This window comes from Burkholderia sp. Ac-20384, from assembly GCF_017104605.1.
Taxonomy (GTDB): Bacteria; Pseudomonadota; Gammaproteobacteria; order Burkholderiales; family Burkholderiaceae; genus Burkholderia; species Burkholderia lata.
The window spans coordinates 1-51,101 of sequence record NZ_JAAGPE010000036.1 but is presented as its reverse complement, the minus strand read 5'-3'; the positions used below and the strand labels follow the sequence as shown (position 1 = coordinate 51,101).

At 65.5% G+C, this 51,101-nt stretch carries 45 protein-coding genes, 1 tRNA gene, 1 rRNA gene and 1 pseudogene; 15 read left to right on the top strand and 33 right to left on the bottom strand.

What is annotated here, in order from left to right; translation table 11 throughout:
• Both G3O00_RS09995 and ccsA read right to left on the bottom strand, forming a co-directional pair.
• Positions 1-112: pseudogene (locus tag G3O00_RS09995) on the bottom strand (deaminase); the annotation flags it as partial.
• Positions 113-125: 13 nt separating this feature from the next.
• Positions 126-1,019 carry a cytochrome c biogenesis protein CcsA gene (gene ccsA, locus G3O00_RS09990; protein ID WP_011350867.1) on the bottom strand — a complete coding sequence of 298 codons (894 nt, stop codon included), beginning with the start codon at positions 1,017-1,019 and terminating at the stop codon, positions 126-128.
• Between the two features lie 89 nt (positions 1,020-1,108).
• Between ccsA and ffh the strand changes: the two genes are divergently transcribed.
• Together ffh and G3O00_RS09980 are read left to right on the top strand one after the other, a co-directional pair.
• Positions 1,109-2,476, top strand: coding sequence for a signal recognition particle protein (gene ffh / locus G3O00_RS09985; protein WP_089424440.1), 1,368 nt, complete (start codon positions 1,109-1,111; stop codon positions 2,474-2,476).
• A gap of 94 nt (positions 2,477-2,570) precedes the next feature.
• A complete protein-coding gene (locus G3O00_RS09980) occupies positions 2,571-3,122 on the top strand; it encodes a hypoxanthine-guanine phosphoribosyltransferase (RefSeq protein ID WP_174934144.1) in 552 nt (183 codons plus the stop codon).
• A gap of 99 nt (positions 3,123-3,221) precedes the next feature.
• On the opposite strand, the gene G3O00_RS09975 is transcribed toward G3O00_RS09980, so the two are convergent.
• Complete coding sequence (locus G3O00_RS09975) at positions 3,222-3,824, bottom strand: MarC family protein (protein WP_011350864.1); 603 nt, start codon at positions 3,822-3,824, stop codon at positions 3,222-3,224.
• Positions 3,825-3,845: 21 nt separating this feature from the next.
• Positions 3,846-5,582, bottom strand: a complete 1,737-nt coding sequence (locus G3O00_RS09970) for a proline--tRNA ligase (RefSeq protein ID WP_206142869.1) — start codon at positions 5,580-5,582, stop codon at positions 3,846-3,848.
• A 218-nt stretch (positions 5,583-5,800) separates the two neighbouring features.
• Between G3O00_RS09970 and G3O00_RS09965 the strand changes: the two genes are divergently transcribed.
• Both G3O00_RS09965 and G3O00_RS09960 read left to right on the top strand, forming a co-directional pair.
• Entirely contained in the window at positions 5,801-6,448 is a 648-nt protein-coding gene (locus G3O00_RS09965; protein WP_011350862.1) for an RNA pyrophosphohydrolase, read from the top strand.
• A gap of 13 nt (positions 6,449-6,461) precedes the next feature.
• A complete protein-coding gene (locus tag G3O00_RS09960; RefSeq protein WP_011350861.1) occupies positions 6,462-7,070 on the top strand; it encodes a CNP1-like family protein in 609 nt (202 codons plus the stop codon).
• 95 nt (positions 7,071-7,165) lie between these two features.
• On the opposite strand, the gene proB is transcribed toward G3O00_RS09960, so the two are convergent.
• From proB to rplU, 4 genes are all read right to left on the bottom strand, one after another.
• Positions 7,166-8,284, bottom strand: coding sequence for a glutamate 5-kinase (gene proB, locus G3O00_RS09955; protein ID WP_011350860.1), 1,119 nt, complete (start codon positions 8,282-8,284; stop codon positions 7,166-7,168).
• A 91-nt stretch (positions 8,285-8,375) separates the two neighbouring features.
• Positions 8,376-9,488 carry a GTPase ObgE gene (gene obgE, locus G3O00_RS09950; RefSeq protein ID WP_174934140.1) on the bottom strand — a complete coding sequence of 371 codons (1,113 nt, stop codon included), beginning with the start codon at positions 9,486-9,488 and terminating at the stop codon, positions 8,376-8,378.
• Between the two features lie 187 nt (positions 9,489-9,675).
• Entirely contained in the window at positions 9,676-9,939 is a 264-nt protein-coding gene (gene rpmA, locus G3O00_RS09945; RefSeq protein ID WP_006476999.1) for a 50S ribosomal protein L27, read from the bottom strand.
• 24 nt (positions 9,940-9,963) lie between these two features.
• On the bottom strand, positions 9,964-10,275 hold the full coding sequence (rplU, locus tag G3O00_RS09940) for a 50S ribosomal protein L21 (RefSeq protein ID WP_006025184.1): 312 nt from the start codon (positions 10,273-10,275) through the stop codon (positions 9,964-9,966).
• 210 nt (positions 10,276-10,485) lie between these two features.
• On the opposite strand from rplU, the gene G3O00_RS09935 reads away from it, so the two are divergent.
• From G3O00_RS09935 to G3O00_RS09895, 9 genes are all read left to right on the top strand, one after another.
• A complete protein-coding gene (locus G3O00_RS09935; protein WP_011350858.1) occupies positions 10,486-11,481 on the top strand; it encodes a polyprenyl synthetase family protein in 996 nt (331 codons plus the stop codon).
• A 177-nt stretch (positions 11,482-11,658) separates the two neighbouring features.
• A tRNA-Pro gene (locus G3O00_RS09930) sits at positions 11,659-11,735 on the top strand.
• A 141-nt stretch (positions 11,736-11,876) separates the two neighbouring features.
• Positions 11,877-13,169: an HlyC/CorC family transporter gene (locus tag G3O00_RS09925; protein ID WP_011350857.1), complete on the top strand. Its 1,293-nt coding sequence runs from the start codon at positions 11,877-11,879 to the stop codon at positions 13,167-13,169.
• Positions 13,170-13,252: 83 nt separating this feature from the next.
• Positions 13,253-14,530 (top strand): ATPase, T2SS/T4P/T4SS family, encoded by a 1,278-nt coding sequence (locus tag G3O00_RS09920; RefSeq protein ID WP_206142868.1) that lies wholly within the window; start codon positions 13,253-13,255, stop codon positions 14,528-14,530.
• On the top strand, positions 14,527-15,738 hold the full coding sequence (locus G3O00_RS09915) for a type II secretion system F family protein (RefSeq protein ID WP_206142867.1): 1,212 nt from the start codon (positions 14,527-14,529) through the stop codon (positions 15,736-15,738). The genes G3O00_RS09920 and G3O00_RS09915 overlap by 4 nt, the downstream gene beginning before the upstream one ends.
• 45 nt (positions 15,739-15,783) lie before the next feature.
• On the top strand, positions 15,784-16,695 hold the full coding sequence (locus tag G3O00_RS09910) for an A24 family peptidase (RefSeq protein WP_011350854.1): 912 nt from the start codon (positions 15,784-15,786) through the stop codon (positions 16,693-16,695).
• Position 16,696: 1 nt separating this feature from the next.
• The gene (coaE, locus tag G3O00_RS09905; protein WP_206142866.1) at positions 16,697-17,305 is read left to right on the top strand and encodes a dephospho-CoA kinase; all 609 of its coding nucleotides are present in this window, start codon (positions 16,697-16,699) and stop codon (positions 17,303-17,305) included.
• Between the two features lie 109 nt (positions 17,306-17,414).
• Positions 17,415-18,170 (top strand): cell division protein ZapD, encoded by a 756-nt coding sequence (zapD, locus tag G3O00_RS09900; RefSeq protein ID WP_174934128.1) that lies wholly within the window; start codon positions 17,415-17,417, stop codon positions 18,168-18,170.
• Between the two features lie 25 nt (positions 18,171-18,195).
• A complete protein-coding gene (locus tag G3O00_RS09895; RefSeq protein ID WP_011350851.1) occupies positions 18,196-18,396 on the top strand; it encodes a DNA gyrase inhibitor YacG in 201 nt (66 codons plus the stop codon).
• A 60-nt stretch (positions 18,397-18,456) separates the two neighbouring features.
• Here G3O00_RS09895 and G3O00_RS09890 read toward each other — a convergent pair whose 3' ends face one another.
• From G3O00_RS09890 to secA, 4 genes are all read right to left on the bottom strand, one after another.
• A complete protein-coding gene (locus G3O00_RS09890; protein WP_039353126.1) occupies positions 18,457-18,900 on the bottom strand; it encodes an NUDIX domain-containing protein in 444 nt (147 codons plus the stop codon).
• Positions 18,897-19,766 (bottom strand): ATP-binding protein, encoded by an 870-nt coding sequence (locus G3O00_RS09885; protein WP_206142865.1) that lies wholly within the window; start codon positions 19,764-19,766, stop codon positions 18,897-18,899. The genes G3O00_RS09890 and G3O00_RS09885 overlap by 4 nt, the downstream gene beginning before the upstream one ends.
• 19 nt (positions 19,767-19,785) lie before the next feature.
• Entirely contained in the window at positions 19,786-21,027 is a 1,242-nt protein-coding gene (gene argJ / locus G3O00_RS09880) for a bifunctional glutamate N-acetyltransferase/amino-acid acetyltransferase ArgJ (protein WP_206142864.1), read from the bottom strand.
• Positions 21,028-21,171: 144 nt separating this feature from the next.
• A complete protein-coding gene (gene secA / locus G3O00_RS09875) occupies positions 21,172-23,970 on the bottom strand; it encodes a preprotein translocase subunit SecA (RefSeq protein ID WP_011350847.1) in 2,799 nt (932 codons plus the stop codon).
• A 256-nt stretch (positions 23,971-24,226) separates the two neighbouring features.
• Here secA and G3O00_RS09870 point away from each other — a divergent pair, with 256 nt between their 5' ends.
• Entirely contained in the window at positions 24,227-24,703 is a 477-nt protein-coding gene (locus G3O00_RS09870) for a DUF721 domain-containing protein (protein ID WP_174934119.1), read from the top strand.
• A gap of 88 nt (positions 24,704-24,791) precedes the next feature.
• On the opposite strand, the gene lpxC is transcribed toward G3O00_RS09870, so the two are convergent.
• The 18 genes from lpxC to coq7 all read right to left on the bottom strand — a co-directional run bounded on the left by lpxC (position 24,792) and on the right by coq7 (position 44,954).
• Positions 24,792-25,709 (bottom strand): UDP-3-O-acyl-N-acetylglucosamine deacetylase, encoded by a 918-nt coding sequence (gene lpxC, locus G3O00_RS09865; RefSeq protein ID WP_011350845.1) that lies wholly within the window; start codon positions 25,707-25,709, stop codon positions 24,792-24,794.
• 240 nt (positions 25,710-25,949) lie between these two features.
• The gene (locus G3O00_RS09860) at positions 25,950-26,456 is read right to left on the bottom strand and encodes a peroxiredoxin (protein WP_011350844.1); all 507 of its coding nucleotides are present in this window, start codon (positions 26,454-26,456) and stop codon (positions 25,950-25,952) included.
• Between the two features lie 188 nt (positions 26,457-26,644).
• Entirely contained in the window at positions 26,645-27,841 is a 1,197-nt protein-coding gene (gene ftsZ, locus G3O00_RS09855; protein WP_011350843.1) for a cell division protein FtsZ, read from the bottom strand.
• Positions 27,842-27,953: 112 nt separating this feature from the next.
• Positions 27,954-29,186 carry a cell division protein FtsA gene (gene ftsA, locus G3O00_RS09850; protein WP_006487138.1) on the bottom strand — a complete coding sequence of 411 codons (1,233 nt, stop codon included), beginning with the start codon at positions 29,184-29,186 and terminating at the stop codon, positions 27,954-27,956.
• Between the two features lie 26 nt (positions 29,187-29,212).
• Entirely contained in the window at positions 29,213-29,965 is a 753-nt protein-coding gene (locus tag G3O00_RS09845; RefSeq protein WP_011350842.1) for a cell division protein FtsQ/DivIB, read from the bottom strand.
• Between the two features lie 19 nt (positions 29,966-29,984).
• Positions 29,985-30,926: a D-alanine--D-alanine ligase gene (locus G3O00_RS09840; protein WP_122944399.1), complete on the bottom strand. Its 942-nt coding sequence runs from the start codon at positions 30,924-30,926 to the stop codon at positions 29,985-29,987.
• Between the two features lies 1 nt (position 30,927).
• Positions 30,928-32,325, bottom strand: coding sequence for a UDP-N-acetylmuramate--L-alanine ligase (gene murC, locus G3O00_RS09835; protein WP_206142863.1), 1,398 nt, complete (start codon positions 32,323-32,325; stop codon positions 30,928-30,930).
• Positions 32,322-33,425 (bottom strand): undecaprenyldiphospho-muramoylpentapeptide beta-N-acetylglucosaminyltransferase, encoded by a 1,104-nt coding sequence (gene murG, locus G3O00_RS09830; protein WP_011350839.1) that lies wholly within the window; start codon positions 33,423-33,425, stop codon positions 32,322-32,324. The genes murC and murG overlap by 4 nt, the downstream gene beginning before the upstream one ends.
• The gene (ftsW, locus tag G3O00_RS09825; protein ID WP_011350838.1) at positions 33,422-34,705 is read right to left on the bottom strand and encodes a putative lipid II flippase FtsW; all 1,284 of its coding nucleotides are present in this window, start codon (positions 34,703-34,705) and stop codon (positions 33,422-33,424) included. Before ftsW ends, murG begins: the two co-directional genes overlap by 4 nt.
• The gene (gene murD / locus G3O00_RS09820) at positions 34,702-36,213 is read right to left on the bottom strand and encodes a UDP-N-acetylmuramoyl-L-alanine--D-glutamate ligase (protein ID WP_174934112.1); all 1,512 of its coding nucleotides are present in this window, start codon (positions 36,211-36,213) and stop codon (positions 34,702-34,704) included. The genes ftsW and murD overlap by 4 nt, the downstream gene beginning before the upstream one ends.
• Before the next feature lie 28 nt (positions 36,214-36,241).
• Positions 36,242-37,411: a phospho-N-acetylmuramoyl-pentapeptide-transferase gene (gene mraY, locus G3O00_RS09815; protein ID WP_006477019.1), complete on the bottom strand. Its 1,170-nt coding sequence runs from the start codon at positions 37,409-37,411 to the stop codon at positions 36,242-36,244.
• A 16-nt stretch (positions 37,412-37,427) separates the two neighbouring features.
• Positions 37,428-38,834, bottom strand: coding sequence for a UDP-N-acetylmuramoyl-tripeptide--D-alanyl-D-alanine ligase (gene murF, locus G3O00_RS09810; protein ID WP_206142862.1), 1,407 nt, complete (start codon positions 38,832-38,834; stop codon positions 37,428-37,430).
• Positions 38,831-40,369 (bottom strand): UDP-N-acetylmuramoyl-L-alanyl-D-glutamate--2,6-diaminopimelate ligase, encoded by a 1,539-nt coding sequence (locus G3O00_RS09805; protein WP_206142861.1) that lies wholly within the window; start codon positions 40,367-40,369, stop codon positions 38,831-38,833. Before G3O00_RS09805 ends, murF begins: the two co-directional genes overlap by 4 nt.
• On the bottom strand, positions 40,366-42,213 hold the full coding sequence (locus G3O00_RS09800; protein WP_011350834.1) for a penicillin-binding protein 2: 1,848 nt from the start codon (positions 42,211-42,213) through the stop codon (positions 40,366-40,368). Before G3O00_RS09800 ends, G3O00_RS09805 begins: the two co-directional genes overlap by 4 nt.
• Positions 42,210-42,551 carry a cell division protein FtsL gene (ftsL, locus tag G3O00_RS09795; protein ID WP_174934108.1) on the bottom strand — a complete coding sequence of 114 codons (342 nt, stop codon included), beginning with the start codon at positions 42,549-42,551 and terminating at the stop codon, positions 42,210-42,212. The genes G3O00_RS09800 and ftsL overlap by 4 nt, the downstream gene beginning before the upstream one ends.
• Complete coding sequence (gene rsmH, locus G3O00_RS09790) at positions 42,548-43,489, bottom strand: 16S rRNA (cytosine(1402)-N(4))-methyltransferase RsmH (RefSeq protein ID WP_174934107.1); 942 nt, start codon at positions 43,487-43,489, stop codon at positions 42,548-42,550. Before rsmH ends, ftsL begins: the two co-directional genes overlap by 4 nt.
• Before the next feature lie 23 nt (positions 43,490-43,512).
• A complete protein-coding gene (gene mraZ / locus G3O00_RS09785) occupies positions 43,513-43,941 on the bottom strand; it encodes a division/cell wall cluster transcriptional repressor MraZ (protein WP_006487094.1) in 429 nt (142 codons plus the stop codon).
• Between the two features lie 386 nt (positions 43,942-44,327).
• A complete protein-coding gene (gene coq7 / locus G3O00_RS09780; RefSeq protein ID WP_027788457.1) occupies positions 44,328-44,954 on the bottom strand; it encodes a 2-polyprenyl-3-methyl-6-methoxy-1,4-benzoquinone monooxygenase in 627 nt (208 codons plus the stop codon).
• Between the two features lie 276 nt (positions 44,955-45,230).
• Between coq7 and G3O00_RS09775 the strand changes: the two genes are divergently transcribed.
• A complete protein-coding gene (locus tag G3O00_RS09775) occupies positions 45,231-46,382 on the top strand; it encodes a porin (protein WP_011350830.1) in 1,152 nt (383 codons plus the stop codon).
• A gap of 277 nt (positions 46,383-46,659) precedes the next feature.
• On the opposite strand, the gene G3O00_RS09770 is transcribed toward G3O00_RS09775, so the two are convergent.
• From G3O00_RS09770 to rrf, 3 genes are all read right to left on the bottom strand, one after another.
• On the bottom strand, positions 46,660-48,333 hold the full coding sequence (locus G3O00_RS09770; protein ID WP_206142860.1) for a long-chain fatty acid--CoA ligase: 1,674 nt from the start codon (positions 48,331-48,333) through the stop codon (positions 46,660-46,662).
• Between the two features lie 136 nt (positions 48,334-48,469).
• Positions 48,470-50,545, bottom strand: a complete 2,076-nt coding sequence (locus tag G3O00_RS09765) for a molybdopterin oxidoreductase family protein (RefSeq protein ID WP_206142859.1) — start codon at positions 50,543-50,545, stop codon at positions 48,470-48,472.
• Between the two features lie 440 nt (positions 50,546-50,985).
• Positions 50,986-51,098: ribosomal RNA gene (rrf, locus tag G3O00_RS09760) — 5S ribosomal RNA — on the bottom strand.
• Positions 51,099-51,101 lie beyond the last annotated feature (3 nt).

Sequence of the window (51,101 nt, the reverse complement as noted above, 5' to 3'; positions counted from 1 at the left end):
AACCGGCGCCGCGGCCGGTGCGCGCCTGCGCTTGCTCCTGGGCCTGGCGCAGCTTGCGCGCGATCCACGAACCCGCGAAGAAGAGAAGAATCAGGAGAAGAATCTGTCGCATCGGAAACCTGCGTTCAAACCACGGAACGGTGCAGCAGCACCTCGAAAACGAACCGGCTGCCGACATACGCGAGCAGCAGCGCGGCGAACGACACGAGCACCCAGCGCGCGGCACCACGGCCGCGCCAGCCCGACGTCTTGCGGGCGACCAGCAGGCCGCCGAACATCAGCCACGACAGGATCGCGAATACCGTCTTGTGGTCGAGCCGCAGCGCGCGCGCGTCGACCTGCTCGCTGAACAGGATGCCCGACGCGAGCGTCAGCGTGAGCAGCACGAAGCCGGCGCCGATCAGGCGGAACAGCAGCTTCTCGAGCGTAAGCAGCGGCGGCAGCGTCTCGAGCCAGCTCGCGATCCAGCCCGTCGAGCCATCGCGCCCGCCGCTCCTCAGCGACTGCAGGCGCCGCTCGACCATCAGCATCAGGATCGCGTGCAGCGCCGCGATCGCGAACAGGCCGTATGCGATGTTCGCGATCAGGAAGTGCAGCTTGAACAGCGGTGCTGCGGCATAAGGAAGCACCCGCACGCCGCCGAACACGAGCGGCAGCAGCGACGCGCCGCACGCGAGCGGCAATACCAGCAGGCGCAGGCTGTCGAGCGGGAAGAAGAAGCTCTCGATCCAGTAGATGCCGGCGCCGAGCCAGAACATCGCGGACAGCGCGAACGCGAAGCCGAACACCATCGCGTCGTTCGGAAAGATCGTCGTGTGGAGCAGCACGCCGTGCGCGACCAGCGCGGCGAACAGCAGCGCGCGGCCGGCCCCGCTCATCCCGGACGCGGCGGACGCGGGAACCGGCACGGCCGGCACGCTCGCGACGAGCGGCGTCGCGCCCTGGCGGTGCGTGCGCCAGCCTGCGACGGCGAGGCCGCCGTACAGGAATGCGGTGAGGGCATACAGTACAATATCCATGTTCGAAGTTTACACTAGGCCCCCTTCCCGCGACGGCTCCCTTTGTTCGGTTCCGCCGCGCCTTCGGGCCCCACTGTCCATCGCTCCCCATGCTCGACAATCTCACTCAACGGATGGCGCGCGTCGTCAAGACGCTGCGCGGCGAGGCCCGGCTTACCGAGGCGAACACGCAGGAGATGCTCCGCGAGGTGCGTCTCGCCCTGCTGGAGGCCGACGTTTCGCTGCCGGTCGTCCGCGAATTCATCGCCAAGGTCAAGGAAAAGGCGCTCGGCGAAGAAGTGATCAGCAGCCTGTCGCCGGGTCAGGCGCTGGTCGGCGTGGTCCAGAAGGAACTGACCGCCGTGATCGGCGGCGACTACGAAGGCAAGGCCGCCGAGCTGAACCTCGCGGTCACACCGCCCGCGGTGATCCTGATGGCCGGCCTGCAGGGCGCGGGCAAGACCACGACCGCCGGCAAGCTCGCGAAGCTGCTGCGCGAGAAGTACAAGAAGAAGGTGCTGACCGTGTCGTGCGACGTGTATCGCCCGGCCGCAATCATGCAGCTGAAAACGGTGAGCGAACAGGTCGGCGCCGACTTCTTCCCGTCCACGCCGGACCAGAAACCCGTCGACATCGCGATCGCGGCCGTCGACTGGGCGAAGCGCCACTACCATGACGTGCTGATCGTCGACACGGCCGGCCGCCTCGGCATCGACGAAGCGATGATGCAGGAAATCGCCGCGCTGCATGGCACGCTGAAGCCGGCCGAAACGCTGTTCGTCGTCGACGCGATGCTCGGCCAGGACGCGGTCAACACCGCGAAGGCGTTCAACGACACGCTGCCGCTCACCGGCGTCGTGCTGACCAAGCTCGACGGCGACTCGCGCGGCGGTGCCGCGCTGTCGGTGCGTCACGTCACGGGCAAGCCGATCAAGTTCGTCGGTGTCGCCGAGAAGCTCGACGGCCTCGAGGTGTTCCACCCCGACCGGATGGCGAACCGGATCCTCGGCATGGGCGACATCCTCGCGCTCGTCGAGGAGGCGCAGCGCGGCGTCGACGTGCAGGCCGCGCAGAAACTCGCCGACAAGGTCAAGAAAGGCGGTGACTTCGACCTGAACGATTTCCGCGCGCAAATCTCGCAGATGAAGAACATGGGCGGCCTGTCGTCGCTGATGGACAAGCTGCCTGCGCAGTTCCAGCAGGCGGCGGCCGGCGCCGACATGGGCCAGGCCGAGAAGTCGATCCGCCGGATGGAGGGCATCATCAGCTCGATGACGCCGGCCGAGCGCGCGAAACCCGAGATCATCAAGGCGACGCGCAAGCGCCGCATTGCAGCCGGCGCGGGCGTGCCGGTGCAGGAAGTCAACCGGATGCTGAACCAGTACGACCAGATGCGTACGATGATGAAGAAGCTGAAGGGCGGCAACATGCAGAAGATGATGCGCGGCCTGAAGGGCATGATGCCCGGCATGCGCTGATTCCGCCCATCGGCCGGCGCGCGGGTTTTTGCTGTAGCGCGCGCCGTCCGTTCTGCTTCATTCTTATTTGTATACCGACTGCCCGCCAGAACACATGAACCGCGAAGAAGCCCTCCACATTTTCAACCACTCCGAAGAGATCGTCTCGGCCGACGCCGTCAATGCGTCGATCTCCCGGATGGCCGACGCGATCCGCGCCGAGATCGGCGATGCGTTCCCGCTCGTTCTCTCGGTGATGGGCGGCGCCGCGGTGTTTACCGGGATGCTGCTGCCGCATCTCGATTTCCCGCTGGAATTCGACTACATCCACCTGACCCGCTATCGCAATACGACGCAGGGCAGCCCGGAAATGCACTGGCGCGTCGCGCCGCGCGAATCGGTGAAGGACCGGATCGTGCTCGTGCTCGACGACATCCTCGACGAAGGCGAGACGATGGCGGCGATCCGCGACCGGATCCTCGACATGGGTGCGCAGCGCTTCATGTCGGCCGTGCTGTGCGAGAAGACACTCACGAAGGCAAAGCCGCTGCACCCCGACTTCTGCGGCTTCCCGGTGCCCGACCGCTACGTGTTCGGCTGCGGGATGGATGCGAAGGGCTACTGGCGCAACCTGCCGACGATCCGCGCGCTGACCACGAACGTCTGAGCGCCCCGCTCCTCCGCACTATATAAATAGAAAGCGGCGCCCCGGTTTCCCGGAGCGCCGCTTTTTTTCGTGGGCGTCTTGAGTGCGCGCCGCGTCGCCCTACAGCTGGTGCACGAACGCGCGGACGCCGCCCAGCATCATCTCGACCGAAATCGCGACGAGCACGAGGCCCATCAACCGCTCGAACGCCGCGACGGTCCGCTCGCCGATCCATTGCTGGATCCGCTCGGCCAGCACCAGCGTCACCGCGCAGACGATCATCGTGACCGTCAGCGCGCCGACCCACTCAAGCATCTTGCCGGGCCCCTGCGACGTCAGCAGCATCACCGTCGCGAGCGCGGACGGCCCGGCGAGCGCCGGAATCGCGAGCGGCACGATGAACGGCTCGCCGCCCGCGCGCGGATCGTTGCCGAGCGCGCCGTCCGGATGCGGAAAGATCATCCGCAGCGCGATCAGGAACAGCACGATCCCGCCGCCGAGCCGCAGCGACAGGTCGGTGAGGCTCATCATCCGCAGGAAGCGGTCGCCGACCAGCATGAAGAACAGCAGGATCACGAATGCGATCCCCACTTCACGCAGGATCAGCTTCACGCGCCGCTCGCGCGGCACATCCCGCATCGCCGAAATGAACAGCGGGATGTTGCCGAGCGGATCGGTAATCAGCACCAGGAGCACGGTGGCCGACAGGAAGGTGTATTCCACCGCGTTCCCCGGTCGGTGCGCTTAGCGCGCGAGCGCGGCGCGGATCTTCTCCGCGACCGTCGCCGCAGCCGCGTCGGCCGGCAGCAGCGTCGCTTCGGCGTCGCGGCGGCCCTGATACTCGATCTTGCCTTCCTTCAGGCCGCGCTCGCCGATCACGAGGCGATGCGGCACGCCGATCAGCTCCCAGTCGGCGAACATCACGCCCGGGCGCTCACCGCGATCGTCGAGGATCACGTCGATGCCGGCTGCGACGAGTTCCGCGTACAGCTTGTCGGCGGTCTCGCGCACCATTTCGCTGCGGTCATAGCCCATCGGGCACAGCACGACTTCGAACGGCGCGATCGACTCGGGCCAGATGATGCCCTTGTCGTCGAAGTTCTGCTCGATCGCCGCGCCGAGAATACGCGTGACGCCGACGCCGTAGCAGCCCATCAGCATCGGCTGCGGCTTGCCCGACTCGTCGAGGAACGTCGCACCCATCGCTTCCGAGTACTTGGTGCCGAGCTGGAACACGTGGCCGACTTCGATGCCGCGGCAGATGTCGATCACGCCCTTGCCGTCCGGCGACGGGTCGCCCTTCTTCACGTTGCGCACGTCGGCGACGTCCGGCTCGGGCAGGTCGCGGCCCCAGTTCACGCCCGCGATGTGGTAATCGACCTCGTTCGCGCCGACGACGAAGTCGCTCATGTTCGCGACCGTGCGGTCCGCGATCACCTTCACGGGCTTCTTCGTGCCGACCGGGCCGAGATAGCCCGGCGGCGTGCCGAACCACTCGACGATTTCCTGCTCGGTCGCGAAGCGGTGGTCCTTCAGGCCCGGCAGCTTCGACACCTTGATCTCGTTCAGGTCGTGATCACCGCGCAGCATCACGAGCCAGATGGTCGGCTCGGCGCCTTCGTTGTCGGTCGCGAGCACGATCGACTTGATCGTGCGCTCGAGCGGAATGGCCAGCAGTTCGGCGACGGCTTCGCACTTCGCCTTGCCGGGCGTCGCGACCTTCTCCATCGCTTCGGCCGGCGCTGCGCGTTCGGCGATCAGCGGCAGCGCTTCAGCCGCTTCGATGTTCGCCGCGAATTCGGACGTCGGGCAGTACGCGATCGCGTCTTCACCGGTGTCGGCGATCACGTGGAATTCGTGCGAGAAGTTGCCGCCGATCGAGCCGCTGTCGGCCGCGACCGCGCGGAACTCCAGGCCGAGGCGCGTGAAGATGCGCACGTACGCGTCGTACATCTTGCGATACGACTCGTTCAGGCCGGCCGCATCCTTGTCGAACGAGTACGCGTCCTTCATGATGAATTCGCGGCCGCGCATCACGCCGAAGCGCGGACGGATCTCGTCGCGGAACTTCGTCTGGATCTGGTAGAAGTTCACCGGCATCTGCCGGTAGCTCTTGATCTGGTTGCGCGCGATGTCGGTGATGACTTCCTCGTGCGTCGGCCCGATCACGAAGTCGTTGTCCTTGCGGTCCTTGAAGCGCAGCAGCTCGGGGCCGTACTGCTCCCAGCGGCCCGATTCCTGCCACAGCTCGGCGGGTTGCACGGCCGGCATCAGCAGCTCGATGCCGCCCGCCCGGTTCATTTCCTCGCGCACGATCGCCTCGACCTTGCGAATCGAACGCAGGCCGACCGGCAGGTAGTTATAGATGCCGCCGGCGACGCGACGGATCATGCCGGCGCGCACCATCAGCTTGTGGCTGACGATCTCTGCGTCGGCGGGTGCTTCTTTCAGGGTGCCGATAAAGAAACGGGAAGCTTTCATGCGGACGGTTCCAAAAACGGCGCCCCCAGGCGGGGCGCCCGAAAAAGTTTCAAGGTGAAAAAGCTGCGCGCGACGAACGACGATGGCGCAGATGACGTAGCAGACTAATCAGGGACAATTCAGCCGGTGTACCCCGCGCGGATTCGCTCCGTCACGGTGCGCAGCGCCCGTTATCTGTTTATAATCAAAGCAATTTTAAAGGATTCGAAGGTGGTTGTATGCTGGATCGTGAAGGCTTTCGCCCGAACGTCGGCATCATCCTCTTGAACGCGCGCAACGAGGTGTTTTGGGGCAAGCGGCTCCGCGAGCATTCCTGGCAGTTTCCTCAAGGTGGGATCAAGTACGGCGAGACCCCCATGCAGGCGATGTACCGGGAACTGCACGAGGAAACGGGCCTGCATCCGGAACACGTCAAGATAATCGGCCGCACTCGCGACTGGTTGCGTTATGAGGTGCCTGACAAGTTCATTAAACGCGAAGTACGCGGTCATTACCGCGGCCAGAAGCAGATCTGGTTCCTGCTGCGGATGGTTGGACGCGATTGCGACATTTGCTTGCGCGCGACCGACCACCCGGAGTTCGATGCGTGGCGCTGGAACGAGTACTGGGTGCCGCTCGATGCGGTGATCGAGTTCAAGCGGGATGTCTATCAGTTGGCGCTGACGGAACTGTCGCGCTTCCTGCGCCGCCCGGCGCAGCGAGCCGAGAAGCCGCGCGGGCCGCGTCTGTCGCGCTATCCGCGCGTCATTGGCGTACAGGCCCAGCAGACGCTGACGATTGTCGACACATCGGTAGTCTGTTCGGAGATCGAAGTGGAAGCGAGCACGCTCGACGAGATGCCGCCCCACGTGATCGTCGGCAAATGACGAATCGAACTGCATGACCGGGCGCGACCTTGGTGTCGCGCCCTTTTTTTACGAGGAATGCATATTGAAAGCGATTGCTCTCGCGCTCGCATCGATTGCCGCGGTGGCCACGCTGGCAGGCTGCGCGAATTCGAAGACGCCCACCAACAAGGATGACAGCGAGTTCGTGTATCTGCTGGACCGCCAGGGCACCTGGAAGGAAAACGCGGTCGACTCGCTGCCGCCGCTGCCGCAAACGGGCGACCTGCTGCCGTTCAACGTATCGCAGAACACGCCGCTCAAGTTCTTCGTCGATGCGAAGTCGCTCGCCGTCGGCACCGATGGCGTCGTGCGCTACGCGGTCGTCATCACGAGCCCGGCCGGCGCGCGCAACGTGAACTACGAAGGTATCCGCTGCGACACCTACGAATGGCGCCAGTATGCCGGCCTGAATTCGGAACACGACGGCTGGGATCGCACCGTCGAGAACGACTGGCGGCGCATCGAGAACGGCGAGCTGAATGCCTACCACTCGGCGCTCTATCAGGACTACTTCTGCTCGAACAAGATGCCGCAGGGCACGACCCAGCAGATCCTGGAAAACATCCGGTTTCACCGCACCGCGATGAGCCAGTTGCGCTGACCGCGCGCGGCACCCGCCGCGCCCCGGTCCGCCGCATGAAAAAAGCCCGCATCACGCGGGCTTTTTCATTTGACGGCCGGAACCGGCACGTATGGTCACACCAGCACCAGGTTGTCGCGATGGATCAACTCGGGCTCCAGCATGTAGCCGAGCACGGATTCGATCTCGCCGCTCGGTTTGCGGTGAATCAGTTTCGTCTCCGCACTGCTGTAGTTCGTGAGCCCACGCGCCACTTCGCGCCCGTCGGGGCCGACACACGCGATGACTTCACCCCGCGCAAACGCGCCCTGCACGTCGATCACGCCGATCGGCAGCAGGCTCTTGCCGCCGGCCGTCAGCTTCTCGACCGCGCCCGCGTCGATCACGACATGGCCGCGCACCTGAAGATGGTCGGCCATCCACTGCTTGCGCGCCGCCATCCGCGCGGTACGTGCGATCAGTTGCGTGCCGATCGCTTCGCCAGCCGCCAGACGCACGAGCACGTCGGTCTCCCGGCCGCTCGCGATCACGGTGTTCGCGCCGCTGTGTGCCGCGCGCTTCGCCGCGAGGATTTTCGTCAGCATCCCGCCGCGGCCGAGGCTCGAGCCCGCGCCGCCGGCCATCGCCTCGAGTTCCGGCGCGCCTGCATTGGCTTCTGCAACGAGCGTCGCATTCGGATCCTTGCGCGGATCGGCGGTGAACAGCCCCGACTGGTCGGTCAGGATGATCAGTGCATCGCCTTCGATCAGGTTTGCAACGAGCGCGCCGAGCGTGTCGTTGTCGCCGAACTTGATTTCGTCGGTGACGACCGTGTCGTTCTCGTTGATGATCGGCACGACGCCGAGCCGCAACAGCGTCAGCATCGTCGAACGTGCATTCAGGTAACGCTCGCGGTCCGCCAGGTCGGCATGCGTCAGCAGGATCTGCGCGGTGCGGATGTCGTGCTCGGTGAAGCGGCTCTCATAGACCTGCGCGAGCCCCATCTGGCCGACTGCGGCGGCAGCCTGCAACTCGTCGATTTCCCGCGGCCGCTTGCTCCAGCCGAGCCGCTGCATCCCTTCGGCAATCGCGCCCGAACTGACGAGCACGACTTCCTTGCCCTGGGCGCGCAGTGCGGCGATCTGAGCCGCCCAACGGCCGATTGCTGCATGATCGAGCCCCTTGCCGTCGTTGGTCACGAGGCTGGAGCCCACCTTCACCACCAATCGCTTCGAATCCGCGATGATCGAACGCATCCTGCACTGTCTCCTGTATCTGCTGCCTGCCCGGCCGGGGCGCGATTGAACGCCGACGCCGGGCGGCACGCCCGGCGCGTTCCGGAATCGCTCAGGCGTCGTCGCCCGGCGCCGCACCGCCCTTGGCAGGCGGCTCGTCGCGGAAACGCACGTCCGCCGCGAGATCTTCCGCCTCCGCCGCACGATGCGCGTCCGAATGTTCAGCGAGGTAGTCGTAGATCGCGTAGCACAGCGCTTCACAGCCCTGGCCCGTCAGTGCCGAGATCTCGAACACGGGGCCATCCCACTCGAAGCGCTCGAGGAAATCCGCGACGCGCGCCTTGCGCTCGTCTTCCGGCACCATGTCGAGCTTGTTGAGCACGAGCCAGCGCGGCTTCTCGTAGAGTGCCTCGTCATACTTGCGCAGCTCGCCGACGATCGCCGTCGCTTCCGCAACCGGATCGACGCTTTCGTCGAACGGTGCGAGATCGACCAGATGCAGCAGCACGCCGGTGCGCTGCAGGTGGCGCAGGAACTGGTGGCCGAGGCCCGCGCCTTCGGCGGCGCCCTCGATCAGCCCCGGGATGTCCGCGATCACGAAGCTCTTGCTCGGGCCGACACGCACCACGCCGAGATTCGGCGCAAGCGTCGTGAACGGGTAGTCGGCAATCTTCGGCCTCGCGTTCGACACCGACGAAATGAACGTCGACTTGCCCGCGTTCGGCATGCCGAGCAGGCCGACATCGGCGAGCACCTTCAGTTCGAGCTTCAGCATGCGACGCTCGCCGGGCTTGCCGTCCGTCTTCTGCCGCGGTGCGCGGTTCGTGCTCGACTTGAAATGCAGGTTGCCGAGCCCGCCGGAGCCGCCCTGCGCAAGCATCACCTGCTGGTCGTGCTCGGTCAGGTCGGCGATCAGCTCGCCGGTATCCATGTCGCTGATGATCGTGCCGACCGGCATGCGCAGCGTGACATCGTCGCCGCCCTTGCCGTAGCAATCCGAGCCGCGCCCGTTTTCGCCGTTGCGCGCCAGATGCTTCTTCGCGTAACGGTAGTCGATCAGCGTGTTGATGTTGCGGTCGGCGATCGCGTATACGCTACCGCCCCGGCCGCCGTCGCCGCCGTCCGGCCCGCCGAACGGGACGAATTTCTCGCGGCGCATCGACGCACTGCCATCGCCTCCGTCTCCGGCGATGACTTCGATTCGTGCTTCGTCAATGAACTTCATTCGTCACTCCGCCCAGTATTTCCGCTATTGTGCCGCGCGCCGGCGCGCTTGAACAATCTGCCATTCGGCCGATCGTACGCCGGTTGCGCGATGGTCGCCGAACGCACACGCGCCCGGCGACCAAATAAAAAAAGGCCCCGCGAAGACTGCGGGGCCTTTCGGCTACGAAGCCCGTGGGTGCCTGAACTTAGGCAGCCGCCGGGACAACGATGACCAGATGCTTCTTGTCCGCGCCCTTCGTCGCGAACTTGACGTGACCGTCGACCAACGCGAACAGGGTGTGATCCTTGCCCATGCCGACGTTCTCGCCTGCGTGCATACGCGTACCGCGCTGACGCACGATGATGCCGCCGGCATTGATTGCCTGGCCGCCGTACACTTTCACGCCGAGACGTTTCGACTCGGAGTCGCGGCCGTTCCGGGAAGAGCCGCCTGCCTTTTTGTGTGCCATCTGATTGCTCCTTTACCGAGGCGCTTACGCGTTGATCGCGTCGATGCGCAGCTCAGTGTAGTTCTGGCGGTGGCCGCCGTGCTTTTGGTAGTGCTTCCGGCGACGCATCTTGAAGATGGTGACCTTGGCATGACGACCGTGCGACACAACGGTGGCCTTGACGGAAGCCCCACTGACCAGCGGCGTACCGAACTTAATCGATTCGCCTTCGCCCACTGCGAGAACCTGGTCGAGCGTGATTTCAGCGTCAATGTCAGCCGGTATCTGTTCTACTTTGAGTTTTTCGCCAACGGCAACTTTGTATTGCTTGCCGCCGGTTTTTATGACCGCGTACATTGAGAACCTCACTCTGGATCCAAATTTTCCGCACACCACGCGCGGAAAACACGTGATTATACATGGGGTTAGCACCGAAGTCAAAACCCATTGACGATTGCCGCGAGCGGGCCTCGGCCAAACGGCCAAATTCGAGGCTGCGGCACGTGTCACAGACCGGGATATCTCGGATTCGACTTATAATCCGCCGCATCACCCAATTCCATCATCATGTCGTCGTCCACCGCCTCCCCCACCCTCAGCGCCGCCCATCTGCTCGCTCCGATCACCAGTGACATGGAGCAGGTGAATCGCGTTATCCGGCAAAGCCTCGCGTCCGATGTGCTGCTGATCAACCAGATCGCCGAGTACATCATCGGCGCGGGCGGCAAGCGGCTGCGTCCGGCATTGCTGCTGCTCGTCGCCGGCGCACTCGGCGAGACGTCGCACCAGCGGCACGTGCTGGCCGCCGTCGTCGAGTTCATCCACACGGCTACGCTGCTGCATGACGACGTCGTCGACGAATCCGAGTTGCGCCGCGGCCGCCAGACCGCCAATGCGCTGTTCGGCAATGCGGCGAGCGTGCTGGTAGGCGACTACCTCTATTCGCGCTCGTTCGAGATGATGGTCGGCGTCGGCAAGATGCGCGTGATGGAGATCCTGTCCGAAGCGACGACGATCATTTCCGAAGGCGAGGTGCTGCAGCTCCTCAACATGCACGACGCGGACGTCGACGAAACGCGCTACATGCAGGTGATCCGCTACAAGACGGCCAAGCTGTTCGAGGCGTCGGCACGCCTGGGCGCGGTGCTCGCAGGCGCCGATGCGCCGACCGAGGCTGCCGCCGCCGAATACGGCCGCCGGATCGGCACTGCATTCCAGATCATGGACGACTGGCTCGACTACGCGGGCACCGTCGAGGCGATGGGCAAGAACGCCGGCGACGACCTTCGCGAAGGCAAGCCGACGCTGCCGCTCATCTATCTGATCGAACGCGGCACGCCCGAACAGTCGGCGCTGGCACGCGAGGCGATCGAACAGGGCGGCACCGATCGCTTCGACACGATTTTCGAAGCGATCACGCGCTCGGGCGCACTGGACCACACGCTCGAATGCGCACGCCAGGAAGCGCAGGCTGCGGCGGCTGCGATCGCTGCGTTCCCCGATTCGGTATACAAGGAAAGCCTGCTCGCGTTGTGCTCGTACTCGACGTCGCGGCAGTCGTAAGTGCATGTCGTACGTCGCCGCCCTGGCTGCGACGTACGTTCGACACGGGAAAATCACCTGTCTCGAAAAATTTTCTCTCCAAGGTCTTCCCTTTTTAAAGAAACGTCGTTATAGTTACATTCTTGCTTGACGACGCAGCGGTCTTGAAGAAGACGGCGAAATCGGAAGAGTCCAAATCGGGGTGTAGCTTAGCCTGGTAGAGCGCTACGTTCGGGACGTAGAGGCCGGAGGTTCGAATCCTCTCACCCCGACCAGATTTGTAAAAAACCGTGCACTCCGTGCACGGTTTTTTTTTGCCCGGTCGCCGCAGGCCCCTCGTGTCGCGCACGACACATCGCGGTCGCCGGCCTCTGCTATATTCCTTCCATCCCTGTCCCTCACTGCCCTTCCGACGCGTGGACCAAATTCCCTTATGGGCGCAAATCGGCGCCGTCTTCCTGCTTCTCCTCTGTTCCAGCTTCTTTTCGATTTCCGAGACCGCGATGATGGCGCTCAACCGCCATCGGCTGAAGCATCTCGCCAGCCAGGGCGCACTCGGCGCGAAAACCACGCAAGGCCTGCTCACGCGCACTGATCTGCTGCTCAGCGTGATCCTGATCGGCAACAACCTGTTCAACACGATCATCCCGGTCCTGACGACATCGCTCGCGCTGCATACGTTCGGCCGCAACAACGTCGCGCTGTCGATCGCGACCGGTATCGTCGCGTTCCTGATCATCGTGTTCGCCGAAATCGCGCCGAAGATCGTCGGCGCGACGTTCCCTGAACGCATCGCGCTGCCTGCGAGCCTCGTGATCGCGCCGCTGATGCGCGTGTTCAAGCCGGTCGTCTGGTTCGTCAACGCACTCGCGCACGGCGTGCTGCGCGTGCTGCGCATCAATACGGCGAAGGGTCGCGACCAGCGGATGTCGGCCGACGAGCTGCGGGCCATCGTGCTCGAGTCGAGCAGTTTCATGCCGACCAAGCACCGCAGCATCCTGCTCAACCTGTTCGACCTCGAGAACATCACGGTCGACGACGTGATGGTGCCGCGCCGCCAGATCGAGTCGCTCAACTTCTATGCACCGCTCGACGACGTCCTGCACCAGCTCGAAACCTGCTATCACAACCGGCTCGTCGTCTACGAAGGCGACATCGACAAGGTGCTCGGCGTGCTGCACGTCCGCAAGACGCTGACCGCGCTGCACAACCAGGAGTTCGACCGCGAGACGCTGCGCACGCTGCTCGCCGAACCGTACTACGTGCCGTCCGGCACGCCGGTGGTTCAGCAGCTCCAGTTTTTCCAGGAAACGCGGCAGCGGACCGCGCTCGTCGTCAACGAGTACGGCGAGCTCGAAGGGCTCGTCACGCCCGAAGACATCATCGAGGAGCTGATCGGCGAATTCACCACGTCGATGCCGCGCAGCGAACGCAAGGGCGGCTGGGACGACAACGGCGAATGCATCGTCTCGGCAAGCATGCCGCTGCGCGAACTGAATCGCTGGCTGCACCTGAAGCTGCCGACCGACGGGCCGAAGACGCTGAACGGCCTGGTGCTCGAAATCCTCGAGGAAATTCCGGAAGACGACGTGTGCCTGAAAATCGGTGACGTGATGCTTGAAGTGATGCGCAGCGACGATCAGGCCGTGCGCACCGTCAAGCTCTTCAAGCCGCGCGGTTCGCGCACCGCACGCGTCACCTCGCGCTAGCCGAACGGCTGACTGCCGGCGCCGCCCGCGACGCGCGACCATCTGCTGGTCACGGTCAACAGGCGGCCAGCGTGCCGGCTCACATGCATTTCCCTCCTCCCGGGGCGCCGCTGCGCACGCAGCCGCCGCCCGCTCACTCCGATGTGTCGCCCGCCACCGCATCGCGCGCGCTCGACGCGGCCCAGCTCGACGATGCGCCAGCCGTGCGGCTGCTGACGGACACGCTTCACGCGGCACGCGTGCGCGACGCATCCGACATCCACGTCGAACCATTCGAAGCCGGCTGGCGCATCCGCCTGCGCATCGACGGCGTGCTGCATGAACATGCGCGGCCGCCCCTGCATCTGCGCGACGCGCTCGTCACACGAATCAAGGTGCTCGCGCGCATGGACATCGCCGAGCGGCGGCTCCCGCAGGACGGCAGGCTGCGCATCGCGATCGACGGCGGTACGCGCGGCGACTACCGGGTCAGCTCACTGCCCACGTTGTTCGGTGAAAAGCTGGTGCTGCGACGGCTCGAAACCATGCCACCCGACCTCACGCTCGCACGCCTCGGCTTCGACGCGCAGCAGGCGGCCGCGATGGAGGCCGCGATACGCGCACCGCATGGCCTCGTGCTCGTCACCGGCCCCACCGGCAGCGGCAAGACGCTGTCGCTCTACTGCGCGCTGCAGATGCTCGATCGCGACGCGCACAACGTCTGCACGGTCGAGGATCCCGCCGAGATTCAGCTCGACGGCATCAGCCAGGTCGGTGTCGCCGAAAAAGCGGGGCTTACGTTCGCGACGGCACTGCGCGCGCTGCTGCGGCAGGATCCGGACATCATCATGGTCGGCGAGATTCGCGATGCGGAGACAGCCGACGTCGCGATCAAGGCCGCGCAGACCGGCCATCTCGTGCTGTCGACGCTACACACGAACGACGCGCCGGCCGCCGTCGCGCGGCTGCTCGACATCGGCGTCGCACCGTACAACCTCGCGGCCGCACTGCACCTCGTCACCGCGCAACGCCTCGTCCGGCGGCTGTGCACCGCCTGCCGCGTGCACTCGGACGCACCGGTGCCCGTCCTGCGCGAAACCGGCTGCGACCCGGCTGCCCTCGCAGCCGGATGGCGGCCGTTCGTCGCGCGAGGCTGTCCGGCCTGCTACGGCATCGGTTATCGCGGCCGTGTCGGCCTGCATCAGACCATGCCGGTATCGCCGGGGCTGGCGGAACGCATCGTCGCACGGGCGAGTGTCGGCGAACTCGCGCAATGCGTGGCGGCCGAAGGCGTGCGCAGTCTGCGCGACGCGGCGCTCGCGCGCGTCCACGACGGCACGACCAGCATCGCGGAAGCGCTCGCCGCGACACCTGCGGCATGAGCATGCGCACGCCGCCGCGCGAAACCCGCTTCGCGTGGCGCGGCCGCCGTCGCGACGGCACGTCGCGCCGCGGGACCGTCATCGCATTCGACGCCGCGAGCGCACGTGCCGCGCTCGCACGCGACGGCATCGCCGTGCTGTCGCTCGACGTCCGCGGGCCGGCCCGGGCGCCAACGGCCAGCGCGCGGGACGTCACGCGCTTCACGCGCCAGCTCGCAAGCCTGCTGCAGGCCGGATTGCCGCTCGCGCCGTCGCTCGAGATGCTCGCGCGTACGCGACCTCACGACGGCCTGCCGCGCATCGCCGCCGGTCTCGCCCGCGAGATCGTCGGCGGCCGGCACTTCGCCGAGGCACTCGCACGCTATCCATCCCAGTTCGGCACGCTGTATCGCCAGTTGATCGAGGTCGGCGAAGCGTCCGGCTCGCTCGGCATCGTGCTGACACGGCTTGCGGAACACCGCGAGCGCACCGACGCGCAGTGGCGCAAGCTGCGCGCCGCGCTCACCTATCCTGCGGCCGTCATCCTGTTCGGGCTCACGATCTCGGCGGCGTTGATGGTGTGGGTGGTACCGACGTTCCGCCAGATCTTCGACGGTTTTGGCGCCGCACTGCCGGCGCCGACTCGCGCGCTGCTCGCGCTGTCCTCCGCGCTGTCGGCGTGGGGCGGTGTGCTCGCTGCCGGTATGGCAGCAGCCGGGCTGGCTGCACATCACGCGCTGCGGCGGTCGGCACCGCTGCGCCACGCTGTCGCGCGGCACCTGCTGCACGCGCCGCTCGCGGGTGGTGCGCTCAGCCGGTACGCAGCCGCACGCTGGTGCCGCTCGCTTGCGACGCTGCTCGGCGCCGGCGTGCCGCTCGCCGACGCCTTTGCCACACTCGAGCGCACCGCCGGCCATCCGGTGTTCGAGCACGCCACCGCGCACATCGCAGCCCGCGTGCTGCGCGGCGCGCGTCTCGCCGATGCGATGCAGTCGGCCGGTTGCTTTCCGGACGACGTCGTGCAGCCGATCGCCGTCGCCGAGGAGACGGGGGCGCTCCACACGATGCTCGCCGACATCGCCGCGTTGTGCGAACGCCAGCTCGACGCGCGTCTCGACGCACTCGCCGCGCTCGGCGAACCGTTGATCGTGATCGTACTGGGCGCACTCGTCGGCGGCCTCGTGATCGCGATGTACCTGCCCATCCTTCAGCTCGGCAACGTGGTGTAGCATCGCAACCGATTCTGTCGCCTTTTAGTCCGAACCTTGAGCCTCATGACGCCAGCGCCCCTGTCCGCCGTTCCCGATTCGCCCGAGAGCACGCTGCTCGCGCTGGCGATGCTGCCGCCCGCGCTGCAGTATGCGTTCGCGGTCGTCATCGGCCTTTGCATCGGCAGCTTCCTGAACGTGGTCGTGCACCGGCTGCCCGTGATGATGCAGCGCGCGTGGCAGGCCGAGATCGATGAAGCGACCGGCAACGCGAGCGCCCCGCCCGACGACGGCTACCCGCCGCGCTACGATCTGTGGCGCCCGCGCAGCGCCTGCCCGCATTGCGGCCACGTGCTGCGCGCATGGGAAAACATCCCGCTCGTCAGCTACCTGATGCTGCGCGGGCGCTGCCGGCGCTGCGGCCACGCGATCGGCATCCGCTATCCGCTCGTCGAGCTCGCGTGCGCGCTGCTCGCCGCCGGCTCGCTCGCGGCATTCGGCCCGACCGTCGCCGCGCTTGCCGCGTTCGCGCTGTGCGCCGCGCTGCTCGCGATGAGCGCGATAGATATCCGGACCGGCTACCTGCCCGACTCGATGACGCTGCCGCTCCTCTGGGCCGGGCTCGTGTTGAACCTCGGTGGCACGTTCACATCGCTGCGCTCGGCCGTGATCGGGGCTATGGCCGGCTACCTGTTCCTGTGGTCGATCTACTGGCTGTTCAAATGGCTGCGCGGCATCGAGGGCATCGGTTTCGGCGACCTGAAGCTGCTCGCCGCGCTCGGCGCATGGATGGGCTGGGCCGCATTGCCGCAAGTGGTGCTGTTCGCCGCGGTGACGGGTGCGATCGTCGGGCTCATTGCGACCTGGCGCGGCCGCATGCGCTTCGAGGAGCCGATTCCGTTCGGCCCGTTCCTCGCGGCAGGTGGCGTCGCGACGCTGTTTTTCGGCACCCCTTTCTATTCGGCGCTCGGAGGCTGACATGTTCGCAATCGGACTCACCGGCGGCATCGGCAGCGGCAAGACGACCGTCGCCGACCTGTTCGGCGCCCGCGGTGCGGCGCTGGTCGATACCGATCTGATCGCCCATCGCATTACCGCACCGGGCGGCCTCGCGATGCCCGCGATCGAACAGGCATTCGGTCGCGGCTTCGTTGCCGCCGACGGCTCGCTTGATCGCGCGAAGATGCGCACACTGATCTTCAGCGACGACGCCGCGCTCCGCCGCCTCGAAGCGATCACGCACCCGCTGATCCGTGCAGAGACCGATCGCGAAGCGCGCGAAGCGCCGGGCCCGTACGTGATGTTCGTCGTGCCGCTGCTCGTCGAGTCAGGCAACTGGAAGACGCGCAGCAATCGCGTGCTCGTCGTCGATTGCCCGGTCGAAACGCAGATAGCACGCGTGATGCGGCGCAACGGCTTCACGCGCGAGCAGGTCGAAGCGATCATCGCGAAACAGGCAACGCGCGAAGCCCGTCTCGCGGCGGCCGACGACGTGATCGTCAACGACGCGACGACACCCGACGCGCTCGCCGCGCAAGTCGATGCACTGCACCAACGCTATCTCGGGTTTGCGGCCGCCGCGCGCTGAACCTCGCGCCCAATCGTGATGGTGTACGAAATTGGCGCGTTGCTAGGGTAGAGAGTGGGCATTAGAATGTCCTGCATTGTTTCAATTCCTACCCAAGAGGCGAGCGCGCTTGATTCTTTACGAGTATCCGTTCAACGAGCGAATTCGCACGCTGTTGCGCCTCGAAGATCTCTTCGAGCGCTTCGCGTTCTTTTTGGCTCAGGAGGACCCGCGTGAACACCACGTCGCGCTGACGACGCTGTTCGAAATCGCCGAGGTAACGGGCCGCGCGGACCTGAAATCGGATCTGATGAAGGAGCTCGAACGTCAACGCCAGACGCTCGCCCCCTTTCGCGGCAATCCGGGCATCGAGCAGAACGCGCTCGAAGCCGTGCTCGGCGAAATCGAGCAGACGCTCGCAAATCTCGCGCAGATGCAGGGCAAGACCGGGCAGCACCTCGTCGACAACGAGTGGCTCGCCAGCATCCGCAGCCGTGCGGTGATCCCCGGCGGCACGTGCAAGTTCGACCTGCCGTCGTACTACGCATGGCAGCAGTGGCCCGCCGAGCAGCGGCGTCACGACATCGCGAAGTGGATCCTGCCGATGCTGCCGCTGCGCGACGCCGTGACGATCGTGCTACGCCTCGCACGCGAATCGGGTCAGGCGTCGAAGGTCATGGCGATGCAGGGCAGCTACCAGCAGATGCTGTCCGGCCGCACGTACCAATTGATGCAGGTGCGCGTACCGCCGGAGCTGCGCGTCATTCCCGAAGCGAGCGCGAACAAATACATGTTGTGGGTACGGTTCACCGTGCAGGACGGCGATGTGCGGCCGCGCGCGGTGGACATCGACGTGCCGTTCCATCTGACACTGTGCAATCTGTAACGGCCGCAGGCCGGATCGCTTTCGTATGACTACCGTTGTGAAATGCCCGTCGTGCGGCGCCGCAGTGCGCTGGACACCCGAAAATCAGTTCCGCCCGTTCTGCTCGGCGCGCTGCAAGCAGCTCGACCTCGGCGCATGGGCCGCGGAAAAGTACCGGATCGGTGGATCCTCCGACGAGGGCCCCTCGTCGGAAGAAGACGGCACGGAAGGCCGTCGAGACAGCTGAGCGGCGCGCGGCGCCGCCCGCTGGTGATATGGCCCGCCTTTCCGGTGGGCCATCTTGACGTCAGTTCGACGCGGCTTCCTTCTCGAGCAGTTCGAGCACCGGCAGCGCGGCCGGCAGCAGCGGCGCGACCGCGACCGGCAGCTGTTGCCACACGAACGCCTGCCCTTCCTTGCTGTGCGGCTCGCCCGTCCAGCCCGTCACCTTGCAGAAGTACAGCCGCACGTACGCATGCGGATAATCGTGCTCGAGCGTGTGCCAGCGATGGCTGGCCGTGACTTCGATGCCGAGCTCCTCGTGCAGTTCGCGCGCAAGCGCGTCCTCGACGCTTTCGCCGGCCTCCAGCTTGCCGCCCGGAAATTCCCAGTAGCCCTCATACGGCTTGCCTTGCAGCCGCTGCGCGAGCAGGTAGCTACCGTCCGGCTGCACCATCACGCCGACCGCGACTTCCGTCACCTTGCGGCCATCGGGTGCGCGCACCGCGCCTTGTGCGAGATCCGCGCTCATGCCTGCTCCTTGCGGCCCGACCAGTCACGCGCAAACTGCCACGCGACGCGCCCCGACCGCGAGCCGCGCTCGAGCGCCCATACAAGCGCGTCGCCGCGTGCGGATTCGATCTCCGCATCCGGGCAGCCGAAATGACGCAGCCAGTGCCCGACGATGTCGAGGTAGTCGTCCTGCTTGAACGGATAGAAGCTGACCCAGAGACCGAAGCGCTCCGACAGCGAGATCTTTTCCTCGACGACTTCGCCGGGGTGAATCTCGCCATCCGGGAGATGCTTGTACGTCTCGTTGTCGCTCATGTACTCGGGCAGCAGATGGCGGCGGTTCGACGTCGCATAGATCAGCACGTTGTCCGACTGCGCGGCGATCGAGCCGTCGAGCGCAACCTTCAGCGCCTTGTAGCCCGACTCGCCTTCCTCGAACGACAGGTCGTCACAGAACACGATGAAGCGCTCGGGACGCTGAGAGATCAGGTCGACGATGTCGCCGAGATCGTGCAGGTCGTCCTTGTCGACTTCGATCAGGCGCAGGCCGTCCTGCGCGTACGCGTTCAGGCACGCCTTGATCAGCGACGACTTGCCGGTACCGCGCGCGCCGGTCAGAAGCACGTTGTTGGCCGGCTTCTGCTGCACGAACTGCCGCGTGTTCTGTTCGATCAGCCCTTTCTGGCGATCGATGTTGTGCAGATCGTCGAGCGTGATCGACGAAACGGCCGGCACCGGCTGCAGATAGCCGCGCCCCTGGCACTTGCGCCAGCGGAACGCGTGGGCGGCATTCCAGTCGACCGATGCCGGCGCGGGCGGCAGCATCCCCTCGAGACGGCCGAGCAGTGCTTCGGCGCGCGTCAGAAACTGTTCAAGCTTGTCCATGTCGTTCGGGCACTCCCGATCAGGAGCGGTAATCCGCGTTGATGCTCACGTAGTCGTGCGACAGGTCGCACGTCCAGATGGTCGCCTGCGCGTCGCCGCGGCCGAGCAGCACGCGGATCGTGATTTCGCTTTGCTTCATCACGCGCTGGCCGTCCTCTTCCTGGTAGGCCGGGTTGCGGCCGCCCGCCTTCGCGACGAGCACGTCGTCGAGATAGAGGTCGATCTTGTCGACGTCGAGATCCGCGACGCCCGCATAGCCGATCGCCGCGAGAATCCGGCCGAGGTTGGGGTCGGATGCGTAGAAGGCCGTCTTCACGAGCGGCGAATGGCCGATCGCATAAGCGATCTGGCGGCATTCCGCGACACTCTTGCCGCCTTCGACCTGCACCGTCATGAATTTCGTCGCGCCTTCGCCATCGCGCACGATCAGTTGCGACAGCACCTGCGCGACTTCCGTCACCGCATCGCGCAGCGCCGCATAGGCCGGCGAATCGGTCGACGTGATCGCCGGCAGCGTGCTCTTGCCCGACGCGATCAGGATGAACGAGTCGTTCGTCGACGTATCGCCGTCGATCGTGATGCAGTTGAACGAGCGGTCGGCCACTTCCTTCACGAGTGTGTCGAGCACCGGCTGTGCGACGTTCGCGTCGAATGCGAGGAAGCCGAGCATCGTCGCCATGTTCGGCTTGATCATGCCCGCGCCCTTGCTGATGCCCGTCAGCGTGACCGTGTGGCCGTCGATCGTCACCTGGCGCGACGTGGCCTTCGGCAGCGTGTCCGTCGTCATAATCGCCTGCGCGGCGTCAAACCAGTTCGCGGCCTTGCGGTTCGCGAGCGCAGCCGGCAGCCCGGCCTTCAGGCGATCGATCGGCAGCGGCTCGAGGATCACGCCGGTCGAGAACGGCAGCACCTGCGCCGGCTCGATGCCCGCAAGGCGAGCGAGTTCCGCGCAGGTTTCGCGTGCGTTCACGAGGCCCGGCTCGCCGGTGCCCGCGTTCGCATTGCCCGTATTCACGACGAGCGCGCGAATGCCCGCGCCGCCTGCGCGCACCTTCGCCAGGTGCTCGCGGCAGACGATGACCGGCGCTGCGCAGAAACGGTTTTCGGTGAATACGCCCGCGACCGTCGCGCTTTCGTCGACGGAGATGACCAGCACGTCCTTGCGATTCGGCTTGCGGATGTTCGCTTCCGCCCAGCCGAGCGTGACGCCGGCGACGGGATGCAGTTGGGCGGGATCGATCGACGGAAAATTGACAGCCATGGGGCACACCTGCCGGATGGAAAATGCCGGCATGCGCCGGCATCGATTGGAAGAACCGGCGGCCGCACACGCGGGCCGCCGCAACTCACATTACTCACTCGAAGCTGCGAACGAAGCGGCACGCGTGACGCGCGCCGCCGTCGATCATGACAGCTTCCCGTGACACTGCTTGTACTTCTTGCCGCTGCCGCACGGGCACGGGTCGTTGCGGCCGACCTTCGGCATTTCGCCGCCGGGGCCGCTGTGCGTCATCGCGCTGCCGACCATGTCGGCCGTCGCGGTGGCCGCCGCGGCAACCGCGACGTTCGCCACCGGCGCACCGGCTTCCGCGTAATCGGCGTGCTGGTACTCGACGTTCTCGAGATGACCGCCACGCTCCTCGATCTGCTCGGCGGCTTGCTCGAGCTGTTCCGGCGACTGGATCTGCACGTTCATCACGACGCGCGTGACTTCCTGCTTGATCGCCTCGAGCATCGCGGCGAACAGCTCGAACGCTTCGCGCTTGTATTCCTGCTTCGGATTCTTCTGCGCATAGCCGCGCAGGTGGATGCCCTGGCGCAGGTGGTCGAGCGCAGCGAGGTGCTCGCGCCACAGGCGGTCGACCGTCTGCAGCATCACCGAGCGCTCGAACGCGCTGAACGATTCGCGGCCGACCATCGCGACCTTCGCCTCGTACTGCTCGTCGGCGGCCGTCATCACCGCGTCGAGGATCTCCTCGGCCGTGATCGACGACGACTCGTTCACCATTTCCTGGATCGCGAGGTCGAGCTGCCAGTCGTTGCGCAGCGCTTCCTCGAGCTCGGGCACGTCCCACTGCTCTTCGATGCTGCCTTCCGGCACGAACTGGCGGACGACTTCGGTCACCACGCCATGACGCATCGCGGTGATCGTCTCGGTGATGTCGTGCGCTTCGAGCAGCTCGTTACGCTGCTGGTAGATCACCTTGCGCTGGTCGTTCGACACGTCGTCGTATTCGAGCAGCTGCTTGCGGATGTCGAAGTTGCGCGCTTCGACCTTGCGCTGCGCGGATTCGATCGAGCGCGTGACGATGCCGGCCTCGATCGCCTCGCCTTCCGGCATCTTCAGGCGATCCATGATCGAACGCACGCGGTCGCCCGCGAAGATACGCAGAAGCGGATCGTCGAGCGACAGGTAGAAGCGCGACGAGCCCGGATCGCCCTGACGGCCCGCACGGCCGCGCAGCTGGTTGTCGATCCGGCGCGATTCGTGGCGCTCGGTGCCGATGATGTGCAGGCCGCCCGCGGCCTTTACCTGCTCGTGCAGCGTTTCCCACTCGTCGTGCAGCTGCTGGATGCGGCGCGCCTTTTCGTCGGCGGGAATTGCTTCGTCGGCTTCGATGAACGCGGCCTGCTTCTCGGCATTGCCGCCGAGCACGATGTCGGTACCGCGACCGGCCATGTTGGTCGCGATCGTCACGCGCTTCGGACGGCCGGCTTCCGCGACGATCGCCGCTTCGCGCTCGTGCTGCTTCGCGTTCAGCACCTCGTGCGGCAACCCGGCCTGCTTCAGCAGGTGCGACAGCAGTTCGGAGTTCTCGATCGACGTCGTGCCGACCAGCACCGGCTGGCCACGCTCGTAGCAGTCGCGAATGTCGCGGATCACCGCGTCATAGCGCTCCTTGGCCGTCTTGTAGATCTGGTCCTGCTTGTCGATCCGCTTCGGCGGACGGTTGGTCGGGATCACGACCGTCTCGAGGCCGTAGATCTCGTTGAATTCGTACGCTTCGGTGTCGGCGGTACCGGTCATGCCGGCCAGCTTTGCGTACATCCGGAAGTAGTTCTGGAACGTGATCGACGCGAGCGTCTGGTTCTCGCTCTGGATCTTCACGTGCTCCTTCGCCTCGACCGCCTGGTGCAGGCCGTCCGACCAGCGGCGGCCGGCCATCAGGCGGCCCGTGAATTCGTCGACGATGACCACTTCGCCGTTCTGCACGACGTAGTGCTGATCCTTGTGGAACAGCGTGTGTGCGCGCAGTGCCGCGTACACGTGGTGCATCAGCGTGATGTTCTGCGGCGCGTACAGGCTCTCGCCCTCGCCGATCAGGCCCCATTCGGCGAGCAGGCGCTCGGCCTTTTCGTGGCCCGATTCCGTCAGGAACACCTGGCGTGCCTTCTCGTCGAGCGTGTAGTCGCCCGGCTTCTCGACGCCCGTGCCGTCAGCCTTCTCTTCACCGATCTGGCGCTCGAGCAGCGGCGGCAGTGCGTTCATCCGCACGTACAGCTCGGTGTGATCTTCAGCCTGGCCCGAAATGATCAGCGGCGTGCGTGCCTCGTCGATCAGGATCGAGTCCACTTCGTCGACGACCGCGAAGTTCAGTGCCCGCTGCACGCGCGCGTCGGTCTCGTAGACCATGTTGTCGCGCAGGTAGTCGAAGCCGAATTCGTTGTTCGTGCCGTACGTGATGTCCGCCGCGTAGGCCTGCTGCTTCTGGTCGTGCTCCATGCCGGACAGGTTGATGCCGACCGACAGACCGAGGAAGTTGTAGAGGCGCGCCATCCATTCGGCGTCGCGCTGCGCGAGGTAATCGTTGACGGTCACCACGTGCACGCCGCGGCCTGCCAGCGCGTTCAGGTACACGGGCAGCGTCGCGACGAGCGTCTTGCCCTCGCCGGTGCGCATTTCCGCGATCTTGCCGTAGTGGAGCACCATGCCGCCGATCATCTGCACGTCGAAGTGCCGCATCTTCAGCACGCGACGGCTGGCCTCGCGACACACCGCGAAAGCCTCGGGCAGCAGCTTGTCGAGCGACTCGCCGGCCGCGACCCGCTGGCGGAATTCGTCCGTCTTGCCGCGCAACTGGTCGTCCGTCAGCTTCTCGATCTGCGTTTCGAGCGCATTGATCGTCGTGACGGTCTTTTGGTATTGCTTGACGAGCCGCTGGTTGCGGCTGCCAAAAATTTTCTGGAGAAAACCGGTTGTCATCGGATCGGATCCTGCGTCGCAGCACCGGCGCCCGGCGCGTGTTGCGCGCCCCGACGCCCGAGCCTCGGCGGCTTAGCGAATTAGTGGACTCAAACGAGGAATTTTAGCACGCGGGGAAGCATGCGCCCGTGTCTCGGGCGGACTGGCACTACGCGCCGACGGCCGGGCCAACGGGGCGAAAGCCGCCCGTGCACGGGCCCGCGCGGGTACAATCGGCGTCAATGTCCGCGCGCGTGCGCGCCCGAAGAATGTCTCGATGAACCGATTTTCCAAGCGTTTCGGCCCGCTCGCCCCGTATCGCCCGCAACCCGTGTCCGAAGTGCTCGGCCGCACCGACGCGTTTGCGGCACTGCGCGCCGGCGTCGAGCAGATCGCGTCACTGCAGCGCGATCTTGCCGCGCTCCTGCCCGACTACCTGGCGAACCACGTCGAGCCCGGCTTCGTGAAAGACGGTACCCTGACCCTCTTTGCCGCGCACAACGCATTGGCCGCTCGGCTGCGACAGGTCGAACCACGGTTGCTCGGCGATCTGCAGAAGCGCGGCTGGCCGGTCTCGACGCTGCGCGTGCGCGTGCGCCCGAAGGATGCGCCGGAGCCGCCGCACGTGAAACAGGCGCGCATGACGTCGGTCGGCGCTGCCGCGTTGCGCGACCTGGCCGACCATCTCGAACCGTCGCCGCTGCAGGACGCGCTCGCGCGGATGGCGGCCCGGCATGGTGCGAAGCCGCGCTGACGGTGCGCGCCGCCGGCAGCGCCAGCGCCCGGCCAATAAAAAAAGCAGCCCGAAGGCTGCTTTTTTTATTGCTAGCGCGGAACGCCGGTCAGGCGAAGGCCGTCTGCATGTCGAACGCGAAGCCCTTCGGTGCGGCTTGCGGATCGTCGAACGTGACGATCTCGTACGCATCTTCGTTCGCGAGCAGTTCGCGCAGCAGCGCGTTGTTCAGCCCGTGGCCCGACTTGTACGCCGTGTACGACGCCAGCAGCGGATGGCCGATCACGTACAGGTCTCCGATCGCGTCGAGCATCTTGTGCTTCACGAACTCGTCGTCATAGCGCAGCCCGTCGTTGTTCAGGATGCGGTACTCGTCGAGCACGATTGCGTTTTCCATGCTGCCGCCACGGGCGAGACCCATCTCGCGCAGCATCTCGGCCTCGTGTGCGAAGCCGAACGTGCGTGCACGCGCGATCTCGCGCACGTACGACGTATTCGCGAAATCGACCTCGAGCTCCTGACCGGTCTTGTCGACGGCCGGATGACGGAAATCGATCGAGAACTTCAGCTTGAAACCGAAGTACGGATCGAGACGCGCGAACTTGTCACCGTCGCGGATTTCGACCGTCTTCTTCACCTTGACGAAGCGTTTCGGCGCGTTCTGCTCCTCGATCCCGGCAGACTGGATCAGGAACACGAAGGTCGCCGCGCTGCCGTCCATGATCGGGATTTCCTCGGCCGTCACGTCGACATAGAGGTTGTCGATGCCGAGGCCGGCACACGCCGACATCAGGTGCTCGACGGTCGACACGCGCACGCCATCCTTCTGCAGCACCGACGCGAGCCGCGTATCGCCGATCGACGTCGCCGCGGCGGGAATGTCGACGGGCGTGGGAAGGTCGACGCGCGAGAAGACGATGCCCGTGCCCGGCGCAGCAGGACGGAGCGTCAGCTCGATCTTGCGGCCCGAGTGGACACCGATACCCACGGTCTTCACGATGGACTTGATGGTGCGCTGCTTCAGCATGATGTTCTTCGTCGTGATTGAAGATATCAATCAGGAGTTATATTCGATAGGGGAGATTATAGCGTAATTCCCTATTCAGCGTCGTTTGAAACTGCGTATCAATCTGTTTCGACTGTTTACCCGCGCCGATACGGGACGGGCCGATGCCCGGAACGGAGGCGTTTCCGGTCATCAGCCCGTGTTACAACTGCCCTGAGGCCGGTGAGCAGCGTTGCCGGAAGGCAACGGCGCACCGCACGATCAGGACGTCAACGTCGCGAGAACACTCGCCGCATCGCTCACTTCGAATTTGCCCGGCGCCTCGACGGCCAGCGTCTTGACCACACCGCCGTCAATCACCATCGCGTAGCGCAGGGAACGAATTCCCATGCCACGCGCGGACAAATCCTGCGTCAGCCCCAGCGCATGAGTGAAAGCCGCGCTGCCGTCCGCCATCATGCGCACCTTGCCCGCGGTGTGCAGATCACGTCCCCATGCGCCCATCACGAATGCATCGTTGACGGACACGCACCAGATCTCGTCGATACCCGCCGCGCGCAATTGCTCGGCGTGTTCGACGTAGCCCGGCACATGCTGCGCCGAGCAGGTCGGCGTGAAAGCGCCCGGCAATCCGAAGATCACCACCCGCTTTCCCGCAACCTGGTCGCGCACGCTGTAGGCGTTCGGCCCCAGCGTGCACCCTTCGCGCGCGTCGTCGATGTACTCGAACAATTGCGCGTCGGGCAGCGCGTCGCCCACTTGAATCATGGCTGGTCCCTCATAGCGATACGGTTTTTCAGCGTGTCGCGGACAGCACGGTCCATTCCGCCCCGCTTGAGCGGAGAGGGCACGTTTCCCGGCCCGGCGTCGCAGCCGACGCGGCCTGTCGTGGTCCGTAACATCCGTCACGCCGGCGATACCGCGGCAGATTCGCCGCGGCTTCGCCTGTGTTTGCGTCAGTCAGCCTGCTTGCGCAGGAAAGCCGGGATGTCGTACGTGTCGACACCCTTCTCCTGCAGCGCCTGCACGTGCGATGCCGCGGTTTCGCGCGAATTGCGCCACACCGCCGGCGTATCGAGCGCGCCGTAGTCGGCCGTGCTGACGTGATGCGTCGGTGCGTAGCCGTGCGAAACCGCGCTGACCGGCTGGTTGTCCGTACCCGTGCGCAGCAGCGTCATCGGTGCCGATTGCTGCTTCTTCGCCGCACGGCCCAGACCCGTCGCCACGACCGTCACGCGCAGTGCATCGCCCATCGCGTCGTCGTACACCGCACCGAAGATCACCGTTGCATCTTCCGCCGCGTAGCTCTTGATCGTGTTCATCACTTCGCGCGTTTCCGACAGGCGCAGCGAACGGCTCGACGTGATGTTGACCAGCACGCCGCGCGCGCCCGACAGATCGACGCCTTCGAGCAGCGGGCTCGCCACGGCCTGTTCTGCCGCGAGGCGTGCGCGATCGACGCCGGCAACCGTCGCCGTGCCCATCATCGCCTTGCCCTGCTCGCCCATCACCGTCTTCACGTCTTCGAAGTCGACGTTCACGAGGCCATCGACATTGATGATTTCAGCGATGCCTGCGACCGCGTTGTTCAACACGTCGTCCGCGCACTGGAAGCACTTGTCCATCTCGGCGTCGTCGCCCATCACGTCGAACAGCTTGTCGTTCAGAACGACGATCAGCGAGTCGACGTGATCCTCCAGTTGCTGCGAACCGGCTTCAGCGACGCGCATGCGCTTGCCGCCTTCGAACTCGAACGGCTTGCTGACGACACCCACCGTCAGGATGCCCATCTCCTTCGCGATCTGCGCGACCACCGGTGCCGCGCCCGTGCCGGTGCCACCGCCCATGCCGGCCGTGATGAACACCATGTGCGCGCCGCGCAGTGCGTCGGCGATGCGCTCACGCGCTTCTTCCGCTGCCGCACGACCCATTTCCGGCTTCGCGCCGGCGCCCAGACCCGTGTTGCCGAGCTGGATCACCGACGATGCGCGCGAACGCGACAGCGCCTGCGCATCCGTGTTCATCACGATGAAGTCGACGCCCTGCACGCCGCGGTTGATCATGTGCTGGACGGCATTGCCGCCAGCGCCGCCAACGCCGACCACCTTGATGATGGTGCCGTTGGTTTCGGTTTCCAGCATTTCGAATTCCATTGTTGCCTCCGTCAAGAGAATTACTGCTACTCGGCCGTTATTCGGCAGGAGATCGGGCAACCCCCTGTCGCGCGCCAGCCGCCGGCACCAGCGCGAATTTCGATTCGGTTCGTCAGAAGTTGCTCAGGAACCATTCCTTCATCCGCGAGAACACCTGCCCCGCGTTGCCGGACTGCACGGCGACCTTGCGGCCGCGCATGCGCTGAGCACTGCCTTCGACGAGCAGCCCCATCGCCGTCGAGTAGCGCGGATTGCGCACGACGTCGGAAAGGCCGCCTGCATACTCCGGCGCGCCGATGCGCACCGGTTTCAGGAAAATGTCTTCGCCGAGCTCGACCATGCCGGGCATCATCGACGCCCCGCCGGTAATGACCACGCCGGAGCTCAGCAGTTCTTCGTAACCCGATTCGCGCACGACCTGCTGCACGAGCGAGAACAGTTCCTCGACACGCGGCTCGATCACGGCTGCGAGCGCCTGGCGCGACAGCGTGCGCGGACCGCGTTCGCCGAGGCCGGGCACTTCCACCATTTCGTCCGGATCGGCGAGCGCCTGCTTCGCGATCCCGTAGCCGACCTTGATGTCTTCCGCATCCGGCGTCGGCGTGCGCAGCGCCATCGCGATGTCGCTCGTGATCTGGTCGCCGGCGATCGGAATCACCGCGGTGTGGCGGATCGCGCCTTCGGCGAAGATCGCGATGTCCGTCGTGCCGCCGCCGATGTCGACCAGCACCACGCCGAGATCCTTCTCGTCTTCCGTCAGCACGGCCAGCGACGACGCGAGCGGCTGCAGGATCAGGTCGTTCACTTCGAGCCCGCAGCGGCGCACGCACTTGACGATGTTCTGTGCGGCACTCACCGCGCCCGTCACGATGTGCACCTTCACTTCCAGCCGGATGCCGCTCATGCCGATCGGCTCGCGCACGTCTTCCTGGCCGTCGATGATGAATTCCTGCGTGAGGATGTGCAGCACCTGCTGATCGGTCGGGATGTTGATCGCCTTCGCGGTCTCGATCACGCGCGCGACGTCGGTCTGCGTGACTTCCTTGTCCTTGATCGCGACCATCCCGCTCGAGTTGAAGCTGCGGATGTGGCTGCCCGCGATCCCCGTGAACACGTTGGTGATCTTGCAGTCGGCCATCAGCTCGGCTTCCTCGAGCGCGCGCTGGATCGACTGCACGGTGGCCTCGATATTGACCACCACACCTTTCTTCAGACCCTTCGACTCGCTCTGGCCGAGACCGATCACCTCGTAGTGGCCTTCGCCCTTCAGCTCGGCGACGATGGCCACCACCTTCGACGTGCCGATGTCGAGGGAAACCAGCAGATCCTTGTAGTCTTTGCTCATAAAGTGCTCTTGCGTGTGATCTCTCGTTACTTCTTGCGCTTGTCGGTATCGGTCAGGAACCGCATGCCTGCCGCGCGAATCGCGAATCCGTTCGGATAGCGCAGGTCCGCGTACTCGATGTCGTTGCCCCAGCGCTCCGTGACAGCCGGCCATGCGGCGACCAGGCGCTGGCTCCGGTCATGCAGCGACTCGCTGTTGCGTTCCTTGCCCAGCTCGACCTGCATGCCGTTCGACAGCTTCACCGTCCACGCGTACCGCGCCGACAGCGTCACTTCTTCCGGCGCCGCCTTCAGCGGCGCAAACCATTTCCCGAAGTCGCGATACCGCGTGACGACTTCCTTCGCACTGCCCTCCGGACCGTCGAACGCCGGCAGTTCCTGCTCCAGCTCGCCCTGGTTCGCGGTGAACAGCTCGCCGTCGACACTCACGAGCTGGTCGCTGCCCCAGGTCCCGAGCGGTTTGTACTCCTCGAGCGTGACAGCCAGCGCATTCGGCCACACCCGGCGCACGCTCGCATGGCGCACCCAGGGCATCTGCTCGAACGCGGCGCGCGCTGCATCGAGATCGACCGTGAAGAAATTGCCCTTCAGCCGGCCGACCACGCCCGCGCGCACCGTCGGCGAATTGATGTGCTCGGTGTCGCCGTCGATCCGGATTTCCCGCAGCGCGAACGTCGGGCGCTGGATCAGCCAGTAGCAACCTGCCGCCGCCAACACGAGCAGCAACAGCGCGTACAGCGCGCTGGCGGCAAGGTTGAGTTGGCGAACGTTGTTCCACATACGTCGTTCCGTTCCTGCGTCAGTCGTTGAGCGTGAGCGACAGCACCTTCACGACCAGCTCCGAATAGCTGATGCCGACCGCGCGTGCGGCCTTCGGCGGCAGCGAGTGGTCGGTCATGCCCGGTGCGGTGTTCACTTCCAGGAAGTACGCGTTGCCGTCGGCGTCGAGCATGAAATCCGCGCGGCCCCAGTCGGTGCAGCCGAGCACGTCGAACGCCCGGCGCGCAATGCGCTTGAGCTCCGCTTCCTTGTCGGCGGGCAGCCCGCACGGAATCAGGTATTGCGTGTCGTCGGCGATGTACTTCGCGTGATAGTCGTAGAACTCGCCGGCCGGCACGATCTTGATCACCGGCAGGTCGAGATCGCCGGCGATGCACGCGGTGTATTCGCCGCCGCCTTCGATGCTCTTCTCGACGATCACGATCGGGTCATGCGTCGCGGCTTCCGCGAGCGCAGCGGGCAGCGCGTCGGCCGTCTTCACCTTCAGCACCGCCACGCTCGAGCCTTCGCTCGCCGGCTTCACGAACAGCGGCAGGCCGAGCTTCGCGACGATGTCCGTCGCACGCGCCGCGAGGTCGTCGCCGCGCAGCACCGTCTCGAACGGCGGCGTCGGCACGCCCGTCTGCTGCCACACGAGCTTCGTGCGGAACTTGTCGAGGCCGAGCGCCGACCCGAGCACGCCGCTGCCCGTATAGCGAATGCCGTAGAAATCGAGCGCGCCCTGGATCTGGCCGTTCTCGCCGTAGCCGCCGTGCAGTGCGTTGAACGCGCGCACGAACCCTTCATCCTTCAGCGCCGCCAGCGGGCGCTCGGCCGGGTCGAACGGGTGCGCGTCGATGCCCGCGTCGCGCAGGCCCTGCAGCACGAGCTTGCCCGACGTGAGCGACACCTCGCGCTCCGAGGACTCGCCGCCGAACAACACCGCCACCTTGCCGAAACGTTTCGGATCAATCCCGCTCATGTCATGCCTTCTGTTGAGTGTGCTGCGCAACCTTCGCCGGCACGCCGCCGATCGAACCCGCGCCCATCGTGATCACCACGTCGCCGTTCTGCGCGACCTTCGCCAATGCGTCCGGCACGTCGTCGACCGTTGCGACGAACACCGGGTCAACCTTCCCTACGGTGCGCAGCGCACGCGACAGCGCGTCGCCGTTGGCCGTCGAGATCGCCGCCTCGCCGGCTGCGTAGACTTCCGTCAGCACCAGCGCGTCGACCGTCGACAGCACGTTGACGAAATCGTCGAAGCAGTCGCGCGTGCGCGTGTAGCGGTGCGGCTGGAACGCCAGCACGAGGCGGCGGCCCGGGAACGCGCCGCGCGCGGCCGCGATCGTCGCGGCCATCTCGACCGGGTGATGGCCGTAGTCGTCGATCAGCGTGTACTGGCCGCCGTCCGCGGTCGGCACCTCGCCGTAGCGCTGGAAGCGCCGGCCGACGCCGTTGAATTCCGCCAGCGCCAGCTGGATCGCGTCGTCCGACACACCGAGATCGGTCGCGATCGCGATCGCCGCAAGCGCGTTCTGCACGTTGTGCAGGCCCGGCATGTTCAGCACGACCGCGAGCGGCGCCCGCCCGTCGCGGATCACCGTGAAATGCATGCGGCCGTCGCGCGCATCGATGTCTTCCGCGCGCACCTGCGCGTCCGGCGACAGGCCGTAGCGCACGACCGGCTTCGAGATGAACGGGATGATCTGCCGCACGTTCGGATCGTCGACGCACACGACCGCGCTGCCGTAGAACGGCAGGCGTTGCGTGAATTCGATGAACGCCTGCTTGAGCCGCGCGAAATCGTGGCCGTAGGTGTCCATGTGGTCGGCGTCGATGTTCGTGATGACTTCGATCACCGGATACAGGTTCAGGAACGACGCGTCCGACTCGTCAGCCTCGGCGACGATGAAATCGCCCGTGCCGAGCCGCGCGTTCGCGCCGGCGCTGATCAGGCGCCCGCCGATCACGAAGGTCGGATCGAGCCCGCCCGCCGCGAGCACGCTCGCGACGAGGCTCGTCGTCGTGGTCTTGCCGTGCGTGCCGGCGATCGCGATGCCCTGCTTCAGGCGCATCAGCTCCGCCAGCATCACCGCGCGCTGCACGATCGGCACGCGCTTCGCGCGCGCCGCCAGCACTTCCGGGTTGTCCGAGCGCACGGCCGTCGAGACGACTACCGCGTTCGCGCCCTCGATGTTCGCCGCGTCGTGGCCGATCGCGATCCGCGCGCCGAGCGCCTGGAGACGATCCGTCACCGCGTTGCGCGACAGGTCCGAGCCGCTGACCTCGTAGCCGAGGTTGACGAGCACTTCGGCGATGCCGCTCATGCCCGCGCCGCCGATCCCGACGAAATGAATGTGTTTGACGATGTGTTTCATTGCAGTGTTTCCAGGTTCGCGCCGGCCGCCTTCGCGCACACGCGCGCGACTTCGTCGGTGGCCTCGGGCTTCGCCAGCGAGCGCGAACGTTCCGCCATGTCCGCGAGCGATGCCCGTGACTGGCCGCGCAGCCAGTCGGCAAGCAGTTCCGCCGACAGGTCGCGTTGTTGGACCAGCACGGCCGCGCCCGCATCGGCGAGGAACGCGGCGTTGCTCGTCTGGTGATCGTCGACCGCGTACGGGAACGGCACGAACAGCGCCGCCACGCCCACCGCCGCGATCTCCGATACCGTCATCGCACCCGACCGGCAGATCACCAGATCCGCCGCCGCATACGCGGCCGCCATGTCGTCGATGAACGGCACGAGCCGCACGTCTTCACCGGCCGCGAACCCGGCCGCTTCGTAATTCGCCTTCAATGCTTCGATGTGCTTCGCGCCGGCCTGGTGCACGATGCGCGGGCGTTCGCCCGGCGTCAGCATCGCCAGCGCGCGCGGCACGACTTCATTCAGTGCGGCCGCCCCGAGGCTGCCGCCGACGACCAGCACATTCAGCGGGCCGCTGCGCGCTGCATAGCGTGCTTTGGGCGCTTCCGTGCCGGCAAGTTCCGCGCGAATCGGGTTACCCGTCCATTCCGCGTGCGGCAGCGCACCGGGGAACGCGACGAGCACGCGCTTCGCGAATTTCGCGAGCACCTTGTTCGTCAGGCCCGCGATCGAATTCTGTTCATGCAGCACGAGCGGACGGCCCGACAGCGCGGTCATCACACCCGCCGGGAACGTGATGTAGCCGCCCATCCCGAGCACGACGTCGGGCCGCACGCGGCGCAGCGCGGCGAGGCTCTGCCCGCATGCGCGCAGCAGGTTGAACGGCAGCGTCAGCTTGGTCTTCAGGCCCTTGCCGCGCAGCCCGCCGAACCGCACGTATTCCATCGGAATGCCGTGCTTCGGCACGAGCGTCGCTTCCATCCCGGCCGGATTGCCGAGCCACACGACGCGCCAGCCCGCCGCTTCCATCCGGTGCGCGACCGCGAGCCCCGGGAACACGTGGCCCCCGGTGCCGCCTGCCATCACCATCAGCGTGCGTTGCGACGCGGTCATACCTTCCCTCCGCGCATCAGCACCCGGTTTTCGTAGTCGACCCGCAGCAGCACCGCGAGCGCGACGCAGTTCAGCAGAATGCCCGAGCCGCCGTAGCTCACGAGCGGCAGCGTCAGGCCCTTGGTCGGCAGCAGCCCGAGGTTCACGCCCATGTTGATGAAGGTCTGCGCACCGAACCAGATGCCGATACCCTTCGCCATCAGGCCCGCGAACGTGCGATCGAGTGCGAGCGCCTGACGGCCGATCTCGAACGCGCGGCGCACGATCCAGTAGAACAGCAGGATCACGACCAGCACGCCGACGAAACCGAGCTCCTCGCCGATCACCGCGAGGATGAAGTCGGTATGCGCTTCCGGCAGGTAGTTCAGCTTCTCGACGCTGCCGCCGAGGCCGACACCGAACCATTCGCCGCGGCCGAACGCGATCAGCGAGTGCGTGAGCTGGTACGCCTTGCCCTGCGCGTAGCGCTCGTCCCACGGATCGAGGTAGGCGAAGATCCGCTCGCGACGCCAAGGCGACAGCCACACCAGCATCGTGAAGGTGCCGATCGCGGTCGCAACGAGGCCGCCGAACAGCTTGCCGTTCACGCCGCCGAGGAACAGCACGCCCATCGCGATCGCCGCGACCACCATGAACGCGCCCATGTCCGGCTCGAGCAGCAGCAGCGCACCGACCAGGCCGACCGCGAACGCCATCGGCAAGAAGCCCTTGGCGAAGCTCTGCATGTATTCCTGCTTGCGCACCGTGTAGTTCGCCGCGTAGATCGTCACCGCGAGCTTCATGATTTCCGACGGCTGCATGTTCGTGATGCCGAGCGGAATCCAGCGGCGCGCACCGTTCACGCCCTTGCCGACGTGCGGAATCAGCACGATCACGAGGCTGACGAGCGCGATCAGGAAGAGTTGCGGCGCGTATTTGTCCCACGTCGACACCGGCACGCGGAACGCGATCACCGCCGCGATGAACGCGACGACGAGCGAGATGCAGTGGCGCATCAGGAACGCGTAATCGTGATACGACGCGTATTTCGGCGAATCGGGCATCGCGATCGACGCCGAGTACACCATCACGACGCCGAGCCCGAGCAGCGCGATCGCAACCCACAACAGCGAGTAGTCGAAGTCGAGCATCCGCGAACGGCTCGGGCGCACGCCGTTGACGACGCTCGCAAGGCCGCCCGTCGCGGCGCGCGTGGCGGACGCGACGCGGCCGCCCGCGGCATTGCCGCCGGTGTCGCGGCGATCGTTGAAACGGGAGACGAGGCGATCGGACCAGCTCATGGCGTCGCTCCTTTGTCGATGGCGATTTCGTCGACCGCCGCGCGGAACACATCTGCGCGGTGGGCGTAGTTCCTGAACATGTCGAGGCTCGCGCATGCAGGCGACAGCAGCACTGCATCGCCCGGTTCGGCGAGGTCGGCCGCTGCGTGCACCGCCCCTTCGAGCGTCGTGTGGTCGGCGAGCGGCACGCCCGTTTCGGCGAGCGTGTCGCGGATCGCCGGTGCGTCACGGCCGATCAGCATCACCGCCCGGCACCAGCGCGCGACCGGCGCAACCAGCGGTGCGAAATCCTGCCCCTTGCCATCGCCGCCCGCGATCAGCACGATCTTCTGCGCCAGCCCGTCGAGCGCGGCAACGGTCGCACCGACGTTCGTACCCTTGCTGTCGTCGACGTAATCCACGTCGTCGATCGTCGCAATCACTTCGACGCGATGCGCTTCGCCGCGGTATTCACGCAGCGCGTGCAGCAGCGGCGCGGCCGGCAGGTCGATCGCGCGTGCGAGCGCGAATGCGGCCAGCGCGTTCGCCGCGTTGTGCAGCCCGCGGATGCGCAGTGCGTCGGCCGGCATCAGGCGCTTCTGCGCGATGTCGGGCGTATGGGCGTCGCGCTTGCGCCGACGGGTCGTCGTCGCAGCTTCATCCGGCGCATCGCGATCGACGGCTTCCACCAGCCACGCGATGCCGTTGTCGCGCGACAGCCCGTAGTCGCCGTCCTGCACTGGCTCGTTCAGGCCGAACGTGACCGTGCGCGGCGCATCGGCCGCGCCGGCTGCCGGCGCGAACTTCATTACGGCCGCATCGTCGCGGTTCAGCACGCGCGTGGTCGTTGCACCGAAGATCCGGCCCTTTGCCTGCGCGTATGCGTCGAAGCTGCCGTGCCAGTCGAGGTGGTCCTGCGTGATGTTGAGGATCGCGGCCGCGTCGGGCGCGAACGTGCGTGCGGTCTCGAGCTGGAAGCTCGACAGTTCGAGCACCCACACGTCGGGCAGCGCGGTTTCGTCGATCGCGGCAGCGAGCCGGTCGAGCATCGCGGGGCTGATGTTGCCCGCGACGGCGACCTTCTTGCCCGAGCGCTGGCACAGCAGTCCCGTGAGGCTCGTCGTCGTGGTCTTGCCGTTGGTGCCCGTGATCGCGAGCACCTTCGGCTGGTAGCCGCTCGTGCCGAGTGCACGCAGCGCCTGCGCGAAGAATTCCAGCTCGCCCCACACGGCGACGCCCTGCTCGTTCGCGGCCGCGACCAGCGCCGCGAGTGCCGGTTCGAGCGGCGACAGCCCGGGGCTCAACCCGACGAGCTCGATACCGCCGTCGAGCAGCGCAGGCGTGAACGCCCCGCCGACGAATTCCGCATCGATGCCTTCGGCCTGCAGCGCGGCAAGGTTCGGCGGCGCCTCGCGGGTATCGGCAATACGCAGCCGGCACCCGTGCCTCGCGCACCATCGCGCGATCGCGAGACCCGATTCCCCGAGCCCCAGTACGAGCACCATCGGCCGTTGCCGATCTCCAAACATCTCGCCAGACATCCTTGTTACCTTTCCTTTACCGCAGCTTGAGGGTGGTCAGACCGAACAGGCACAGCATCAGCGTGATGATCCAGAAACGCACGACCACCTGCGTTTCCTTCCAGCCGGACAATTCGAAATGGTGATGCAGCGGCGCCATCTTCAGCAGACGACGCCCTTCGCCGTAGCGCTTCTTCGTGTACTTGAACCACGAAACCTGCAGCATCACCGACAGCGTTTCCGCGACGAAGATGCCGCCCATGATGAACAGCACGATTTCCTGGCGCACGATCACCGCGACCGTGCCGAGCGCGCCGCCGAGCGCCAGCGCGCCGACGTCGCCCATGAACACCTGCGCGGGGTGCGTGTTGTACCAGAGGAACGCGAGCCCTGCCCCACCCATCGCGGAACAGAAGATCAGCAATTCGCCCGCGCCCGGAATGTGCGGAAACAGCAGGTATTTTGAATAGACCGCGCTGCCCATCACGTACGCGAACACACCCAGCGACGCACCGACCAGCACGACCGGCATGATCACGAGGCCGTCGAGGCCGTCGGTCAGGTTCACCGCGTTGCTCGCGCCGACGATCACGAAGTACGTCAGCACGATGAAGCCCCACACGCCGAGCGGATAGCTGATCGACTTCAGGAACGGCAGCATCAGGTCGGCGCGTGCCGGCAGGCCCATCGACAGGCCGCTCCTCACCCATGCCATGAACAGGTCGAACACGCGCACGTTGTTCGCCTCGGACACGCTGAAGGCGAGATACACGGCCGCGAACAGCCCGATCACCGATTGCCAGAAATACTTCTCGCGCGACGACATCCCGCGCGGGTCCTTGTGGACGACCTTGCGGTAATCATCGACCCAGCCGATCACGCCGAAACCGAACGTGACGAGCATCACGATCCAGATGAAACGGTTCGTCAGGTCGCCCCACAGCAGCGTCGCGACCGCGATACCGATCAGGATCAGCACGCCGCCCATCGTCGGCGTGCCGGACTTGACCAGGTGCGTCTGCGGGCCGTCCTTGCGCACGGCCTGACCGACCTTCATTTGCGTCAGCTTGCGGATCACCCACGGTCCGCACACGAGCCCGATCCCGAGCGCGGTGATGGTGGCCATCACCGCACGGAACGTGAGGTACGTGAACAAGCGCAAAAAGCTTGCGTCTCCTTGCAGCCATTGCGCCAGCGCCAGCAGCATGCTTCCTTCCTTCTACTCAGTGTGCAGCGGGCGCCGTGCCCGCCGCGGGTTGGTTCGTCAGCGCGTCGACCACGCGCTCCATCTTCATGTACCGCGAGCCCTTCACGAGCAGCGTCGCCTGCGCGCCGTAGCCCGCTGCGAGCAGTGCTTCAACCAGCGCGCCGACGTCGCCGAAATGGCGGGCCGTGTCGCCGTATGCCGTGCATGCATCGCGCGACGCGTCGCCGAGCGCGAACAGCGCGTCGATCCCGCGCTCGCGTGCGTAGGCACCGACCTCGCGATGAAAAGCCGGCCCTTCGTCGCCGACCTCGCCCATGTCGCCGATCACCAGCACGCGCGGCGCCGGTTGCGCGGCGAGCACGTCGATCGCGGCACGCATCGAATCGGGATTCGCGTTGTACGTATCGTCGACGACCGTTGCACCCGCGAGGCTGCCTGCGATCGCCTGTTTCACCTGCAGCCGGCCCTTGACCGGCTCGAACGATTCGAGGCCCTGCTTGATCGCCGACAGCGCAACGCCGGCACCCAGCGCCGCGGCCGTGGCGGCCAGCGCGTTACGCGCGTTGTGCTCGCCGAGCGCGCGCAACCGCACCGTGACGACGCCCGCGGGCGTGTCGATCGCGAGTTCGCCGCCGTGCAGACGGCCCGTGACCTGCGCGTCGTTCTGCCGTCCGGCATCGTGCAGCGCGAAATCGAGGATCCGGTTGCCGGTTGCCGCGACGCGCCAGATGCCCGCATACGCGTCATCGGCCGGGAACACCGCGACACCGTCCGGCGGCAGCGCGTGAATCACGGCCGCGTGTTCGAGCGCGACGGCTTCGACCGTCGCCATGAATTCCTGGTGCTCGCGCTGTGCGTTGTTGACGAGCGCGACCGTCGGCGCCGTGAGGCGCGCGAGGATTTCGGTCTCGCCCGGGTGGTTCATCCCGATCTCGATCACCGCGAGACGATGCGCGGCCGACAGGCGCAGCAGCGTCAGCGGCAGGCCGACATCGTTGTTCAGGTTGCCGGCCGTCGCGAGCCGCGCGTCGGCGCCGACCGCCGCCGCGAAGATCGACGCGATCATTTCCTTGACGGTCGTCTTGCCGTTGCTGCCCGTCACCGCGACGAGCGGCAACGCGAATCGTTTGCGCCAGCCATGCGCAAGCGCGCCGAGTGCGGCACGCGTTTCGCCGCCTTCGATCGCCGGCATCGTGACGCCCGCCGGCACGTGCGCGACCAGCGCCGCGGCGGCACCGCGCGCAGCGACGTCGCCGAGGAAGTCGTGCGCGTCGAAGCGCTCGCCTTTCAGTGCGACGAACAGGTCGCCGGGGCCGGCCGTGCGGCTGTCCGTCGACACGCGGTCGAACGTGACGCCGGCGTCGCCGTGGACGGTTGCGCCGGGGATCAGGCGAGCGGCTTCGCCGAGACTGAGCATCGTCATTCGGCGCCTCCCTTGCCGTGCGTCGCGCGCGCTGCCAGCGCGAGCCGTGCGTGATCCTGATCGGAGAACGTGCGCTTCTTGCCCATGATTTCCTGCGTGGCCTCGTGGCCCTTGCCGGCCAGCACGACGACATCCTCGCGTGCGGCGCCGCGCACGGCCTGCAGGATCGCGCTCGCGCGATCCTCGATACGGCGTGCGTGATCGAGCGCGGTCATGCCCGCGACGATCTGGTCGATGATGCGCTGCGGATCCTCGCTGCGCGGGTTGTCGCTCGTGACGACGGTTTCATCGGCGAACCGCTCCGCGATCGCACCCATCAGCGGGCGCTTCGTCGCATCGCGATCGCCGCCGCAGCCGAACATGCAGACGAGCCGGCCGCCGCGCGCCGTGGCGATCGGGCGCAGCGCGTCGAGCGTCTTTTCGAGCGCGTCGGGCGTGTGTGCGTAGTCGATCACGACGAGCGGTTCGTCGTTCTGCAGCCGGCCGCCGAGCCGCTGCATCCGGCCGTTGACGGACTCGAGCCGTGCGATCTCGGCGAGCGCCGCGTCGAACGGCACGTCGGCCGCGAGCAGCGAGCCGAGCACCGCGAGCAGGTTGCTGACGTTGAACGTGCCGAGCGTGCCGACCTCGACGTCCGCGTCGCCCCATGACGAACGCAGGCGGAACGCCGTGCCGGTCGTGGTGGCGCGCACGTCGAGCGCGACCAGTTCGCGATCGGCGTCCGGCGCCGACGCATCGCCGATCCCGTACGCGATCGTGCGCACGCGGCCGGCCAGTTTCTCGAGCAGGCGCTGTCCGGCTGCGTCGTCGCGGTTGACGACCGCCGCGCGCAGGCCGCGCCATGCGAACAGCTTCGCCTTCGCGGCCTCGTACGCATCGAACGTGCCGTGATAGTCGAGGTGATCCTGCGTGAGATTCGTAAACACCGCGATGTCGAACGCCGTACCGTTCACGCGCCCCTGGTGCAGCGCGTGCGACGACACTTCCATCGCGACCGCCTTCGCGCCCGCGTCGCGCAGCTGCGCAAGGCTGCGCTGCAATTGCGACGCATCGGGGGTCGTGAAGCCGGTCGGCACGAGCTGGCCGGGCATCCCGGTGCCGAGCGTGCCGATCACCGCGCACGGCTGGTGAAGCGCCGTCAACGCGGTGGCGATCCATTGCGTGCACGACGTCTTGCCGTTCGTGCCGGTCACACCGATCGCGAGCAGGCTGTCGCTCGGATCACCATACCAGCCGCTGGCGATCTCGCCGGCGAGCTGGTCGAGCGCAGGCACCGCAAGCGCGACAGGAACGGCCGGCGCAGCGGCCAGCCCTTCCGGCTGATACAGCACGGCGGCCGCACCGCGCGCGACGGCGTCGGCGATGAAGGCACGATTGTCTGCCCCGTCGACCGCGTACGCGACGAACACGTCGCCAGCCTTGAGGCTGCGCGTGTCGGCATGCAGTTGCGCGACGGGGGCCACATGCTGACGCAGCCACGCAAGCGCGGCTGCGATCTGCTGATGCGCCGGATGGGAACTGCGAGCGGCGCTCATCGAACAACTCCTGGTGAATTACGCGTGGTGCTGGACACGATCATATGCTTCGCACCGCTACCCGCGGCCAGCTTTTGCGGCCCGGTTGCGGAAGGTGCTGCCGGCGAATCGTCAGACACGACGAGCTGCTTGATCGGCATGTTCGGCGGCACGTTCAGCGCACGCATCGTGTCACCGGCGATCGCCGAGAATACGGGGCCGGACACCTGGCCGCCGAAGTGGCTGCCGGCGGTCGGCTCGTCGACCGACACCGCGACGACGATGCGCGGATTCGGCATCGGCGCCATCCCGACGAACGACGCGCGGTACTTGCGCGTGTAGCCGTGGCCTTCATGCTTGTACGCGGTGCCGCTCTTGCCGCCGACGCGATAACCCGGCACGGCCGCATCCGGCGACGTGCCGCCCGGCGCGACCACCGTCTCGAGCATCGCGCGCACTTCGCGCGCGGTGGTCGGGTTGAACACCTGCGTACCCACGACCGGCTGGTTGGGGTCGGTCTTGAAAATGGTCACGGGCATCAGCTCGCCGTCATGCGCGATCGCCGTGTAGGCACGCGCGAGCTGGAACAGCGACACCGACAGGCCGTAGCCGTACGACATCGTCGCCTGCTCGATGCGGCGCCAGCTCTTCCACGGACGCAGGCGGCCAGCCACCGCGCCCGGGAATCCGACCTTCGGCGCCTGGCCGAGACCGATGCTCGTATACATATTCCACATTTCCTCGGGCCGCATCGTCATCGCGATCTTCGTCGCGCCGATGTTGCTCGACTTCTGGATCACACCGCCGACCGTCAACGTGCCGAAACCCGCGTCGTCGGTAATCGGTGCGCCGTCGAGCACGAAATGCCCGTTGCCCGTCTCGACGAGCGTGTTCGGCGTCACGCGATGCAGGTCGAGTGCGAGCGACACCGTAAATGGCTTCATGATCGAGCCCGGCTCGAACACGTCGGTCATGATCCGGTTGCGCAACTGCTCGCCCGTCATGCGCGAGCGGTCGTTCGGGTTGTACGTCGGGTAGTTGACGAGCGCCAGCACCTCGCCGGTGCGCACGTCGACGACCATCGCCGCGCCGGCCTTCGCCTTGAACTTCTCGACGGCGGCCTTCAGGTTCGCGTACGCGATGTACTGGATCTTGCTGTCGATCGACAGGTCGACATCCGTGCCGTTGTGCGGCGGGATCTGCTCGGCGACGTCCTCGACGATGTGCCCCATCCGGTCCTTGATCACGCGACGCACGCCCGACGTGCCGGACAGCATCTTCTGGTCGCCCAGCTCGACGCCCTCCTGCCCTTCGTCCTCGACGTTCGTGAAGCCGATCAGGTGAGCGGTGATCTCGCCTTCCGGATAGAAGCGCTTGTATTCGTTGCGCTGATAGATACCAGGGATGTCGAGCGCAGCGACTTTGTCCGCGACGTCGATCGGCACCTGACGCTTGACGTAGACGAAACCCTTGTCTTCCGACAGCTTCACGCGCAGTTCCTTCGACGTCATGCCGAGGAGCTTGCCGAGCTGGTTGACCTTGTCGGCGTCGAGATCGTCCGGCACCGCGTCGGGAATCGCCCAGATCGCGCGCACGGGCAGGCTCGTCGCGAGCACGAGCCCGTTACGGTCGAGGATCTTGCCGCGCGTCGCCGGCAGGTCGAGCGTGCGCTGGTAGCGGCTTTCGCCCTGCTTCCGATAGAACGCGTTGCCGGGCCCCTGGATCCAGAACGCGCGCGCGGCCAGCGCGACGAACGCCATGAACAGCATGAACACGACGAGCTTCGAGCGCCACATCGGCAGATGCACGCCCAGCACGGGGCTCGACGAGAATTTCACGTTCTGGCGCTTCTGGGACGGCTTCATCGCGCGCCTCCCTTACCCTTGGCGGACGTGTCCGCCGAAGCCGGGATCGGCGCATCGATCGCCTTCGCAGCGCCCGGCGGCAGCGTCAGGTATTGCGTGCGGCCGGTCGTGATCGGCTGCATCTTCAGCGAATCGTTCGCGAGCTGCTCGATGCGCGACGTCTTCGACAGCGCGCTCTGCTGATATTGCAGCTGCGCGTAGTCCTGCTGGAGCTGACGCTCCTGCGACTGCGCACGCTGCAGCTGGATGAAGATCTGGCGCTGCTGGTTCGTCGAATTGACGACCGACAACGCGCAACCCATCACGATGATCAGCAGGAAGATATTGAAGCGGCTCATGGCGTGACGCGCTCCGCGATGCGCATCACGGCCGAGCGGGCGCGCGGATTCGCGGCGACTTCCGCTTCACTCGGAAACTGGCGGCTGATGATCTTGAGCGGCGGGCTCGGGAGGTCGACGGCGCGGATCGGCAGGCGACGATCGACCGCAGGCGCACTCGCGTGCGCCTGCATGAATCGCTTGACGATCCGGTCCTCGAGTGAATGAAAGCTGATGACCACCAGCCGCCCCCCTTGCTCCAGCAACGACAGTGCCGCGTCTAGTACGACTTGCAGGTCCGCAAGCTCTTGATTGACGTGAATCCGTATAGCCTGAAAGGTGCGGGTTGCCGGATCCTTGCCCTTCTCACGGGTTTTGACGACGTGACCCACGATTTGGGCAAGCTCGCCCGTGGTGTCGAGAGGCCCAAGACGGTCGGACTCTGCCCGGCGAGCAACAAGCGCCTTTGCAATCTGAAAAGCAAACCGTTCTTCCCCATAATCCCGTATTACCTCCGTCAATTCCTGCACCGAAGCCCGTGCGAGCCATTCCGCCGCCGACTCGCCGCGCGTCGGGTCCATCCGCATGTCCAGCGGACCATCGGCGCGGAAGCTGAAGCCGCGCGCCGGATCGTCCACCTGCGGCGAGGACACGCCCAGGTCGAGCAACACACCCGACACCTTCTCGACGCCGCGCGCCGCAAGCGCGTCGCGCATCGATGCAAAGCTGTCATGCACGATCGAAAAGCGCGCATCCTCGATGCCCTGCGCCGTCTCGATCGCTCTCGGATCCTTGTCGAACGCGATCAGCCGCCCGCCCGTCGCCAACCGCGCGAGCACCGCGCGGCTATGGCCGCCGCGCCCGAACGTGCCGTCGACATAAATGCCGTCCGGTCGCGTCACGAGCGATTCGACCGCTTCGTCCAACAACACGGTCCGATGCTGCAATTCGTTTCCCATCGCGGGCGTCTCCGTCACCGCAATCAGAACGTGAAATTCTTCAGCGCGTCGGGCATGCCCTGCGCCATCGCTGCCTGCTCCTTCGCGTTGTAGGTTTGCGAATCCCACAGCTCGAAGTGACTACCCATTCCCAACAACATGACTTCCTTTTCCAGTCCGGCTGCCATGCGCAGCTCGGGCGATACGAGAATCCGGCCCGCGCTGTCGAGATCGACATCCATCGCATTGCCGAGAAAAATGCGCCGCCACCAGTGCGCGTCCATCGGCAGCGCGGCGATCTTGGCGCGGAATACTTCCCATTCGGGGCGCGGAAACAGCAACAGGCAGCCGTCCGGGTGCTTGGTCACAGTCACCCGTCCTTCTGCCTGTCCTTGCAGCGCTTCGCGATAGCGAGCCGGCACCGACATCCGCCCTTTCGCATCGAGCGTCAGCGCCGACGCCCCTTGGAACACTGTCCGCTCTCCCGTTCAGGGCACCGAAGCACCCGCTCCATGCTGAGAATTTAGCCGGAATAGCCCGCTAAATCACACAAAAATACACTTTCTCACACTGTCTCCCACTTTAGAGGAAGGGTGTGGCACGGTCAAGGGAGCGGCCCGCTTTTTTGACGAATTTTGTTAGTTAGAACAAGGACTTACGCGCACATGCTCATGCGGCCCCTCATTCCAAAAACCGTTATAAATGAATGAGCTAGTGCAACTTGTGAAGGTGATACGTGAGAAAGACGGGCCAGACGGGTGTGCGGACGGGGCTTTCGGGGGCGGGAAAACGAGGAATAAACGGGCGGTATCAGCGGTGGGGAACCGGGGCGACGTCACGCATCGCCCCGGTGAGAATGTCACAGATAGTACGCAGTGCTCGTCATGACTTTCGACGCGGCGCGCATCAGCATTCGCGCGGGCAGCGGCAGCTCGATCCCGCCTGCGTCGGCCGCGGCCTTGCCGTGTTTCACTTCGTCGATACGCATCTGGTCGACGATCGCACGCGATGCGGTATCGGCCGCCGGCAGCTCGGACATGTGGCCTTCGAGATGGCTCTCGACCTGCCGCTCGGTCTCGGCCATGAAGCCGAGGCTGACCTTGTCGCCGAGCGCGCCGGCCGCCACGCCGATCGCGAGCGAACCGGCATACCAGAGCGGGTTCAGCAGGCTCGGGCGCGAGTCGAGCTCTTTCAGGCGATGCGCGGTCCACGCGAGGTGATCCTCCTCCTCGCGCGCGGCTTCCTCGAACATCGCCTTCGCCGACGCCGTGCGCGCGGTGAGTTTCTGCGCCTGATATAGCGCCTGCGCACAAACCTCACCGACGTGGTTCACGCGCATCAGCCCGGCGGCATGCGTACGTTCCGCGGGCGTCAGCTCGACGGCCGGCGCCTCTGCCGGTGCGGGCACCGGCCGGCTCATCCGGCTAATGCCGGTCAGCGATCGCAGGCCGCGATCGAATTCGCTGATCAGTTCATCAAACACCATCCTGTTCTCCTGGCTGCAGGTGCTGCCGCGAGCGGCAAGGGCACGAGTCCGCTGCGTAACCGACTTGATTATTCAGCGGAAATTGCGGTTAACCCGTGATTTTAACCATTGTTGCATAAAGGAAACATGGCGACCTTGAGGTGCGGCATTTCGCTTTGTGGCAAAAAACGGTTTTGCTACATTACGTCCGACTTCTTGCGAAGTTGATGGGGCCCGTCAACAGAACATAACTATCCGCCCCGCCAGAAAAATTCAGTGATTCTTGGAGATCCGTTAATGAAAAAGTCGCTTCTCGCGCTCGTCGCGCTGGGCGCGTTCGCTGGCGCTGCCCATGCGCAAAGCAGCGTGACGCTTTACGGCATCATCGATGAAGGCCTGCTCTTCAACAACAACGCGGGCGGCAAGCACCTGTACAGCATGGCCAGCGGCGTGATGCAAGGCAGCCGCTTCGGCATGCGCGGCACCGAAGACCTCGGTGGCGGCCTGAAGGCGATCTTCACCCTCGAAAACGGTTTTGACGTGAACAGCGGCAAGCTCGGTCAGGGCGGCCTGATGTTCGGTCGTCAGGCTTACGTCGGCCTGTCGAGCCCGTACGGTACGGTCACGCTGGGTCGCCAATACGACTCCGTCGTCGACTTCGTCGGCCCGCTCGAGGCAGGTGACCAGTGGGGTGGCTACATCGCCGCTCACCCGGGTGACCTCGACAACTTCAACAACGCCTATCGCGTGAACAACGCAGTCAAGTTCACGAGCAACACCTACGGCGGCTTCTCGTTCGGCGGCGTGTACAGCTTCGGCGGTCAGGCAGGCCAGTTCTCGAAGAACCAGGTCTGGTCGCTCGGCGCAGGCTACAACAACGGCCCGTTGGTCTTGGGCGTCGGCTACTTGAACGCACGCACGCCGAACCAGTTCGGCGGCATGTTCAACAACGGTTCGACGTCGTCGTCGGTCTCGTCGCCGATCTACGGCGCGTACGCGAACAACGCGAACACGTACCAGGTCATCGGTGCCGGCGGTGCATACACGTTCGGCGCAGCGACGATCGGTGCAACGTACTCGAACACGAAGTTCAAGGGCTTCTCGGCAGGCCCGTTCGTGAACCAGTCCGCGACGTTCAACAACGGCGAACTCAACTTCAAGTATCAGTTGACCCCGGCGCTGATTCTCGGCGCGGCGTACGACTACACGCAAGGCAGCAAGATCAACGGCAGCTCGGCAGCCAAGTATCACCAGGGCTCGCTGGGTGTCGACTACTTCCTGTCGAAGCGCACCGACGTCTACGCGATCGGCGTGTACCAGCACGCATCGGGCAACGTGCTCGACGCGAACGGCAACGTGATCCAGGCAACCGCAGCGATCAACGGTCTCGCAGGTTCGAGCACCAGCAACCAGGTCGCAGCACGCGTCGGTATCCGTCACAAGTTCTAATCAGCTTGCCTGACAAGCCGCAGCATATTGAAGGCGCCTTCGGGCGCCTTTTTCTTTTCCGGTCGGGTGCAGCCGCAAATCCGAAGCGCCGCGAATCGTACCGGCTGCGACGCGCTCGTCGCGGGGGCGCCGCGCCGTCCCTGCTACGTCGAAACGCACCGCCGCAGCGAGCCCATTCCGGAAGCCGCCTCGTTCGAAAACAGCCTTCTTCCGAGCCGGGCCGCAAAACAAAAAAGCCCGGCACAAGCCGGGCTTTTTCGTTAGATCGATCGCGCCGTCATGCGCGCCCGTCGCGCAGTTCGCGCCGCAGGATCTTGCCGACGTTCGTTTTCGGCAGCTCCGTCCGAAACTCGACCAGCTTCGGCCGTTTATAGCCGGTGAGCCGCTCCTTGCAGTAGGCGAGGATGTCCTTGTCGGTGAGCGCCGGGTCCTTCTTCACGACGAACAGCTTCACGGCTTCGCCGGAATGCTCGTCGGGTACGCCGACCGCCGCCACCTCGAACACGCCCGGATGCGACGCCACCACGTCCTCGACTTCGTTCGGGTACACGTTGAAGCCCGACACGAGGATCATGTCCTTCTTCCGGTCGACGATCTTCACGTAACCTCGCGCATCCATCACGCCGACGTCGCCCGTCTTGAAGAAGCCATCGGCGAACATGACCTTCGCGGTTTCGTCCGGCCGGTTCCAGTAGCCGGCCATCACCTGCGGCCCGCGGATGCAGATCTCACCAGGTTCGCCGAGCGCGACGTCGTTACCGGCGTCGTCGCGAATCGCCACTTCGGTCGATGGCAGCGGCAGGCCGATCGTCCCGCTATATTCAGTCGCCGTCACGGGGTTGCAGGTCGCCACCGGCGAGGTTTCCGACAGCCCGTAGCCTTCGATGATCGCGGTATGGGTCTTTTCGTACCAGCGTTTCGCGACGCCCTCCTGGATCGCCATGCCGCCGCCGTTGGCGATCACGAGCTTCGACAGGTCGAGCTGATTGAATTCGGGGTGATTCAGCAGTGCGTTGTACAGCGTGTTGACCGCGGGGATCGTCGAGATCTGGTAGCCCTTCAGCTCCTTGATCATGCCGGCGATGTCGCGCGGGTTCGGGATCAGAATCCCCATGCCGCCCGTACGCATCGTCAGGAAGCCGCAGACGGTCAGCGCGAACACGTGATACAGCGGCAGCGCGACAACGGTCACGAACTGTTTCACGTCCGGGAACTTCTCATGCGCCGGATGATGCCAGGCGCCCGCCTGCAGCACGTTCGACACGATGTTCCGGTGCAGCAGCGTTGCCCCCTTCGCCACGCCGGTCGTACCGCCCGTGTATTGCAGGAACGCGACGTCATCGGGGCCGATCTTCTGCGCCTTGAATGCCTGGCGCGCACCGTCCGACAGCGCGGTCTTGAAGCGCGTGAACGACGGCAGCTGCCAGGCAGGCACCATCTTTTTCACGTTGCGCACGACGTAGTTGACGAGCCATCCCTTGATGCCCAGCAGATCGCCCATCGATGCGACGACGACGTGCTTGACGCCCGTATTCGCGATGACGGCCTGCAGCGTCGACGCGAAATTCTCGAGGATGACGATTGCCTCTGCACCGCTATCCTTCAACTGATGCTCGAGTTCGCGCGGCGTATAGAGCGGGTTGACGTTGACGACGGTGTAGCCCGCGCGCAGTACCGCCGCGATCGCAACGGGATACTGCAGCACGTTCGGCATCATGATCGCGACGCGCGCCCCGCGCGCAAGCCCGCGCGACTGCAGCCACGCGCCGAACTGGCGCGACAGCTTGTCGAGTTCGCCGTACGTAATGCCCTTGCCCATGCAGACGAACGCCGTGCGGTCGCGATACTGCCGGAAGCTTTCGTCGAGCAGGTCTGGGACAGAGGGATAAGGAGACGCGTCAATTTCGGCTGGAACGCCGGGTGGGTACGATTTCAGCCAAATTTTGTCCATACTGCGCGTCTCCTCACAGATTTTCGAATGGTCGTGCTAAAACGCATCGTAACGGCTCGCTCGCCTTGAGACAACAGGGTTAGATGTCCACTTCGAACTTCCGTCGAAATTCGTCTGATCATACGGTGATATCCGATCAAATGCGTTCAACTTCCACGAGGCAATCGTAGAACGTCGCCGAATTGCCAAGATCAGTGAGCGCCTGGCTCGTCACTTCGTTCGCGTTTCTGCCGTCCGGTGACAGTTTCTTCCACCAGATCGACAGACCGACGACGAGCCCTGCGCGTGCGCGATCGGTAATTCTCGCGAGCGCCTGCATCGATCCACGGTCGTTGAAGATGCGTACGAGGTCGCCATCGGTGATGCCGCGCGCATCGGCGTCGGACGGGTGGATGTCGAGATGCGGTTCACCTTCGGTATGACGCAGGCTGTCGACGTTCACGAACGTACTGTTCAGGAAGTGACGCGCCGGCGGTGAAATCATCGCGAGCGGATAGCGTGCGGCGAGCTCGGGCGCAGCCTCGGCCGATTCGAACGGCGGCAGGTAGTCGGGCACGGGATCCACGCCCATCTGCTCGAGTCGCGGGCTGTAGAACTCGCACTTGCCGGACGGCGTACGGAAACCGCCGTTCGCGAACGGCGCCTCCGGCAGCTTGAGCTTCAGCCAGCCGGCGCGCTTCAGTGTGTCCCAGTCGCTGTCGAGCACCGGATCGTCCCAGCGGAGCGCCGCGCGCGCGACCTCTTCGTCGCTGTGATAAAGCGCGGGTTCGTCGAGCCCCATACTGCGCGCGATACCACGGAAGATCTCCGTATTCGGCCGCGCGTCCCCCACCGGCGGAATCGACGGCAGATTCGCCATCACGTAGGTGTGGCCGTACGATTTGTGGATGTCCAGATGCTCGAGCTGCGTGGTTGCCGGCAACACAATGTCGGCGAAATCGACGGTATCTGTCTTGAAATGCTCGAGAACAACCGTGAACAGATCGTCACGCGCGAACCCTGCCGCGACCTTCGAAGAGTCCGGCGCGACAGCGACCGGGTTCGAGTTGTACACGATAATCGCTTCGACCTTCGGCCCGAAGGTTGCATCGCCCGGGTGCAACAGCGCGTCACCGATCGCGTTCATGTTGATGATGCGCGGCAGCTTGTGCGGCCATCCCGGCATCAAGTCCGGGCGTAGCAACGCAGCCTGGTTGACCGGCGCGGATTCCGACGATGACAGCAACAGCCCGCCGGCCCGATCCCGCCAGGCACCCGTCAGCGCCGGCAGACTGGCGATCGCGCGTACGGCGTTGCCACCGCCGCGGACACGCTGCATGCCGTAGTTGAGGCGGATCGATGCCTTGCGGGTAGCACCGTAGCGACGCGCAAGGTCGACCAGCTCCGACGCGTCGACTCCGCGGATCGGCGGCACGCGTTCCGTCGGATAGGACAGCGCCCGCGCCTTCAGCTCGTCGGAACCGAGCGTATGGCTGGCGATGTAATCGTGATCGAGCAGGTTTTCGGTAATCAGCACGTGCATCATGCCGAGTGCGAACGCGCCGTCGGTGCCGGGTTTCAACGCGATATGCTGATGGCACTTCTCCGCCGTCAGCGAGCGGTACGGATCGATGGCGACCAGGCGAGCACCTCGGCGCTTCGCCTCTTGCGCGCGCGTCCAGAAGTGCAGGCTCGAAGCGATCGGGTTTGCCCCCCAAATCAGAATCAGCTCGCTTTCCTCGAAATGCTCGAGGTGCATGCCGAGACTGCCGCCATAGGTGTAACGCAACCCCGCTGCCCCGGCCGCCGCGCAGATCGTGCGCTCGAGCCGCGAGGCACCGAGCTTGTGGAAGAACCGCTGAGCGATGCCCTCCCCTTGCACGAGCCCCATCGTCCCCGCATAGCTGTACGGCATGATTGCTTCGGGTGCGCGCGCCGCAATTTCGCCGAGACGACGGCCGATCTCATCGAATGCCTCGTCCCAGCTGATCGGCACGAAACGCCCTTCCCCCTTCGCACCAATGCGCTTGAGCGGGACGGTGAGGCGGTCGGGGTGATGAACGCGATCGGCGTATCGACTGACTTTCGTGCACAACACGCCTTGCGTCGGCGGATGGTCGGGATCGCCCGTGACCTTGATCGCCTTGCCGTTTTCGACGGTTACACGCATTGCGCACGTATCCGGACAATCATGCGGGCAAACGGCCCGGGCTACCTGAATGGCGGCGTTCATCGTTTCGAATGCAGAGATGGGGATTCGCAAATTTTACGTGGACGCGCCGAATAAAGCGTTCATTTCATGCGGATTCTGAGGTATTTGGCCGAAACGCGATGGGAGGAATCGGGAGAGCTTTCGTGGTTCGGTGCGTTGTCTGCGGGGGACTTGCACGGCCAACCCGACACTCGTTTTCGACGATGGAAAACCAATCGCGCACGACTGCGTCAACCGATACGTGAGAGAGAGAAATTGCAGCTTTGATCGGCGATACGACCAATAGACTGGCGGATCGCGAATGATGCTGACCAATTAGCGAGCCGGGAGCCGCGAGTGGTTGTACTTGGGAGAGGTGATGTGGAAACTCCGGCCGGACCGCCCATCCCGATCCTTAGTGCATTTCCATCGCGCCAATGCAAAAACCCCCGCCTTTCGGGCGGGGGTTTCTGGCTTAGGGAGCCTGACGATTACCTACTTTCACACGGGAATCCGCACTATCATCGGCGTAGAGTCGTTTCACGGTCCTGTTCGGGATGGGAAGGGGTGGGACCGACTCGCTATGGTCATCAGGCAA

Bases quoted from the DNA above. Each gene is read 5' to 3' on its own strand.
- ccsA (WP_011350867.1), bottom strand. From the start codon at position 1,019: ATGGATATTGTACTGTATGCCCTCACCGCATTCCTGTACGGCGGCCTC.
- secA (WP_011350847.1), bottom strand. From the start codon at position 23,970: ATGACAACCGGTTTTCTCCAGAAAATTTTTGGCAGCCGCAACCAGCGG.
- murF (WP_206142862.1), bottom strand. From the start codon at position 38,834: ATGACGATGCTCAGTCTCGGCGAAGCCGCTCGCCTGATCCCCGGCGCA.
- ftsA (WP_006487138.1), bottom strand. From the start codon at position 29,186: ATGAGCAAAGACTACAAGGATCTGCTGGTTTCCCTCGACATCGGCACG.
- G3O00_RS09885 (WP_206142865.1), bottom strand. From the start codon at position 19,766: ATGGACAAGCTTGAACAGTTTCTGACGCGCGCCGAAGCACTGCTCGGC.
- rpmA (WP_006476999.1), bottom strand. From the start codon at position 9,939: ATGGCACACAAAAAGGCAGGCGGCTCTTCCCGGAACGGCCGCGACTCC.
- coq7 (WP_027788457.1), bottom strand. From the start codon at position 44,954: ATGGTGTTTGATGAACTGATCAGCGAATTCGATCGCGGCCTGCGATCG.
- G3O00_RS09840 (WP_122944399.1), bottom strand. From the start codon at position 30,926: ATGAGCGGGATTGATCCGAAACGTTTCGGCAAGGTGGCGGTGTTGTTC.
- G3O00_RS09860 (WP_011350844.1), bottom strand. From the start codon at position 26,456: ATGATTCAAGTGGGCGACGCGCTGCCCGACGCGCAATTGTTCGAGTAC.
- murC (WP_206142863.1), bottom strand. From the start codon at position 32,325: ATGAAACACATCGTCAAACACATTCATTTCGTCGGGATCGGCGGCGCG.
- G3O00_RS09845 (WP_011350842.1), bottom strand. From the start codon at position 29,965: ATGTGGAACAACGTTCGCCAACTCAACCTTGCCGCCAGCGCGCTGTAC.
- argJ (WP_206142864.1), bottom strand. From the start codon at position 21,027: ATGGCTGTCAATTTTCCGTCGATCGATCCCGCCCAACTGCATCCCGTC.
- ftsW (WP_011350838.1), bottom strand. From the start codon at position 34,705: ATGAGCTGGTCCGATCGCCTCGTCTCCCGTTTCAACGATCGCCGCGAC.
- G3O00_RS09910 (WP_011350854.1), top strand. From the start codon at position 15,784: ATGACGCCAGCGCCCCTGTCCGCCGTTCCCGATTCGCCCGAGAGCACG.
- proB (WP_011350860.1), bottom strand. From the start codon at position 8,284: ATGCGTTCGATCATCGCGGATTCGAAGCGATTGGTGGTGAAGGTGGGC.
- G3O00_RS09765 (WP_206142859.1), bottom strand. From the start codon at position 50,545: ATGAACGCCGCCATTCAGGTAGCCCGGGCCGTTTGCCCGCATGATTGT.
- murD (WP_174934112.1), bottom strand. From the start codon at position 36,213: ATGTTTGGAGATCGGCAACGGCCGATGGTGCTCGTACTGGGGCTCGGG.
- G3O00_RS09920 (WP_206142868.1), top strand. From the start codon at position 13,253: ATGCATTTCCCTCCTCCCGGGGCGCCGCTGCGCACGCAGCCGCCGCCC.
- coaE (WP_206142866.1), top strand. From the start codon at position 16,697: ATGTTCGCAATCGGACTCACCGGCGGCATCGGCAGCGGCAAGACGACC.
- G3O00_RS09770 (WP_206142860.1), bottom strand. From the start codon at position 48,333: ATGGACAAAATTTGGCTGAAATCGTACCCACCCGGCGTTCCAGCCGAA.
- G3O00_RS09915 (WP_206142867.1), top strand. From the start codon at position 14,527: ATGAGCATGCGCACGCCGCCGCGCGAAACCCGCTTCGCGTGGCGCGGC.
- G3O00_RS09800 (WP_011350834.1), bottom strand. From the start codon at position 42,213: ATGAAGCCGTCCCAGAAGCGCCAGAACGTGAAATTCTCGTCGAGCCCC.
- G3O00_RS09805 (WP_206142861.1), bottom strand. From the start codon at position 40,369: ATGAGCGCCGCTCGCAGTTCCCATCCGGCGCATCAGCAGATCGCAGCC.
- G3O00_RS09965 (WP_011350862.1), top strand. From the start codon at position 5,801: ATGCTGGATCGTGAAGGCTTTCGCCCGAACGTCGGCATCATCCTCTTG.
- ftsZ (WP_011350843.1), bottom strand. From the start codon at position 27,841: ATGGAATTCGAAATGCTGGAAACCGAAACCAACGGCACCATCATCAAG.
- G3O00_RS09895 (WP_011350851.1), top strand. From the start codon at position 18,196: ATGACTACCGTTGTGAAATGCCCGTCGTGCGGCGCCGCAGTGCGCTGG.
- murG (WP_011350839.1), bottom strand. From the start codon at position 33,425: ATGACCGCGTCGCAACGCACGCTGATGGTGATGGCAGGCGGCACCGGG.
- G3O00_RS09775 (WP_011350830.1), top strand. From the start codon at position 45,231: ATGAAAAAGTCGCTTCTCGCGCTCGTCGCGCTGGGCGCGTTCGCTGGC.
- lpxC (WP_011350845.1), bottom strand. From the start codon at position 25,709: ATGCTGAAGCAGCGCACCATCAAGTCCATCGTGAAGACCGTGGGTATC.
- G3O00_RS09980 (WP_174934144.1), top strand. From the start codon at position 2,571: ATGAACCGCGAAGAAGCCCTCCACATTTTCAACCACTCCGAAGAGATC.
- G3O00_RS09970 (WP_206142869.1), bottom strand. From the start codon at position 5,582: ATGAAAGCTTCCCGTTTCTTTATCGGCACCCTGAAAGAAGCACCCGCC.
- G3O00_RS09890 (WP_039353126.1), bottom strand. From the start codon at position 18,900: ATGAGCGCGGATCTCGCACAAGGCGCGGTGCGCGCACCCGATGGCCGC.
- mraY (WP_006477019.1), bottom strand. From the start codon at position 37,411: ATGCTGCTGGCGCTGGCGCAATGGCTGCAAGGAGACGCAAGCTTTTTG.
- obgE (WP_174934140.1), bottom strand. From the start codon at position 9,488: ATGAAGTTCATTGACGAAGCACGAATCGAAGTCATCGCCGGAGACGGA.
- G3O00_RS09935 (WP_011350858.1), top strand. From the start codon at position 10,486: ATGTCGTCGTCCACCGCCTCCCCCACCCTCAGCGCCGCCCATCTGCTC.
- ftsL (WP_174934108.1), bottom strand. From the start codon at position 42,551: ATGAGCCGCTTCAATATCTTCCTGCTGATCATCGTGATGGGTTGCGCG.
- G3O00_RS09870 (WP_174934119.1), top strand. From the start codon at position 24,227: ATGAACCGATTTTCCAAGCGTTTCGGCCCGCTCGCCCCGTATCGCCCG.
- G3O00_RS09960 (WP_011350861.1), top strand. From the start codon at position 6,462: ATGACCGGGCGCGACCTTGGTGTCGCGCCCTTTTTTTACGAGGAATGC.
- ffh (WP_089424440.1), top strand. From the start codon at position 1,109: ATGCTCGACAATCTCACTCAACGGATGGCGCGCGTCGTCAAGACGCTG.
- rsmH (WP_174934107.1), bottom strand. From the start codon at position 43,489: ATGGGAAACGAATTGCAGCATCGGACCGTGTTGTTGGACGAAGCGGTC.
- rplU (WP_006025184.1), bottom strand. From the start codon at position 10,275: ATGTACGCGGTCATAAAAACCGGCGGCAAGCAATACAAAGTTGCCGTT.